Annotated in this window: 61 protein-coding genes (1 of these 61 only partly in view); 37 read left to right on the plus strand and 24 right to left on the minus strand. The window is 69.4% G+C overall.

Features of this window, described 5'->3' with window-relative positions; translation table 11 throughout:
• Positions 1-435 precede the first annotated feature (435 nt).
• Positions 436-864 (plus strand): VOC family protein, encoded by a 429-nt coding sequence (locus HQ312_RS20865; protein ID WP_042573586.1) that lies wholly within the window; start codon positions 436-438, stop codon positions 862-864.
• Here HQ312_RS20865 and HQ312_RS20870 read toward each other — a convergent pair whose 3' ends face one another.
• Positions 865-1,623 carry a 1-acyl-sn-glycerol-3-phosphate acyltransferase gene (locus HQ312_RS20870; protein ID WP_027507308.1) on the minus strand — a complete coding sequence of 253 codons (759 nt, stop codon included), beginning with the start codon at positions 1,621-1,623 and terminating at the stop codon, positions 865-867.
• Positions 1,624-1,684: 61 nt separating this feature from the next.
• A complete protein-coding gene (locus HQ312_RS20875; RefSeq protein WP_222641294.1) occupies positions 1,685-2,698 on the minus strand; it encodes an NADP-dependent oxidoreductase in 1,014 nt (337 codons plus the stop codon).
• A 67-nt stretch (positions 2,699-2,765) separates the two neighbouring features.
• On the opposite strand from HQ312_RS20875, the gene HQ312_RS20880 reads away from it, so the two are divergent.
• Positions 2,766-3,329: a TetR/AcrR family transcriptional regulator gene (locus HQ312_RS20880; RefSeq protein ID WP_056440719.1), complete on the plus strand. Its 564-nt coding sequence runs from the start codon at positions 2,766-2,768 to the stop codon at positions 3,327-3,329.
• Positions 3,330-3,392: 63 nt separating this feature from the next.
• Positions 3,393-3,788, plus strand: coding sequence for a hypothetical protein (locus HQ312_RS20885; protein ID WP_308123952.1), 396 nt, complete (start codon positions 3,393-3,395; stop codon positions 3,786-3,788).
• Positions 3,789-3,810: 22 nt separating this feature from the next.
• Here the strand turns inward: HQ312_RS20885 and HQ312_RS20890 are convergent, their stop codons facing one another.
• From HQ312_RS20890 to HQ312_RS20900, 3 genes are read right to left on the minus strand one after another with little or no spacing between them, the layout of a single operon-like run.
• A complete protein-coding gene (locus tag HQ312_RS20890) occupies positions 3,811-6,228 on the minus strand; it encodes a PQQ-binding-like beta-propeller repeat protein (RefSeq protein ID WP_222641296.1) in 2,418 nt (805 codons plus the stop codon).
• Positions 6,229-6,231: 3 nt separating this feature from the next.
• Positions 6,232-7,494 carry a serine--tRNA ligase gene (gene serS, locus HQ312_RS20895; protein ID WP_222632571.1) on the minus strand — a complete coding sequence of 421 codons (1,263 nt, stop codon included), beginning with the start codon at positions 7,492-7,494 and terminating at the stop codon, positions 6,232-6,234.
• A 28-nt stretch (positions 7,495-7,522) separates the two neighbouring features.
• Positions 7,523-7,933, minus strand: a complete 411-nt coding sequence (locus tag HQ312_RS20900) for an ankyrin repeat domain-containing protein (protein ID WP_027507313.1) — start codon at positions 7,931-7,933, stop codon at positions 7,523-7,525.
• A gap of 35 nt (positions 7,934-7,968) precedes the next feature.
• Here HQ312_RS20900 and HQ312_RS20905 point away from each other — a divergent pair, with 35 nt between their 5' ends.
• From HQ312_RS20905 to HQ312_RS20925, 5 genes are all read left to right on the plus strand, one after another.
• Complete coding sequence (locus tag HQ312_RS20905; protein ID WP_081821501.1) at positions 7,969-9,189, plus strand: septum formation family protein; 1,221 nt, start codon at positions 7,969-7,971, stop codon at positions 9,187-9,189.
• A 13-nt stretch (positions 9,190-9,202) separates the two neighbouring features.
• Positions 9,203-9,535 carry a metallopeptidase family protein gene (locus HQ312_RS20910; protein WP_081821502.1) on the plus strand — a complete coding sequence of 111 codons (333 nt, stop codon included), beginning with the start codon at positions 9,203-9,205 and terminating at the stop codon, positions 9,533-9,535.
• 85 nt (positions 9,536-9,620) lie between these two features.
• Positions 9,621-9,932, plus strand: a complete 312-nt coding sequence (locus tag HQ312_RS20915; protein ID WP_222641304.1) for a PE domain-containing protein — start codon at positions 9,621-9,623, stop codon at positions 9,930-9,932.
• Complete coding sequence (locus tag HQ312_RS20920) at positions 9,929-11,110, plus strand: PPE domain-containing protein (protein ID WP_222641311.1); 1,182 nt, start codon at positions 9,929-9,931, stop codon at positions 11,108-11,110. The genes HQ312_RS20915 and HQ312_RS20920 overlap by 4 nt, the downstream gene beginning before the upstream one ends.
• Positions 11,107-11,937 carry an ESX secretion-associated protein EspG gene (locus HQ312_RS20925; RefSeq protein ID WP_222641314.1) on the plus strand — a complete coding sequence of 277 codons (831 nt, stop codon included), beginning with the start codon at positions 11,107-11,109 and terminating at the stop codon, positions 11,935-11,937. The genes HQ312_RS20920 and HQ312_RS20925 overlap by 4 nt, the downstream gene beginning before the upstream one ends.
• Here the strand turns inward: HQ312_RS20925 and HQ312_RS20930 are convergent.
• From HQ312_RS20930 to HQ312_RS20940, 3 genes are read right to left on the minus strand one after another with little or no spacing between them, the layout of a single operon-like run.
• Positions 11,880-12,542 (minus strand): histidine phosphatase family protein, encoded by a 663-nt coding sequence (locus tag HQ312_RS20930; RefSeq protein WP_222641316.1) that lies wholly within the window; start codon positions 12,540-12,542, stop codon positions 11,880-11,882. The genes HQ312_RS20925 and HQ312_RS20930 overlap by 58 nt on opposite strands.
• Positions 12,539-13,456 (minus strand): prephenate dehydratase, encoded by a 918-nt coding sequence (pheA, locus tag HQ312_RS20935; RefSeq protein WP_268788538.1) that lies wholly within the window; start codon positions 13,454-13,456, stop codon positions 12,539-12,541. Before pheA ends, HQ312_RS20930 begins: the two co-directional genes overlap by 4 nt.
• A gap of 1 nt (position 13,457) precedes the next feature.
• Positions 13,458-14,153, minus strand: a complete 696-nt coding sequence (locus HQ312_RS20940) for a hypothetical protein (RefSeq protein ID WP_222641319.1) — start codon at positions 14,151-14,153, stop codon at positions 13,458-13,460.
• A gap of 88 nt (positions 14,154-14,241) precedes the next feature.
• On the opposite strand from HQ312_RS20940, the gene HQ312_RS20945 reads away from it, so the two are divergent.
• Genes HQ312_RS20945 through HQ312_RS20960 form a run of 4 tightly spaced genes read left to right on the plus strand, consistent with a single transcriptional unit; the run spans position 14,242 to position 17,779 of the window.
• The gene (locus HQ312_RS20945; protein WP_222641321.1) at positions 14,242-15,018 is read left to right on the plus strand and encodes a DUF2470 domain-containing protein; all 777 of its coding nucleotides are present in this window, start codon (positions 14,242-14,244) and stop codon (positions 15,016-15,018) included.
• 30 nt (positions 15,019-15,048) lie between these two features.
• Entirely contained in the window at positions 15,049-15,831 is a 783-nt protein-coding gene (locus HQ312_RS20950; protein ID WP_051613717.1) for a CPBP family intramembrane glutamic endopeptidase, read from the plus strand.
• A 25-nt stretch (positions 15,832-15,856) separates the two neighbouring features.
• On the plus strand, positions 15,857-17,143 hold the full coding sequence (locus HQ312_RS20955) for an LCP family protein (protein WP_222641324.1): 1,287 nt from the start codon (positions 15,857-15,859) through the stop codon (positions 17,141-17,143).
• A 42-nt stretch (positions 17,144-17,185) separates the two neighbouring features.
• A complete protein-coding gene (locus HQ312_RS20960; protein ID WP_081821499.1) occupies positions 17,186-17,779 on the plus strand; it encodes a ferritin in 594 nt (197 codons plus the stop codon).
• 3 nt (positions 17,780-17,782) lie between these two features.
• Here HQ312_RS20960 and HQ312_RS20965 read toward each other — a convergent pair whose 3' ends face one another.
• Genes HQ312_RS20965 through HQ312_RS20985 form a run of 5 tightly spaced genes read right to left on the minus strand, consistent with a single transcriptional unit; the run spans position 17,783 to position 21,346 of the window.
• Positions 17,783-18,694 (minus strand): DUF5926 family protein, encoded by a 912-nt coding sequence (locus HQ312_RS20965; protein ID WP_027507323.1) that lies wholly within the window; start codon positions 18,692-18,694, stop codon positions 17,783-17,785.
• 11 nt (positions 18,695-18,705) lie between these two features.
• Positions 18,706-19,488 carry a glycerophosphodiester phosphodiesterase family protein gene (locus HQ312_RS20970; protein WP_027507324.1) on the minus strand — a complete coding sequence of 261 codons (783 nt, stop codon included), beginning with the start codon at positions 19,486-19,488 and terminating at the stop codon, positions 18,706-18,708.
• Positions 19,485-20,504 carry a DUF4328 domain-containing protein gene (locus HQ312_RS22280; protein WP_222641326.1) on the minus strand — a complete coding sequence of 340 codons (1,020 nt, stop codon included), beginning with the start codon at positions 20,502-20,504 and terminating at the stop codon, positions 19,485-19,487. The genes HQ312_RS20970 and HQ312_RS22280 overlap by 4 nt, the downstream gene beginning before the upstream one ends.
• A 4-nt stretch (positions 20,505-20,508) precedes the next feature.
• Complete coding sequence (locus HQ312_RS20980) at positions 20,509-20,850, minus strand: rhodanese-like domain-containing protein (protein ID WP_222641328.1); 342 nt, start codon at positions 20,848-20,850, stop codon at positions 20,509-20,511.
• 43 nt (positions 20,851-20,893) lie between these two features.
• Positions 20,894-21,346: a hypothetical protein gene (locus tag HQ312_RS20985; RefSeq protein ID WP_222641331.1), complete on the minus strand. Its 453-nt coding sequence runs from the start codon at positions 21,344-21,346 to the stop codon at positions 20,894-20,896.
• 176 nt (positions 21,347-21,522) lie between these two features.
• On the opposite strand from HQ312_RS20985, the gene HQ312_RS20990 reads away from it, so the two are divergent.
• A complete protein-coding gene (locus HQ312_RS20990; protein ID WP_222641334.1) occupies positions 21,523-22,449 on the plus strand; it encodes an LLM class F420-dependent oxidoreductase in 927 nt (308 codons plus the stop codon).
• Here HQ312_RS20990 and HQ312_RS20995 read toward each other — a convergent pair.
• Positions 22,437-23,627, minus strand: a complete 1,191-nt coding sequence (locus tag HQ312_RS20995; protein ID WP_261782530.1) for an acyltransferase — start codon at positions 23,625-23,627, stop codon at positions 22,437-22,439. The genes HQ312_RS20990 and HQ312_RS20995 overlap by 13 nt on opposite strands.
• Before the next feature lie 201 nt (positions 23,628-23,828).
• Between HQ312_RS20995 and HQ312_RS21000 the strand changes: the two genes are divergently transcribed.
• The 3 genes from HQ312_RS21000 to HQ312_RS21010 all read left to right on the plus strand — a co-directional run bounded on the left by HQ312_RS21000 (position 23,829) and on the right by HQ312_RS21010 (position 26,208).
• Complete coding sequence (locus tag HQ312_RS21000; RefSeq protein ID WP_027507329.1) at positions 23,829-24,452, plus strand: superoxide dismutase; 624 nt, start codon at positions 23,829-23,831, stop codon at positions 24,450-24,452.
• Between the two features lie 206 nt (positions 24,453-24,658).
• Positions 24,659-25,192 (plus strand): peptidase, encoded by a 534-nt coding sequence (locus HQ312_RS21005; RefSeq protein ID WP_222641404.1) that lies wholly within the window; start codon positions 24,659-24,661, stop codon positions 25,190-25,192.
• A gap of 317 nt (positions 25,193-25,509) precedes the next feature.
• The gene (locus HQ312_RS21010; protein WP_056440761.1) at positions 25,510-26,208 is read left to right on the plus strand and encodes a TMEM165/GDT1 family protein; all 699 of its coding nucleotides are present in this window, start codon (positions 25,510-25,512) and stop codon (positions 26,206-26,208) included.
• On the opposite strand, the gene HQ312_RS21015 is transcribed toward HQ312_RS21010, so the two are convergent.
• Positions 26,150-26,644, minus strand: a complete 495-nt coding sequence (locus HQ312_RS21015) for a nucleoside deaminase (RefSeq protein ID WP_222641335.1) — start codon at positions 26,642-26,644, stop codon at positions 26,150-26,152. The genes HQ312_RS21010 and HQ312_RS21015 overlap by 59 nt on opposite strands.
• Positions 26,645-26,728: 84 nt before the next feature.
• Between HQ312_RS21015 and HQ312_RS21020 the strand changes: the two genes are divergently transcribed.
• A complete protein-coding gene (locus HQ312_RS21020; protein ID WP_222629296.1) occupies positions 26,729-27,496 on the plus strand; it encodes an SDR family NAD(P)-dependent oxidoreductase in 768 nt (255 codons plus the stop codon).
• 143 nt (positions 27,497-27,639) lie between these two features.
• On the opposite strand, the gene HQ312_RS21025 is transcribed toward HQ312_RS21020, so the two are convergent.
• Entirely contained in the window at positions 27,640-29,271 is a 1,632-nt protein-coding gene (locus tag HQ312_RS21025) for a TM0106 family RecB-like putative nuclease (RefSeq protein ID WP_222641337.1), read from the minus strand.
• A 152-nt stretch (positions 29,272-29,423) separates the two neighbouring features.
• Between HQ312_RS21025 and HQ312_RS21030 the strand changes: the two genes are divergently transcribed.
• The 5 genes from HQ312_RS21030 to HQ312_RS22285 are packed head-to-tail and all read left to right on the plus strand — an operon-like array spanning position 29,424 to position 32,741.
• Positions 29,424-30,062 (plus strand): DUF6474 family protein, encoded by a 639-nt coding sequence (locus HQ312_RS21030; protein WP_027505892.1) that lies wholly within the window; start codon positions 29,424-29,426, stop codon positions 30,060-30,062.
• Between the two features lie 57 nt (positions 30,063-30,119).
• Positions 30,120-30,617 (plus strand): hypothetical protein, encoded by a 498-nt coding sequence (locus tag HQ312_RS21035; protein WP_222641339.1) that lies wholly within the window; start codon positions 30,120-30,122, stop codon positions 30,615-30,617.
• A gap of 16 nt (positions 30,618-30,633) precedes the next feature.
• Entirely contained in the window at positions 30,634-31,299 is a 666-nt protein-coding gene (locus HQ312_RS21040; protein ID WP_027505893.1) for a YcnI family protein, read from the plus strand.
• Complete coding sequence (locus tag HQ312_RS21045; protein WP_056440779.1) at positions 31,296-31,802, plus strand: copper resistance CopC family protein; 507 nt, start codon at positions 31,296-31,298, stop codon at positions 31,800-31,802. Before HQ312_RS21040 ends, HQ312_RS21045 begins: the two co-directional genes overlap by 4 nt.
• A 3-nt stretch (positions 31,803-31,805) precedes the next feature.
• Positions 31,806-32,741, plus strand: a complete 936-nt coding sequence (locus HQ312_RS22285) for a CopD family protein (protein WP_222641341.1) — start codon at positions 31,806-31,808, stop codon at positions 32,739-32,741.
• On the opposite strand, the gene HQ312_RS21055 is transcribed toward HQ312_RS22285, so the two are convergent.
• The 3 genes from HQ312_RS21055 to HQ312_RS21065 form a co-directional block, all read right to left on the minus strand.
• Positions 32,742-33,758, minus strand: coding sequence for a CNNM domain-containing protein (locus HQ312_RS21055; RefSeq protein ID WP_027505896.1), 1,017 nt, complete (start codon positions 33,756-33,758; stop codon positions 32,742-32,744).
• On the minus strand, positions 33,755-35,149 hold the full coding sequence (locus HQ312_RS21060; protein ID WP_222641343.1) for a hemolysin family protein: 1,395 nt from the start codon (positions 35,147-35,149) through the stop codon (positions 33,755-33,757). Before HQ312_RS21060 ends, HQ312_RS21055 begins: the two co-directional genes overlap by 4 nt.
• A gap of 126 nt (positions 35,150-35,275) precedes the next feature.
• Positions 35,276-36,820 (minus strand): succinic semialdehyde dehydrogenase, encoded by a 1,545-nt coding sequence (locus tag HQ312_RS21065; protein ID WP_027505898.1) that lies wholly within the window; start codon positions 36,818-36,820, stop codon positions 35,276-35,278.
• A 170-nt stretch (positions 36,821-36,990) separates the two neighbouring features.
• Between HQ312_RS21065 and HQ312_RS21070 the strand changes: the two genes are divergently transcribed.
• Positions 36,991-37,758 (plus strand): MerR family transcriptional regulator, encoded by a 768-nt coding sequence (locus HQ312_RS21070; protein ID WP_222641345.1) that lies wholly within the window; start codon positions 36,991-36,993, stop codon positions 37,756-37,758.
• Between the two features lie 61 nt (positions 37,759-37,819).
• On the opposite strand, the gene HQ312_RS21075 is transcribed toward HQ312_RS21070, so the two are convergent.
• Positions 37,820-38,119 (minus strand): DUF6480 family protein, encoded by a 300-nt coding sequence (locus tag HQ312_RS21075; protein ID WP_231476342.1) that lies wholly within the window; start codon positions 38,117-38,119, stop codon positions 37,820-37,822.
• 138 nt (positions 38,120-38,257) lie between these two features.
• On the opposite strand from HQ312_RS21075, the gene rraA reads away from it, so the two are divergent.
• Positions 38,258-38,752: a ribonuclease E activity regulator RraA gene (gene rraA, locus HQ312_RS21080; protein WP_056440786.1), complete on the plus strand. Its 495-nt coding sequence runs from the start codon at positions 38,258-38,260 to the stop codon at positions 38,750-38,752.
• A gap of 8 nt (positions 38,753-38,760) precedes the next feature.
• Here rraA and HQ312_RS21085 read toward each other — a convergent pair whose 3' ends face one another.
• Both HQ312_RS21085 and HQ312_RS21090 read right to left on the minus strand, forming a co-directional pair.
• Positions 38,761-38,958 carry an RNA-binding S4 domain-containing protein gene (locus tag HQ312_RS21085; protein WP_027505902.1) on the minus strand — a complete coding sequence of 66 codons (198 nt, stop codon included), beginning with the start codon at positions 38,956-38,958 and terminating at the stop codon, positions 38,761-38,763.
• Between the two features lie 83 nt (positions 38,959-39,041).
• Positions 39,042-40,553 (minus strand): aldehyde dehydrogenase family protein, encoded by a 1,512-nt coding sequence (locus tag HQ312_RS21090; RefSeq protein ID WP_222641353.1) that lies wholly within the window; start codon positions 40,551-40,553, stop codon positions 39,042-39,044.
• A gap of 85 nt (positions 40,554-40,638) precedes the next feature.
• On the opposite strand from HQ312_RS21090, the gene lat reads away from it, so the two are divergent.
• Positions 40,639-41,976: an L-lysine 6-transaminase gene (lat, locus tag HQ312_RS21095; RefSeq protein ID WP_222641365.1), complete on the plus strand. Its 1,338-nt coding sequence runs from the start codon at positions 40,639-40,641 to the stop codon at positions 41,974-41,976.
• A 60-nt stretch (positions 41,977-42,036) separates the two neighbouring features.
• On the plus strand, positions 42,037-42,846 hold the full coding sequence (locus HQ312_RS21100; protein WP_027505905.1) for an alpha/beta fold hydrolase: 810 nt from the start codon (positions 42,037-42,039) through the stop codon (positions 42,844-42,846).
• Positions 42,847-42,850: 4 nt separating this feature from the next.
• Here the strand turns inward: HQ312_RS21100 and HQ312_RS21105 are convergent, their stop codons facing one another.
• Positions 42,851-43,891, minus strand: coding sequence for a nitronate monooxygenase family protein (locus HQ312_RS21105; RefSeq protein ID WP_222641367.1), 1,041 nt, complete (start codon positions 43,889-43,891; stop codon positions 42,851-42,853).
• Positions 43,892-44,056: 165 nt separating this feature from the next.
• Here HQ312_RS21105 and HQ312_RS21110 point away from each other — a divergent pair, with 165 nt between their 5' ends.
• Complete coding sequence (locus tag HQ312_RS21110) at positions 44,057-45,283, plus strand: diguanylate cyclase (protein ID WP_222641369.1); 1,227 nt, start codon at positions 44,057-44,059, stop codon at positions 45,281-45,283.
• A 40-nt stretch (positions 45,284-45,323) separates the two neighbouring features.
• Positions 45,324-45,611: a hypothetical protein gene (locus HQ312_RS21115; RefSeq protein WP_285186306.1), complete on the plus strand. Its 288-nt coding sequence runs from the start codon at positions 45,324-45,326 to the stop codon at positions 45,609-45,611.
• Here the strand turns inward: HQ312_RS21115 and HQ312_RS21120 are convergent, their stop codons facing one another.
• Positions 45,612-46,187 carry a TerD family protein gene (locus HQ312_RS21120; protein WP_027505908.1) on the minus strand — a complete coding sequence of 192 codons (576 nt, stop codon included), beginning with the start codon at positions 46,185-46,187 and terminating at the stop codon, positions 45,612-45,614.
• A gap of 224 nt (positions 46,188-46,411) precedes the next feature.
• Here HQ312_RS21120 and lysX point away from each other — a divergent pair, with 224 nt between their 5' ends.
• From lysX to HQ312_RS21165, 9 genes are all read left to right on the plus strand, one after another.
• Positions 46,412-49,771 carry a bifunctional lysylphosphatidylglycerol synthetase/lysine--tRNA ligase LysX gene (gene lysX / locus HQ312_RS21125; RefSeq protein ID WP_222641378.1) on the plus strand — a complete coding sequence of 1,120 codons (3,360 nt, stop codon included), beginning with the start codon at positions 46,412-46,414 and terminating at the stop codon, positions 49,769-49,771.
• Positions 49,772-49,780: 9 nt separating this feature from the next.
• Entirely contained in the window at positions 49,781-50,665 is an 885-nt protein-coding gene (locus HQ312_RS21130) for an alpha/beta fold hydrolase (RefSeq protein WP_261782531.1), read from the plus strand.
• Positions 50,666-50,691: 26 nt separating this feature from the next.
• The gene (locus tag HQ312_RS21135; RefSeq protein ID WP_222629337.1) at positions 50,692-51,576 is read left to right on the plus strand and encodes an oxygenase MpaB family protein; all 885 of its coding nucleotides are present in this window, start codon (positions 50,692-50,694) and stop codon (positions 51,574-51,576) included.
• Between the two features lie 334 nt (positions 51,577-51,910).
• A complete protein-coding gene (locus HQ312_RS21140) occupies positions 51,911-52,444 on the plus strand; it encodes a hypothetical protein (protein WP_222641382.1) in 534 nt (177 codons plus the stop codon).
• Positions 52,445-52,453: 9 nt separating this feature from the next.
• Positions 52,454-53,623, plus strand: coding sequence for a zinc-dependent alcohol dehydrogenase (locus HQ312_RS21145; protein WP_222641384.1), 1,170 nt, complete (start codon positions 52,454-52,456; stop codon positions 53,621-53,623).
• Between the two features lie 19 nt (positions 53,624-53,642).
• Positions 53,643-54,446, plus strand: a complete 804-nt coding sequence (locus HQ312_RS21150; RefSeq protein ID WP_027505913.1) for a transglutaminase family protein — start codon at positions 53,643-53,645, stop codon at positions 54,444-54,446.
• A gap of 2 nt (positions 54,447-54,448) precedes the next feature.
• Complete coding sequence (locus HQ312_RS21155; RefSeq protein ID WP_222641386.1) at positions 54,449-54,988, plus strand: GNAT family N-acetyltransferase; 540 nt, start codon at positions 54,449-54,451, stop codon at positions 54,986-54,988.
• Between the two features lie 22 nt (positions 54,989-55,010).
• Positions 55,011-55,415 carry an MmcQ/YjbR family DNA-binding protein gene (locus HQ312_RS21160; protein WP_222641388.1) on the plus strand — a complete coding sequence of 135 codons (405 nt, stop codon included), beginning with the start codon at positions 55,011-55,013 and terminating at the stop codon, positions 55,413-55,415.
• A gap of 13 nt (positions 55,416-55,428) precedes the next feature.
• Positions 55,429-55,773, plus strand: partial view of a histidine phosphatase family protein gene (locus HQ312_RS21165; protein ID WP_222641406.1) — the 5' portion only. The gene runs 273 nt beyond the window's last position; the window shows 345 of its 618 coding nt (coding positions 1-345); the start codon lies at positions 55,429-55,431; the stop codon falls past the right edge of the window.

Consider the following 55,773-nt stretch of genomic DNA (forward strand, 5'->3'; position numbering starts at 1 on the left):
CGACACACTGTTGAGTTCTCAAAGAACACGCACACACCACCACCACCCACACGAAGCAGGAGGATCCGGGGCAACCGTTCCAGCCTAACCACACCGCAACACCCGAGTCAAACACCAGGCACCACGTGGATCAGGAAGTTGGACTGTACGCTCAGCCTACACGAAGTGCAGACGAACCTTTTCTGTCCGATCGGCCATGCGACTCCGTCCCACCTCGTTCGCCCAGCCCCGTAAGGCCTTCGGTCGGTGTCCGTGTCGCTCTGACTCGAAGAAAGTTACGTGAGTGATTCGCGAGATGCAAATCGCCTGGTAACGGCGTGTCGAACAGTGCGAAAGGCCGGCACATCGATCTCATGCACGGCCACGAATACCTCCAGAGTGCGCCCGAGCCGGCCCGATGGTCGTGTCGGCAGGCGTACCGGAACGGAGTAGCTCGTGCCCATCGCAGCAGTCGACTACAACCACGTACGCCTGACGGTCAGTGACATCGCGGTATCGAAGAAGTTCTATGACGACGTCTTCGGCTTCGAGGTGGCGTTCGAGCTGCCACCGAACCCGGACGCGGAGACGAAGGAAGCCCTCGGCTTCCTCTTCGGCGGTGTCATCTACAAGTTCGCCGGCGGTCTACTCGGACTTCGTCCCACCGCGCCGAGCGACGACACGTTCGGCGAGGATCGCGCCGGGCTCGATCATCTGAGCTTCAGCGTCGCCTCCATGCAGGATCTACACGACGCCGCTGCGCTCCTGGACCAGCTCGGCATAGCCCACGAGCCGGTCAAGGATCTCGGTGACGCCGGCATGGCGATCCTCGAGTTCCGGGATCCCGACAACATCGCGCTCGAGATCGCCGGCCCCAACAGCTAGTCAGTCCGAGGCGCGCTTTCGCTCGTCTCTCGCTGCCATCCGGGCCTCGAGGTCGACGGCATCCAACTTGTCGGCTTCCTCGAGGGTCGGGGCCGTCCCCCCGAGACGGGCCGGTACCCAGTACTCGCCGGCGGGGTGGTGATAGTTCTTCTGCACGTCGGCGAGCATGGTCTGCATCGTCGATCGCAGGTGGGCGGTGAGGTCACCGGCCGACATGGTCGGCGCGATCGGCTCTCCCACCGCGATGGAGATCGGAGTCTTCGTGCGTCCGAGCTTTTTCGGGAACCCCTTGGTCCACACACGCTGCGCGCCCCAGATGACCACCGGAATCACGGGGACCCCGGCCTCGATCGCCATCCGGGCTGCGCCCGACTTGAACTCCTTGATCTCGAAGCTGCGACTGATCGTTGCTTCGGGATAGACCCCCACCAGTTCGCCTCGCGACAACGCGTCGACCGCAGCCCGGTAGGACTCCGCGCCGGCGGCGCGGTCGACCGCGATGTGCTTGAGAGAGCGCATTATCGGCCCCGACTTGGGGTTGTCGAACACTTCCTTCTTCGCCATGAACCGGATGTACCGCTTGTGCTTCCGCGCAGGCAGGCCGGCGTAGGTGAAGTCCAGGTAGCCCGTGTGGTTGATGGCGATCACGGCGCCACCCCGAGCGGGGATGTTCTCCGCGCCCTCGACGTCGAACTTCAGCCCCTGCGCCGCGAAGACGGTGCGAGCGATTCCGATGACAGTGCGATAGACGGGGTCCACAAGGTGCAGCGTAGCGGCTCGTCGCCGCCCCCGAGAGGGGCTCGTCCGGTAGGGCACTCCGTCAGCAGGAGTTGCCCACCGCCACGACCATCTTCCCGGTGTTCTCCCCGCGCAGCATCCCCAGGAACGCCTCCACCGTGTTCTCGATGCCGTGCACGACCGTCTCGTCGAAGGTCACGCGACCCTCGGAGAGCCACGTCCCCATGTCCTCCGCGAACTGGGGGAACCGGTGCAGGTAGTTGCCGACCGTGAATCCCTGCAGGGTGAGACCGCGGGTCACGATGTTCGACATGTTGTCCGGCCCCGGCGTCGTTCCCACAGTGTTGTAGGCGGATATCGCTCCGCACAGTGCGGTCCTGCCACCGTCGTTGAACGCGTCGAGCGCCGCTTCGAGGTGGTCGCCGCCGACGTTGTCGAAGTACACGTCGATGCCGTCCGGGGCTGCCTCACGCAGTTGGTCGCGCACAGGAGCCTGCTTGTAGTCGAAGGCCGCGTCGAACCCGTACTTGCTGGTGAGCAAGTCCACCTTCTCCGGTGATCCCGCAGAACCGACGACGCGTCCCGCGCCGAGGATCCGTGCGATCTGCCCGACCGCGCTGCCGACGGCGCCCGCTGCACCGGACACGAACACCGTGTCGCCCTCCTGCAGGCGCGCCACGTCATGCAGTCCGACGTAGGCGGTGAGTGCGGTCATGCCGAGGATGCCGAGGTAGGCCGAGGTGGGGACACCGTCGATCTCGCGCACCACGCGGAACTGCGACGCTTCGGCCTGCGCGACGTCGCGCCACCCGAGCTGGTGCACCACGACGCTGCCCACGGGATGCTCGTCCGAACGGCTCTCGACGACCCGGCCCACGGCGCCACCCGTCATGGTCTCGTTCAGTGCGAAGGGCGGCACGTAGGACCGCACGTCGTTCATGCGCCCTCGCATGTACGGGTCGACGGACAGGAAGTCGTTGGCGACGCGCACCTGGCCGTCGCCGAGTTCGGGCAACTCCGTCTCCACGGTGCGGAAGTTCTCCTCGGTGGGCCATCCGGTGGGACGGGAGACCAACTGGATCTGGGTGCTCTTCACGAAATACTCCTTTTGTGGATCGTTCGGTACAGTAAATACCGTACGCCTCACCGACGAAAGGTGACAGATGGGTAGGAGAGCGACGTTCGATGCGGCGCAGGTCGTCACTGATGCGCGGGATGTGTTCTGGCACAGAGGCTTCGATGGCGCATCTCTGCCCGAACTCGAGGCGGCGACCGGGCTGTCCCGGTCCAGCATCTATCACGCGTTCACCAGCAAGCGCGGCCTGTTCGACGCAGCGGTGCAGGACTATCTCGACACGGTGGTGGCACCGCGGCTCGCCCTGTTGCGTACCGACGACGGTCTGGACGCGTACTTCGCGTCGATGGACGTCGAACTCGAGAACCTCGATGCCGAAGCACCACGTCGCGGCTGTCTTCTGGTCAACACTGCTGCGGGATCCGCCGCGCACGACGACACCCTCGCCGCCGTCGTCGACGCCTACCGTCGGCGACTCACCGATGCGGTCACCGACGCCCTGGTGAACCGGGGTGACGACGATCCCGAGAATCGGGCTCGCATTCTGGTGACGATGAGCTCGGGCGCACTTCTGCAGGCACGCGTCGACCGGGACGAGGCACGCGCAATCATCGCCTCGGCACGGAAGTTGGCGCGGTCCTGGGAATCATGAGCCGACGCGGACATCGGTACCGTCGAGGAAGTGGATATCGACCGGTGGCGTAGCCGACTCCCCGTGACCAGAGCATCGGACGGTGAGCTCGTGGGGTGGACCGTCTCCGACATGGCTCGCGACGACGGCGAACTCGTGGACGCCGTCAACCCTGTCGGCCACGTGATCGCCGAAGACGTGCAGCTCGAGGCGGCAATCGACGTTCTCGAAGCGCGCGGGCTGAGCTCGCTGTCCGTGCCCTACTGGGCGCGTGCGCCGTTACCGCTGGTCAGCGAGCTGGATCTCCGGCGTGCGACACCGGAATGGCAGTGGCGTCGGATGGTCATGACGCAGTTGGACGACACCAAGGTCTGGATCCGCCCCGCCTACCCGTCGTATCCGGAGCGGATGGTGGAACTCGCCGTCCCGCTGCCGGCGGACGACGTCCTGGTCCCCGAACCGCCGACACGGGACGAGTAGTTCCGCGGCACCCTGGCGCGGATCACTCCAGCAACGCCACCTGATCGCTACCGACGTACAGAAGTCCGGCGGAACTGTCGACGACGGAACCGTGTCCGTCCGCATCGGCATCTTCGGTCGGGCCGAGGAGATCTCTCCCGGTCATCGCTCCCGTGCGGACGTCGAGCAACTGCACGGACAACGAGCCGTCGGGTCCAGCCACCACGCTGGCGGCGCGGCCACCGACCTCCGCTGTCACCGGATCGAAGTCGTCCGCTGCCTGCTGCCACAGGCGCGTCCCGGTCCGCAGATCGAAGGCGGAAACCTCGGCGGTTCCGGGCGCTCGGACCAACACCACGTCTCCCACGACTGCTGTCCCGTTGGTCGCGGTAAGCGCATCGTTCGACCACAACACTTGCCCGGTGACTCTGTCGATGGCCGATGAGCCCACCAGAAGCGGCAGGTCGGCGGTCGAAGAATCCCATTCGTCGTAGGAATAGCTCGGCCCGGGAACCACCGCCAGGACACGGCCGTCCACTGCAATCGCCTCGTAGCCGGTGACGGGATCCGACGACTGGTCGCACGTCATCCTGCGTACCGTCGTCACTCCACCCGCCGACACGGTCGCGCCCGACACACAGGAGTCGGGGCGTCCACGAGACCACCTGGTGGCGCCTGTCACGGGGTCGAAACCCAGTGCCTCACTGCCGAATCGAACGATACCGACGTCTTTGCCCACCGTGACGACCTCGCCCGGATAGCCGGGATAGCCACCCGTGATCGGCGTCGACACGGCCCAGTCGGCTGCAGGGTCGTCGAGCGTTCCCTTACGTAGAACGGTGGGGCCGGATTCGCCCGCCGGCGTCACTGTCTGGACCACCGAGTACAGCGCATCCCCGTCGGTTCCTATCCCCACCAGCGGGTCCCCGCCGGGCATGTTCTGCAGATCCCCGGTGCTCGTATCGACGGCGACCAAGGATGTCTCAGACGCACGGTCGGGATCGGCTCGCAGACACACCACTGTCGTGCCGAGAAGCGTGTCGAGGCACGACACGAGATCCTCCACGGGTGCTCTCCACCGCACGACCCCCGTCACCGTGTCGATACCGAGCAAGGTCGAGTCGTCGTATGCGCCGGTGGTTCGGTCGAGTCGGCCCACCGACACGACTGTGACTCCGCCCGCGTCGATGACCCCGGACGCCAGCGGGGGCACCGTGCCGCTACCTGGATCACTGAAAGTGGAGAAGCGTCCTCCCGCATCTGCTGTGAGCGTCCACGCGCTGTCGACGACGTCGCGGACGACGGGCAGAGCTTCGCCAGGGGTGCCATCCGGATCGACATCGAGGCCTGGCGCCGTTGCCAAGTGCTCGAGGTCCGCCGGCGAGAGATACGGCACGTCGGCGGGTTTGTCCTCGCGCGCCGTCACGGTGATCACCGTTCCGGACGGGCGAGTGACGACGACACTGGGGACGCCGGTGCGGGATCGGGCGGACACGGCCCCTCCGGCGAGCTGCACGTGGTCGCTGCTCAGGTCCTGGTCCGGGTCGTGAACGTCCGGGTTCCGCGGGGCCTCGGTGCCGCCGGCGATACCGAGCGTCAACGACCCCGAACGACCGCTTGCACTTGTGCGGACCTCGATACACGCACCCGACTTCGAGCCGTCCGACAGCGTCAGCTCGCTCAGCGAGCGATCAAGCTCGACTCTGCGGCCCGGTCCGTCGTCCCAGGCATTCGACAACGCTCTGCTCACTGCGCCGAGCCGCGCCCTGTCGAAAGTCGGTGCGCCCTCGACGGTGCTTGTTCGACATACCGGAGGTAGGGGCGACGTTTCACCCGGAATCCGCGCCGAGACACGCAGGCCGGGAGAGGCGACGATGTCGAGCAGTTCGTCCTGTGTCACCAGGTCGTCGCTTCCCAGCTGGAGCACGGTGCCGTCCGGCGCGTACGCCAGAGCGGACCCCGGCGACAGATCGACCACGGTTCCGTCGGCCAGTCGCACTCGCCGCGTCACCGTCGGCCCGCAGGGCGGGACACCCCGATCCGTCACACTCACCGTCGCGGTCAGCGAACCGGACTTCCCTGCACGTGTGATGGTTCCCGATGCGGTGGTCGAGGCGATCTGCTCAGGTGCCACGTCGGACGGCCTACTCATGATGTCGTCGGGAACGCCACCGAACTGCAAGGACCCGGACGGCGACGCGAATGCCACCGTCGTTCCCCGTGGGAGGGCGCGGTGCAAGGCGTCCGTCATCGCCGCCGCCTTGCGAGCGGAGAACCACGGTGCGGCAGGACTGTCGTATGTCTCGGCGCCGAACGCCACGTAATAGCCGCTCGTCTCGCCGGCCGACGTGCACTGCAGCGGAAGGTCGACGGGATCGGGCGGGCGCAGAATCGCCGCGATGAGTGTTCCGGCCGCCACGATGCCCACGACGACGAGCGCATCGACGCCGCGAGCTCGCATCGACTACGAGGTCGGCGGACGCAGGACGTCGGTGCCGACGAACGGGACGAGCGCAGCCGGGATCTTGACGCTGCCGTCGGGCTGCTGGTGGTTCTCGAGGATCGCGGAGATCCACCGAGTCGTCGCCAAGGTGCCGTTGAGCGTCGCGGCCGTCTGCGGCTTGCCGTTCTCGTCCCGGTACCGGACACCGAGTCGACGCGCCTGGAACGTGGTGCAGTTCGAGGTGGACGTGAGTTCACGGTAGGTGTTCTGCGTGGGAAGCCATGCCTCGCAGTCGAACTTGCGCGCAGCCGACGATCCCAGGTCGCCGCCGGCGGTGTCGATGACGCGGTACGGCAACTCGACCGCGGCGAGCATCTCCTTCTCCCAGCCGAGGAGCCGCTGGTGTTCCGCGTCCGCGTCCTCGGGACGGGTGTAGACGAACATCTCCACCTTGTCGAACTGGTGGACACGGATGATGCCGCGGGTGTCCTTGCCGTAGCTGCCGGCCTCGCGGCGGAAGCACGACGACCATCCCGCATAGCGCTTCGGGCCGCCGTTCAGATCGAGGATCTCGCCCGAGTGGTAGCCGGCGAGGGGCACCTCCGACGTGCCGACGAGGTAGAGGTCGTCGTCGCCCAAATGGTAGATCTCCGACGAGTGCGCGCCCAGGAAGCCGGTCCCGGCCATGATCTCCGGCCGCACGAGCACCGGTGGGATGACCATCGTGAACCCGTTCGACACTGCCTTCTGGGCGGCGAGCTGCAGCAGACCGAGCTGCAGCAGTGCGCCGTAGCCGGTCAGAAAGTAGAACCGAGCGCCCGACACCTTGGCGCCGCGCTCCATGTCGATGATCCCGAGAGCCTCGCCGAGCTCGAGGTGGTCCTTCGGATTCTCGATGGTCGGGATCTCACCGATCGTCTCGAGGGTGACGAAGTCGTCCTCGCCGCCGGCCGGCGCGCCCTCCTGCACGATGTTGGAGATCGCACGGTGTGCGGTGTCGAGAGCCGCGTCGGCGGCATTCTGCTCGGCCTCCGCCTCCTTCACCCGCGCGGCGAGCGCGGACGCCGTCGCGAGAAGCTCCGGGCGCTCGTCGGGAGTGGCCTTACCGATCTTCTTACCGAACGCCTTGTGCTCGGCGCGCAGATTGTCGGCAGCCGACACGGCGGCCCGGCGCGCGGTGTCCGCCTCGAGCAACGCGTCCACCAGGGACGGATCCTCGCCACGGGTGCGCTGCGACTGACGGACGGCGTCGGGGTCCTCGCGGACAACTCTGAGGTCGATCACGGGACGTCAGCCTACTGGGGCGATGTGGTCACCCTCGTCCGAGGACGTCCAGGTAGTCCTCTCGGCCGAACATGCGCGCGGCGTCGACCGCGGTCGGATGCCCCGCATCGGCGTCGGCTCCGGCGTCGACCAGTGCCCGGACGACCTCGTCCTCCCCCTTGAACACGGCACCGGCGAGCGGGGTCTGCCCCTTGTCGTTCGCGCGGTTCACGTCGGCTCCGCGGTGCGCGAGGGCCACGACGCTCTCGGCGTGACCGTGATAGGCCGCCAGCATCACCAGGGTGTCCCCGGATCCGTTCGTCAGATCCACGGGCACGCCCGCGTCGACGTACGCGGTGAGTGCGGCGGTGTCGCCGCTGCGTGCCATGTCGAACACGCGCGTCGCGAGGTCCTCGATCCCGGCCTCGAGCCCGGTGTCCTCGGTATCAGCACCACTCATACCGTCCGAACCTACCGGCAGGCATGATGGAGCCGATGTCTCCGAAGCCCGAAGATCCCACCCCGAGCCCGTCCGGCGAGGACGGCCCGGTGGTCGACGACGCCCCGACGTCCGAGATCGCGACACCCGACGCGTCCACATCCGACACGTCCGCGCCCGACGCGGTGGTACCCGAGGCATCGACGGCCGACGAGACCGACACCGCGACGGACGAGAAGAGTGGTCCCCGCACCGTCCAGGCCTCGAACGCCCGTCGGCTGCTCGCCCTGGTCGCGATCGGCGCCATCGGAGCCGCCGCCGTCACCATCGGTGTGTCCGGTGGGTTCGACCGGAGCGAGAAGCTCGCCACACCGTCCACGGCAGGAACCGTCGGAACCGCGTCGACGACGTCCTTCGGCTCGTCCGACGCGGGCGACTGCCTGCAGTGGACCCCCACCGACGACCCCGACACCGACCGCCAGGACCTCGCCGAGGTGAGTTGCGCCGAGCCGCACCGCTTCGAGGTCGCCGAGACGGTGGACCTCGGGGTGTACCCGGTCGCCGAGTTCGCGACGGGATCTCCGTATCCCGACGCGGCCCGCTTCGCCTCCCTGCGCGACGAACACTGTGAGACCGCGGTGCAGGACTACACCGGGGGCCGCTTCGACCCCACGGGCAAGTACTCGGTCGGCCTCATGTTCCCCAGCCAGGCCGGGTGGGCCGCGGGCGAGCGCGCGATCCGGTGCGGCATCCAACAGACCGGCGCGACCAGCGCGCTGCAGGTGATGACCGGCAGCGTCGCCGACCAGGACCAGTCGATGGTCTGGGAGACCGGTAGTTGCGTCGGCGTCGAGTCGGGCGTGCCGACAGACCCGATCGACTGCACCGCTCCGCATGCCTTCGAGGTGGTGTCGGTGGTGGATCTCGCCGCGCAGTTCCCCGGCGGACTGCCGTCCGTCGAGGACCAGGACCGCTATCTCGAACCCACGTGCACCCAGGCGTCGGACGCCTACCTGGGCGGTCCGGACGTTCTCCGGGAGAAGACACTGACGCTGTTCTGGGACAACGTCGACGCCTCGAGCTGGTTGGCGGGCAGCAAGAAGGTGAGCTGCTCCATCGGCAAGGAGGTCGAGTCGGGCGGGTTCGCGTCCATCGTCGGCTCGGCGAAAGGCGACATCACCATCGACGGCGCCGCGCCGGTTCCGCCGCCTCCCGTTCCGGACGGCCGCAGCCTGCCGATCCCGCTCCCCGGAGCGTCTCCCCTGCCCGGTGCGTGACGTGTCGGTCAGCATGTCCGAAGCGGAGTTCGAGAACGCGGTCGGCGATGCGCTGGACACTCTCCCGGACGAGCTGGCCGCATACATGAACAACGTCGTCGTGCTGGTCGAGGACGAGCACCCGACGGAGGATCTCCTGGGTCTGTACGAGGGCGTCGCTCTGACCGAACGGTTCGAGTACAGCGGGCACCTGCCGGACGTCATCACGATCTACCGACTGCCGATCCTCGACATCGCCCGTGACGAGGACGACGCGCGCCGCGAGATCGCGGTGACCGTCGCCCACGAGATCGGGCACCACTTCGGCATCGACGACGATCGCCTGCACGAACTCGGCTTCGGCTGAACTCCGTTCTCCACCCGCGGAACCGATTCCCGCCGTCGCGCGTCCAAGTCTCCAGATCCGACCGGACGCTCGAACGGAGACTCCCATGCCCGGCCACGTACTCGTCGATCCCGAGGCGCTCCTCGCGGCCGCGGCAGAGCTCGATGTCGCGGCGATGCGCCTGGCGTCGTCTCTCGCCTCCGCGTCCGTCGCGCTCCGTCCTCCCCCCGCGGGCAGCGACGAGGTGTCCGCGCTGGCGGCACGCTACTTCTGGTCCACCGCGCAGTCTCTCGACACCTCGACGTCCGCGGCGGTGACCGAGCTCCACGAGACGGCGGCTGCCCTGCGAGTCCAGGCGGCGGCGTACCGCGAGGTCGACGCGTCGTTCTCCACGGCCCTGACCGCGGGCACCGCGTGACGGCCGGGCCCACCGGGGTGTTCTGGCTCCCGCGTACCGCGGCGGTGAACTCGGCCGCACTGCTCGCGGGTGCCGGCCCCGCTCCGCTGGCCGCCGCCGGCACGGCGTGGGCCGCGGTGGCCGCGGCACTCGCCGCGGCCACCGCGACGGTCAGCGGTGTCGCGTCCGCACTGGCTGCCACGTGGGACGGGGATGCCGCCGACGCCGCCGGAGCGGGGATGACGGCGTTCGCGACGTGGGGCACGGGAGCGGCGCAGCACGCCTCGGCCGTGTCCGCTCGGGCCGCCGCCCAGTCCGCGACGGTGGTGACCGCGCTCGCCGTCATGCCGACACTGCCGGAGATCGCCGCGGTGAAGGTCGGACGCACCACCGCGTACGCCACCGGCGGCGCCCTCACCGGCGCGGCGCAGGCTGCCGATGCCGCCGACGCCGCGCTCGATCTCCGCGCCGCCCTGGTCATGGAGGCGTACGAAGCGGCGACGGCGCCGCTCGCGCTCGTCGACGGTCTGCAGATGCCCCCGCAGATCACCACGGCGGTCACCGCGTCCACCTCCACGGTCATCTCTGCTGTCCCCGGTCACGGGCCGGTGCCGGGCGAGGCCGGGACACCGCCGTCGGACGACAGCGGATCCGACCGGCAGGAGCACGGATTCTCGGACGATCCGGCGCACCAGAGTCACCGGTCGCCCCTCACCACGGACAGCATCGGACACGATCCCGCCGTCACGAGGGCGGCGTCGCTGATCCAGCAGATGCCGGCGCAGGCCGGGTCGACGCTGTCCTCCGTTCTGTCGTCGGCACCGCAGCCCGGTGCGGCACCGACGATCACCCACGCTGTGCCGCAGCAGGTTCCGATGGTCGCCACCGGGTGGGGTGGCGGCGGCGGGCGAGGTGGCAGCGGACAGGGTGGCTCCGTGCACGCCGCCGGTGGCTCGTTCGCACGGACGCCGTCACCGTTCCTCGGTGCGGGCGTCGGATCGGACACGGCGGTGTCAGCGGGACAGGACGCGTCCGTGTCCGGCGCCGCGCACGCCCGGTCGCCGTTCGGCGCGGGACTTCCCATGGGTCACAGCAGGCTCGGCTCCGACGATGTCGTGCACGCCCGCAGGACACCTGCCGTCGTCGAGGAGGAGGCGGGAGTTCCGGTCGTGCCCGCCGTCATCGGGGCGCGGCGATGAGCGCGGCGCCGGTGCTGGGCGGGGACGTCCCGCTCGAGGGTTCGCTCACGCTCGACACGAACGAACTGACGTATCTCGTGGGGGCGATCGGAGGACGTTCTCTCCCTGCCGTTCTCGGATGGCACCCGGCCGGCGCGACCGTCGCCGATCGCGCGACCGTGCTCGCGAGTGCCGCCCGACGCCTCGCCGATCGTCTCCTGGTGTCAGCCGACGGCGGCCTGCACCGTGATCTGGCCGCGATGCTCCGTGCGGCGGCGGCGCCTCGCTGGAGTGTCGACGTCCGCATCGTCGGCCACTCCACCGGCATCGAGAACCGGCGAGGATGTCTGTGCGGCAACGACATCGACGATCCGGTGTGGATGACCGCGAGCGAGGGATCGGTGACGATCACGCGGGTCGACACCGACATGGCCGCCCTGATCGCGGCCTGGCTCGGCGACGCCGCAGGAGCGCCGATCGATCCGCTGACCGAGTACACCGACGTCCTCACGGCCGGTATCGAGGACGTCGTCCCGCACTGCACCCGCCACACCGAGATCGTCGGACTCCGACACGATCACGGTGTCACCACCACGGTCGACCCGTCGATCGCGGTGTACGACAGCGACTCCGGCCGTGTCGTCGCGACCACGGTCCAGGATCCGACCGGACGATCGAGCACGTCCGTGCGATCCGCGACACCGGTACGCACCGTCGGAGCACTCCGCTCGCTGATCACCTCGCTGGAACGGCGCTCGATACTCGACGACCACCTGGTCCGTGTGTCCGCTCAGCCCATCGGATCGTCGGGAGTGCGGCTGCCCTTCGTCTCGAACGGGGGCGTGTAGTCGCCCCAGCGCACGCAGTCCCAGGCCGAGACACCCTCGGCGGGCACCAGTTCGACGGTCCCCGTGTTGTCGAGATGGTTGTCGGCGGCGAAGTCGCGATCGATCCCGGACAGCACCGCGGCGACGAGCCGAATCGCAGCACCGTGACTCACCACGTGGACGGTGGCGGAATCGTCGCCGAGGTGGGTGGCGCGGAGCTCGTCCAGTACCGGCACGTAGCGGGCGAGCACCTCGGCGCCGGACTCGCCCCCGGGCAGGCGGGCATCGAGGTCACCGTCCAGCCAGGCGCGATACACCGCGGTGAAGCGGGCGTGGTCCTCCTCGGCGCTGCGGTCCTCGAGGTCGCCGACGAACGTCTCCTGCAGACCGTCGCGCACCGTCAGCGGCGTACCGGTCGCGTCGGCCAGGTACTGCGCGGTCTGACGTGCGCGGACGGCGATGGACGACACCACGGCGGCCGGGGTCCGCGTCACCGTCCGGGCGTACTCCCGCGCCTGTCGGTGTCCGAGCTCGGTCAGCTCCGCGCCGGGCGGCAGAGTGTCGAGACGACGAGCGACGTTCGAGTGGGTCTGACCGTGCCGCACCAGGACGAGTCGGCCGCTCACCGATCTCCCCGTCGCAACGCGTCCAACCAGTCCCGGCCGCGGTCGTCGGTGGGGCGAGGACCGCCGGCGGCGACGTGCGCGCTGGGCCAGGAGCCGAGGAACCGCACGTCGGTGCGCGAGTGCAGGACCCGCAGGGCGTCCGCCACCGCGACGTCGTCGATGTGGCCGACGCAGTCGATGTAGAAGCGGTAGGTGCCCAGATGGGTACGGAGAGGGCGAGACTCGATGAACGTCAGATCGATGTCGCGCGTGCTGAACTCGGCCAGCGCGGACACCAACGTGCCGGGCCTGTTGGCGGGAGTGAGCACCACGGCAGTGCGATCCGCCCCCGTGGGCGCAGGCGGCGGGCACGGGCGCGTGACGTACACGAAGCGGGTCCGTGCGTTCTCCACGTCGGCCACGCCGTCGGCCAGCACGTCGAGTCCGTGCCGTCGGCCCGCCAGACCGGTGGACACCGCGGCGTCGGCGAGTCCGGCCGCGACGTCCTCGGCCGCACCGGCATTGGACGACGCGAACTCCACCTGAGCATCGGGCATGGTGGCGGCGATCCACTGCTGGACCTGGGCGGCGGCGTGGGGGTAGGCCCGGATCGTGCGGACGTCCGCCATGGCGGTGCCCGGACGGGCGACGATGGTGAAGGCCACGTCGAGTTCGGTCTCCGCGAGGATCTGCAGCCGGTCCCCGATCGCGAGCGCGTCGAGAGTGGGCGGGACCGAGCCCTGCACCGAATTCTCGATGGGCACCACGGCGCCGTCGGCCGCACCGGAGCGCACCAGTTCGAGGGTGGCGGGCGGGCTCGACGCACTGACGCGCTCGACGGGAGCGCCGAACGCCCCGTCCGCCTCGAGCTTCCCCAGGGCCATCTCGGTGAACGTTCCCGAGGGTCCGAAGTAGGCGATGCGCACCCCGGTCACGCTACGCGTCCCCCGCCGCGTCGCCGGTGATCTCGTCGATACGACGGCGAAGTTCGTGTGCGATGTTCCCGGCGTTCGGCACCAGGACACCGAGAAGGACCTCTCGGGTCGCGGCCGCGGCGTCGGGATGAAGGGCCACCAGCGCGGCCAGATCCGGGGAGCGGAGCGCGCTGCGGACGTCGTCGCCGCGCAGTGCGGCCACCGTTCCGGCGAGCACGGCGAGCACCGAGGACGTGTCGGTCGCGACGGCGAAGAACCCGTGTTCCGCGTGCGCGACGACCGCGAGGAAGTCGGCGACCCGATCCTCGGACCACCCCGCGTCCAGGCCGGGATGCCGACCGGCCCGATCGACGAGCGCCGTCGTCTCCACGACGTCGCCGTCCGGACAGAGCACGACGACGGACGAGCCCGGCGCGATCGCCACCGCGTCGCCCAACTGCTCGGCGGTCGCCTCGGCCACGTAGGCGCGCACCGAGGGCGGCTCGTCGGGCGGAGCCACGTCCAGTCGTACGAGGAACCGTTCGAGGGCGGCCGAGTCGTCCACCGCACTCAGCGGGACACAGGCCGTTCCGACGAGTGAGTGCGGTTCGAGAACCTCCGCCGTCGCCACGTCGTCGACAGTCGCGACGAGCAGGTCGGCGAACAGGGCCTCGGGATCTCGCCGGGGGCGCACGCCCAGGGTCAGCATCGTGGGCACGCTCCGAGTCTAGTTCGACGTCTTGCGCACCGGCGCGAGGGCTGGTTAGCTAACCCTTACCTAATTACTTCCACCCGAGGGGGCCGTCATGAACGGTGTCGTCACCACCACCGCGCCGTCCACCGCCGAGCGGGTGCGCAGCGTGTGTCTGCGTGCCGAGCACACCGTCCTGGCGGTGGAGGGCAGCGCACCCGTCGCCACGACCATGCACTTCCTGCGCTCGCCAGGCGAGATCGTCATGGTGGTGCCCGCGGACAGCACCGTGGGGGCCGTGTCCTTCCAGGCCGGCTCCGCGGGAATCCCCGCCGTGCTCGAACTGACCGACCACACTCCCCTGGACCTGCGCGAACCCGTGCGCTCGCTGGTCTGGCTCAGCGGTGAGCTGCGCCGCGTCCCGGACACCGCCGAGCGCGCGGTCGCCGCGGCGGTCGCCTCCCAGTACCCGCACGCCGGACTGCTCGACATCGGACACAGCGGCATCCTGCTGCGTCTGCTGCTCGAGTCCGTCGTCGTGGCCGATGCAACGGGGGCGGAGCCGGTGCCGGTGCGCGACCTCTTGAACGCCGATCCCGATCCGTTCTGGGAGGTCGAGGGAGGCTGGCTGCAGCACCTCGACAGCGACCACTCGGACATGGTCGAGCAGATCGCGCGGCGACTCCCACCGTCGTTGCGCATCGGTCGCGCCCGGCCGCTGAGCATCGACCGCTACGGCGTCGGGATCCGGGTGGAGGGGCAGGGCCAGGACCACGATGTGCGGGTGCCGTTCGCGAACCCCGTGTCAGACGTGACCGAGCTCGGTCGCGCGCTGCGCGTGCTCGCCGGATGCCCGTTCATGAACGGCCTGCGGGCGCGCGACCACCACTGACCACGACCCTCGAGACGGGTCACGGGCACAATCGACCGGGTGCATCCGGAGAAGACACCCACCACCGAGTCGCCACGGTCGATCCGGATCGAGATCGTCGTCGTCCTGCTGTTCACGTTCGGGCTCAGCGGACTGTCGAGCATTCTCTCTCTCGTCGAGAGCGCGCTCGAGCAGGGCGCCCTGTCGGACCAGACCGTGGCGATCAACGTGCCGCAGTCGACTCTCGGACCGATCGACTTCCTCCGTCAACTGATCGGCGTCGTCCGGCTCTGCGCATGGGGGGCACTCGGTCTGTACCTGTTGTGGCGCAGCGGAATCGGGCCACGCGCCATCGGCTTCGCACGTCCCCGCCTGCGCCCGCACGTGCTGCACGGCGTGGGGCTCGCCGCGATCATCGGCATCCCGGGCCTGCTGTTCTACCTCGTCGCCGTCGCACTGGATCTCAACGTCACGGTGCTGCCGAGCACCTTGAACGACGTGTGGTGGCGCCCGATCACGCTGACGCTCTCCGCGGTGGCCAACTCGGTCGCCGAGGAGGTCCTGGTGGTGGCGTGGCTGATCTCGCGGCTGCGCGCCCTCGGGTGGACCGACAACCGATCGCTGCTCGCGTCGGCCGTGTTGCGCGGGAGCTACCACCTCTACCAGGGCTTCGGGGCCGGCGTCGGCAACCTCGTCATGGGTCTGATCTTCGGCCGGTACTTCCAGCGCACCGGTCGACTGTGGCCCCTCGTGATCGCCCACGCCCTCATCGACATCGTGGCGTTCGTGGGGTTCGCCGCCCTGCGGGATCACGTTTCGTGGCTGCCGGGCTGACAGGTCGGCCGGTTAGAGTCGCCGGATGAGCCAGCAACCTCCGTACGACCCGCGGCGGCGACCGCCACCCCCTCGCCGTCCGGGTCCGGAGGAACCGCCGGTGGTGCGGCGACGGGCGGGCAGCCCTCCGGGGTGGGCCGACCAGACCCGTGTGCAGCGGGGTCCTCAGCAGCCACCACCCCGGCAGGATCCGCGGGCGTGGTCGGCGGTTCCCCCGGCGCGGGACGCGCCACGGCGTGACGATCGGTACCGGGACGACCGGCGACCGTACGACGACGGGCGTGGGCCGGCCGATCGAGGCCGCGCCCCTGCTCCCGCCCCGGTTCCGCCGCGCCAGGTGCCGCCCGAGCCGACGCGTCGACGCCGGCGGCCACGGTGGGGTCGCCGCATAGGTATCGCCCTGGTGGTGTTGCTCCTGCTCGTCGTCGGGGGCGCCGTCTGGGCGGACACGTCGCTGTCCCGAGTCGACGCGCTCGGGAACTATGAGGGTCGCCCGGGGGACACCCCGGGGACCAACTGGCTGCTCGTCGGATCGGACAGTCGTACCGGACTCACTCCCGAGCAGGAGGCCGAACTCGCGACCGGTGGGGACATCGGTGCGGGCCGGACCGACACGATCCTGCTGATTCACGTGCCGGCGAGCGGCCCGACCACGATGGTCAGCCTCCCGCGCGACTGGTACGTGCCGATTCCCGGCAACGGCACCGACAAGCTCAACGCCTCGTTCTCCATCGGCGGCGCGCCGCTGCTGGTGCAGACCGTGGAGGGTGTGACGGGCCTGCGCATCGACCACTACGCCGAGGTGGGCTTCGGCGGGTTCGCCGACATGGTCGACGCGATCGGCGGGGTGGACATCTGCGTGCCCTACGACATCGTCGACCCCCTGGCAGGAATCGACCTGCGTGCGGGCTGCCAGGAGCTCTCGGGTCCGCAGGCGCTCGGCTTCGTCCGCAGCCGCGCGACGGCGCTCGCCGACATCGATCGGATGAACAACCAACGACTCTTCCTGTCGTCGTTGCTCTCGAAGGCGACCAGCCCGACCACCTTCCTGAACCCGTTCCGGGCGGTGCCGCTGGTACGGGGGGTCGTCAAGTCGCTGCAGGTCGACGACGGCGACCACATCTGGAATCTGGCCTCCCTCGGCTGGGCGCTGCGCGGGGAGATGGTCACCACCACCATTCCCGTCTCCGGGTTCGAGGACGTCGACGGCTCGGGCAACGTCCTGCTGTCCGACCGCGAGCGGGCGTCCCGGTTCTTCGAGCTCCTGGCCACCGATCAGCAGCTGCCCCCCGACCTCGTCGGCGGCGGATGACGCGTCCCGACGGACACGCTCGACCCAGTACCGTGTGTCGTCATGAGCCTCGACGACGTGTCCGCTGCCTCCGACGCCCGGGATTCCGGGGTGTTCCACGACAGGGAGTCCAGCGCGTTCCACCTTCTCCTCCGTGAACAGGTGCGACACGAGTTCACCGCCTCGCAGCAGTACATCGCGATCGCGGTCCACTTCGACGGGGCGGATCTGCCGCAGCTCGCCGCACGGTTCTACGCCCAGGCCGACGAGGAACGCGGCCACGCCATGATGATGATCCAGTACCTGCTGGACAACGACCTCGAGGTCCGGGTGCCCGGGGTCGACGACGTCGTGAACGCGTTCGGGTCGGTGCGCGAGCCGGTCGAGCTGGCGCTGCGGCAGGAGAAGAAGGTCACCGAGCAGATCACGACGCTGGCACGCACCGCCCGCGACACCGGCGACTACCTGGGCGAGCAGTTCATGCAGTGGTTCCTCGCCGAGCAGATCGAGGAGGTGGCGTCGATGACGACGCTGCTCACCATCGTCGACCGTGCCGGCGAGAACCTCTTCCACATCGAGGACTTCATCGCCCGCGAGATGACGAGCGAGTCCCGCGGCGGCGGCAACGCGCCGAGGGCCGCCGGGGGACTCGCCTGATCGTCAGCGCAGGGTGACCTGCCGGCTGCGCAGGCCGTCACGGGCGCGCCGCTGCTCAGAGGTGAGCTCGCTGGTGTCGGCCAGCGTCTCGTCGAGCCTGCGGCCGAGAGCCGCTGTGCCCGTTGCCCATTCGTCGGGATGAACCTCGGGATCGAGATCGAAGACGGGCACGAGCAGGCCGTGGGTACGGAACGAGCCGGCGAAGCGCGATCCCTCCCCCACATGCAGTTCACCCACCGACTGCAGGCGAGCCAGCGCGATCATCAACTGATCCTCGTCCTCGGGGCGGACCCAGCGGATGTGCGCCTTGTCGCCGGCGTCGACCCACCAGGCCGCGGACACACCGTCGGCCGTGATGCGGGCGGACGGGAGGATCGCACCGTTGGCGCGCTCGATGGTGGCGTCGACCTCGGGGTCCGCTCCCGCGCCCTCCGGGATCCACCACGAGAAGTCCTTGTGGACGGTGATGTCCAGAGGGGACGTCGCGTCCACGAGTTCCGTGAGCGCGGGCGTCTCGGCGGACGGGTTCGACGCCGCCGTCGAGGTTCCGGGCGTCGCCGAGGAGGCCCACACGACGGAGGCGGCGAGGTCGGCCGACAGATCCTCCGAGAAGGTCTGGACCTGCATCGCGACGAACGCGTTCTTCTGCTCGTCGTCACGCACGAGTGCGGCGACGGCACCGGGGAGCACGGTCGCGAGAGTGAAGGGACGGTCGCTTCCCGTCACCGGGAGGGATGCCGACGCGGAGGCGACGAACTCGCGCATCGCCACGATGTCGCACTCGAAGGCGAGGCCCTCGAACGGCCGCACCGGCGCGGACGACAGCGCCTCACGCTCGGCTCTGCGCTGCTCCAGCAGCTCCGCGCGTCGACTGTCGGGCTTCGGTCCGCTGTTTCTCTTGCTCTTCTTACCCACGAGCGTCGAACCTACCGGGTGATGCTGTCGTCCAACCACGCGAGCGCCCGACCCGGATGATCGGTGGCGAGCCAGCGCACCCCGAGGTCGTGGCACAGATGCACGTCCTCCTCGGTGTTCACGGTCCAGCAGTACGTCGCTCGACCGGCCGCCGCGGCGTGATCGACCAGGTTCGGATGATCACGCAACGTCTTGATCGAGGGCCCGACCGCCGTGGCGCCCACCGTGGTCGCGGCGCCGCCGCCGATGTAGCGCGACGCGGTGCCGAGCAGCACGGTCGGCAGCATCGGAGCCGATCGCCGCACCCGCCACACCGCCGAGGGCGCGAACGACATCACGACGGCGCGGGACAGGGACGCCGACCCGGGTCGGCCGATGCCGAATCGGTGCAGTTCCGCCAGCACGGCGTTCTCGATCAGGCCTCCGTAGCGCACCGGGTGCTTGGTCTCGATGAAGATCTTGGCGGGCTTCGCCTTCCACGCCATGACCATGTCGATGAGGTCGCTCAGCAGCAGCACGTTCGCCGGATCGTCGGCTGTCCCGTAGTCGTGGCCGGACAGTGCCTCGTAGGTGAGGGCACTGACGATCCCGGTTCCCGACGACGTCCGGTCGATCCGTCGGTCGTGGACGCACACCACCCGGCCGTCGCGCGTGAGCCGCACGTCGCACTCGACGCCGTCGGCCCCCTCGCGCAGTGCCTGTTCGTACGCCACCAGTGTGTGTTCCGGCCGCGTTCCCGACGAGCCACGATGCGCGACGACGAGGGGTGTGGCCTCGTGTGCGGAGTAGATCATCGGACGTCGGCGAGCTGGTCGGGTGCGGTGTCCTCCGGGGCCGGGGTCGTGTCGGACACGGGGGTGGTCGGCAGGACCGTCCATCGCGTGAGGGTGCGGGTGTCGCCGCGCACGGTGCGGCCGTCGGCTCGGCGGATCACGGTGAGCGTGAGGGCGGCCACCCCCGCGGCGACCAGGTCGGTGATCGCGGTGAGGACCACACCGTTCGCCTGCGCCTGGATGCCGTCGACGGTGCGCCACGCGACAGTTGCCGCGATCAGCAGCCAGTTGCCGACCCAGGCCGCCCACCACCACGGCACCAGACGCTCGAGTCGGAGCCGGTGCTCGCTCGTGCGGGCCAGCTCCGTGAGGAAGACCCCGGGCAACAGCAGGGTGACGATCGGCAGCAGCGATCCGAGGTACAGGGTTCGCGTGCGCCGCGGATCGGTGAGTCCGTGACGGGCGTAGGCGCTCCGGCGCAACCGGACCACGCGGGCGACCGTCGCCACCGCGGCGACCAGACCGACTCCGAGGGACAGGAACGACAGGCACCACACGGCGGCGTCCGACAGTGCGAGGACCGCGGCGGGCATCAGTCGGTCGCGACTGACGAGCAGCACGACGTACCGGGCCAGCTCGGCGACGGCCGCCGCGACGAACAGGGCGCCGGTCGCCGTGAGCAGGGAGGTCGAGCGCCGGGCCAGCCGATCCGTGGCGCTCTCCGGCGCACTCGGGTGCGGGCGCGGCGCGATCGGCAGACCCCAGGTGGGCATGACGTCGTAACGGGGGGTGGGGGTCGGCACCCGGCGGACACGGCGCCGCGGCGCGGATCCGGGCGCGGAGGCCACCCAGCGGAAGTTACGACGGACGGCCATGGGCCACTGCCCGACCGGGGCAGTCGACTGCCCGACCGGCACCGGGGAGAGCAGGACCCCGTGGCAGACGGGACACCACTGCCGCGGCGACGGCCCCACGTCGATGCGCCGTGTGCAGCGCGCACAGATCTGGAACCAGGCCACCGGCCGAGGAGCGGTCACGGCGTCAGTACACGGTGGCCGGGCGACCGGCGTCGTCGACGACCGGGAGGCCGGCCTGCTGCCACGCCACCATGCCGCCGTCCACGTTCACCGCGTCGACTCCCGCGTGCTGCAGGTACTCGACGACGCGGGCCGAACGCCCACCCTGGCGGCACACCACGTAGACGGTGCCGTCAACGCTGATGTCGGCCATCCGCGACGGGACGTCGCCCATCGGGACGTGCAGCGCGCCGGGAGCGTGCCCGGCGGTCCACTCGTCGTCCTCACGGACGTCGAGCAAGGCGGCGCTGGGACCGGGCTCCGGGACGTCGGAGACGGACACGGACGGTACGGATCCGAAGCTCACGCACTCGATCCTGTCACGCCCCTCGCCCCGGTGCCACCGTCGATCACCAGTCGTTCTCGAACCGCCCGCTCTCGAACCGTCGTGCGCCGCGGGCCACCACCCACGTGGTCCCCACCTTCGCCGCGGGCAGGGTGCCCGCCGCGATCTGCGCGAGCACGGCCTGTCGGGAGATCGCCCGCTCCGCCGCCACCTCGGACACCGACGACCACCCGTCGGTGGGCGGCAGTCCGGAGACCGACTCGTGGTCTCGTGCCGAGCGGACGGACAGCGACACGAGGTCGCGACCGCCGACGAGATCTCGCAGCAGAGCCGAGGCGAGGGTGACGGCCTGCGGCAGGCCGTCGGCCGAGAGTGTGACCACCAGGCGCGCGCGGCCGAGAAGGCTCCGGGTGAGGCGTCCGCGAAACGGCGCGACCGCCGAGGCCAGGGAGTCGATCTCCGCGGCGTGCAGGTCGTCGAGCGCGGCGGACAGTTCGGCCTCGGCGGTGAAGTCCATGGGGAGCAGTATTGTCGATCGGCATCTTCAACTCCCTACGGGAGTTGCTGATCGACAATGACCATCCCCACCATCCACAGAAACATCCACAGAAACGGGACTCGATCCCGTTTCCTCCGCGTGTGTCGCACCCACGGTCGCTCCCCGACTCCGGCACGCCCTTCTACTGTCGAACCATGGACCTCAGAATTTTCACCGAACCGCAGCAGGGCGCGACCTACGACGACCTGGTCCGCGTGGCGCGCGCCGCCGAGGACTTCGGGTACGACGCCTTCTTCCGCTCCGACCACTACCTGGCGATGAGCACGGACGGCCTCCCCGGACCAACGGACGCCTGGATCACGCTGGCCGGCATCGCTCGCGAGACCTCCACGATCCGCCTCGGCACCCTCGTCACCTCGGCCACCTTCCGGTACCCGGGTCCCCTGGCGATCTCGGTCGCGCAGGTCGACGCGATGAGCGCCGGCCGCGTCGAACTGGGGCTCGGAGCAGGCTGGTACGCCGACGAGCACGCGGCGTACGCGATCCCGTTCCCGTCGGTGGGCACGCGCTTCGATCGCTTCGAGGAGACCCTCGCGATCGTCACCGGTCTGTGGGGCACTCCCGCGGGTGAGACGTTCTCGTACCAGGGCGACCACTTCACCGTGACCGACTCACCCGCTCTGCCGAAGCCGGTGCAGAGTCCGCCGCCCATCATCATCGGCGGCATGGGGAAGAAGCGGACGCCGGAACTCGCCGCGCGTCACGCGACGGAGTTCAATCTCCCGTTCGCGGACACCGACGCGACGGCGACACAGTTCGACCGGGTGCGCGCAGCGTGCTCCGACATCGGCCGTGATCCGTCGTCGATGACGTTCTCCAACGCGCTGGTGCTGTGCTGCGGCACCACCGAGGACGAGATCGCCCGCCGCGCCGCCGCGATCGGACGGGACGTGGACGAGCTCCGGGCGAACGGCGCGGCAGGGACGCCTGCCGAGATCGTCGACAAGCTCGGAACGTACGCCGGGCTCGGATCGACCCGGTTCTACCTGCAGATGCTGGACCTGTCCGATCTCGACCACATCGAGCTGGTCGCCGCCGAGGTGATGCGTCAGCTGGCCTGAGGGCCGGAGGTCGGGTCACTCGAGGTCGGCTCGTTCGCGGTCGGGGCAGGCGTCCGCGGATGCCCCGACCAGTGGCGGGCGATCCACCGTGCCGCCGGCGTCTCGACATAGCGGTACACGAGATCCGAGAGCACACCGGTGATCAGCGCGAAGACGAGCACCGCGACGGTCGCACCGAGATGCGGCTCGACGAGCGAGTAGATGCGGTAGAGCACCAGAGTGTGGACCAGGTAGATCGTGTAGCTGCGCGTCGCGAGCCAGTGGATCACGCGCGAGCGGCCGAACGCGGTGTCGGTGGGAGCCACCAGCACCACCGCGACGACGAGCACCAGTACCGTCCACAGGTGACCCTGCTGACCGACGTGGAAGGCGTCCACCGTCGTCGCGTACCGGATGACGGCGAACTGGGCGAGACCCGCGAGAAGAAGGGCCCGCCACGACGCCAGCCGGGCGAACGCGAGATACACGATCTGGCCCAGGAAGACGGTGGGCAACGTCGCCGCGACCTTGTCGACCATGGGGATCGTGTACTCGTACGGCACCAGATCGGTGTAGAGCAGGATCAGCCAGCACACCGCCGCGCCGACGACCGGAACCAGCACGGGGCGGGACGCGAGCACCCGGCGCATGCTCACCGCGTACACGTAGAAGACCCCCTGGACGACGAGCGTCCAGGTGACCCCGAGGACCACGACCTCCGGGCGCACGAAGAAGCCGCCGAGCACGAAGCTCATGGCGGCCTCGGCGTTGCTGATGCCCACGGTCTGCGAGAACATCCCGTTCACCCCGAGGCGGACCAGCACGATCGCGGCGAGGACCGACAGCCAGAACACCGGGAGCAACCGCGCTGCCCGCCCCACGAGGAAGGCGCGCGGCGAGCTACGGACGACGGACGCGGTCGCGACCAGTCCGGTGAGGATCATGAAGAACGCGACGCCCACGAACGAGAGATGGTGGTTCAGACCGCCGTGCTCGACGAACACGAGGGTGACGACGTCGATGAGCCACCACGGTGTTCCGAGATCGTCGACCAGGAAGTACGAGATGTGCGAGTACACGACGGTCAGGACCGCCAGCGCACGCAGGATGTCGACTCCGCCGAACCGGATCCGCGGCGGATCGGCCGCCGTACGGACGGAGACCACCCCACCGTCCGAGTCGGGCGTCGAGGAGGTCATCACCCTCGATCTTAAGGTTCCGTTCACCTGTCGGTCGAGTTCGCCCACGTCATCGCTGCGCGCGGGCAAGGGGACCACGGTCCGCATCGGTGCGTCTGCGCTGCACTCCGACTGCGTCGAACTCTTGCGCGAGGTGTACGAATGACGTTGGCTGGGTAACGCCAGCAGTCAGCTACAACAGATGCAAGAGAAGGGAAACACGTGTCCGAGTACACACTGCCCGACCTCGACTACGACTATGCAGCTCTCGAGCCCCACATCTCCGGGGAGATCAACGAGCTGCATCACTCCAAGCACCACGCCACCTACGTCGCCGGCGTGAACACCGCACTGGAGAAGCTGGCCGACGCCCGTGACAAGGACGATCACGGCTCGATCTTCCTGCAGGAGAAGAACCTCGCGTTCCACCTCGGTGGCCACGTGAACCACTCCATCTGGTGGAAGAACCTCTCCCCCAACGGTGGAGACAAGCCCGAGGGCGAGCTCGCGGCCGCACTGGACGACCACTTCGGCTCGTTCGACAAGTTCCGCGCGCAGTTCACCGCCGCGGCCAACGGTCTGCAGGGCTCCGGCTGGGCAGTGCTCGGCTACGACACGCTGGGCAAGAAGCTCCTCACGTTCCAGCTGTACGACCAGCAGGCGAACGTGCCGCTCGGCATCATTCCCCTGCTGCAGGTCGACATGTGGGAGCACGCCTTCTACCTGCAGTACAAGAACGTCAAGGCCGATTACGTGAAGGCGTTCTGGAACGTCGTCAACTGGGCCGACGTGCAGCAGCGCTTCGCCGCAGCCACGTCGCAGACCTCGGGTCTCATCTTCCCGTAGTCCCGCCGCACAGTCGTACCGCGAATGCCGCGTCCCACGAGGGCGCGGCATTCGTCGTCTCACCGGCCACATCTGGCACTCGTGACCACTTGTGTGCCAGCGCGATGGTGGTGTTCTCTTCCTCTACCCGACGTTGTGTGCCGATGGTCCGCGCACGTTCCGCGCAGGCCGTCCCGCTCGATGCCGGCCAGTGCGAGGAGAACGTCATGACCAGTCCCGATCGTCGCATCATCGGTGTGGCCCCGTTCCACGCCTCGGGAACCCTGCGCGGCTTCGTCATCTCCGGCCGGTGGCCCGACACGACAAAGGAATGGGCGCAGCTTCTCGCCTTCGCGGTGCGGGTCGCGTCGACCCCCGGCCTGCTGGACACCAGCACCGTCTTCTGTGTCCGCGAGGAACTGCCCGACGACCCACACGAGGGGACCGTGGGCATCGTGGTGTCCGAGGGCCCCGTCATCGGGGACCACGCGGTGACCCCCGAGCGATTCGCGCTGCATCAGCCGGCCGCGCTGATGATGCTGCATCCGCCGTCGGAGACGATGCCGACGCTGCCGGAGTGCGCCGGGGCCGCGTCGGGGTGCGTGCTGTTGCCGGGTCTGCCGCACCTCGGGCTGGACCATCGCGCCGCCTGGGTCGAGGCCGAGGCGGACGGCACCGTGACGTCGATGATCAGCCGTGTGGGCCTCGATCCCATCAGCCATCCCGATACGGCCGTCCTCGCGATGTTGCTCGCTGCATGACACGACAAATTTCGGGTAGCCGAACAGGTTTGTCGAAGTTGCAGAAGCCTGACCAGGGCTTTAGCGTGGAGATCAGCGAAGGGGAGTAGCCCCCGATCATCCAGTCGACATACTGGCGCGCACCGGTTCGCCGGGGCGCTCCCGGCTCGGTGAACCGAGCTTCCACACACGTGGCAGCAGGTGGGCGAGACCTTTCGTCGACCGGCCGGCCTCCGGCCTTCCCGCACCGGTCCCGATGACCGCACGGTGCGCTGCACCGAGCGTCGGCCAGGTTCTCCCCTCGTGTCGGTCGACGCGCCCTGTCCTGGAGGTTCGACGTGCTCGCCGCCCTGCTGCTCAGCTTCGGAGTCATTTTCGTCGCCGAACTCGGCGACAAATCCCAGCTGATGGCCATGACGTTCGCCCTGAAGTACCGCTGGTGGGTCGTCATCGGCGGCATCACGGTCGCCACGACGCTCGTCCACCTCGTCTCCGTCGCCGTGGGCCACTACCTCGGTGTCGCGTTGCCCACGCACCTGATCGGCATCGTCGGCGGCGTCGCGTTCCTGGTCTTCGGCCTGTGGACGCTACGCGGCGATTCGCTCGACGACGAGGAGAAGACGAAGGCCGACCGGGTGACGAAGTCCGCCTTCATCGCCGTCGCGTCCGCCTTCTTCCTCGCCGAGCTCGGCGACAAGACGATGTTGGCCACCGTCACGCTCGCCTCCGACAACGACTGGGTCGGCGTGTGGATCGGCTCGACGCTGGGCATGGTCGCCGCCGACGCTCTGGCCATCGTCATCGGCGCGACCCTGGGCAAGCACCTGCCCGAGCGGCTCATCACCCTCGGTGCCGCGACCCTGTTCTTCGTCTTCGGCGTGTGGCTGATCCTCGAGGGGCTGCTTCCCGGCACACCCGTCGGACTGATCGCCGCGGCCGTGGTCCTCGCCCTCGGTATCGCGGCGACGAGCTGGACTCTCACTCGTCCGACGGCAGACCGGCATTCCGACGATGAAGTGCCCGCATCTCCGCGCTGACCTCCGGTACGGGCCCCCGCACCCGGATCCGCGGCGCAACGTCGCCGATGGGCAGCGCGGCGACAGGGCCCGGCTCCAGACCCCACTCCGACCGCCACGCGGTGAGCTGAGCACTCGTCACCGCGACGACGATGTCGCCGAGCCCCACCCACGCGTGCGCCGCCGAACACATCGGGCAGTGCTCCCCCGATGTGTACACCGTGGTCCGGGCGCGCTCGTCGGCCGTCAGGTTCCGCACGGCCCACTCCACGATCGTGAACTCGGGATGGCGCGTCGAGTCCCCGCCGCCCACGCGATTGCGGTCCTCGAAGAGCACCTGACCGTCCGCGTCGACCAACACCGACCCGAACGGCTCGTCACCGGCGTCGAGTGCCTCGCGCGCGAGCGCGACACAACGCCGGACATGGACCTCGTCTGCCGAACCGGGGAACGTCATGTCCCGAGTCTGCACCCACCGACTAGGGTTCGTTTCAGTGAGCGGCCGGTAACCGAGTCGGCCGTCAGACGAGAGGACACGGCAGTGGAGATCGCGGGAACAGCGGCATTGGTGACCGGCGGCGCATCGGGGCTCGGCGCGGCCACGGCGAAGCGGTTCGCCGACAACGGCGTCACCGTCTTCGGCCTCGACCTGCAGCAGTCCATCGACAAGGCCGGTGACTCCGTACCGGACGGCGTGACGCTCATCGCCGCCGACGTCACCAGCGACGAGGAGGTACGGGCCGCCCTCGCACAGATCGGCGAGGCCGGCGTCCCGCTGCGCATCGTCGTGAACTGCGCCGGCGTGGGCTGGGCGGGACGCATCCTGTCCAAGAAGGGCGTGCACGATCTCGAGCTCTTCCGCACGGTCATCACCATCAACCTGCTCGGCACCTTCAACGTCATGCGTCTGGCGGCCGATCACATGCAGACGCTGCCGACCGTCGACGAGGCCGGACAGCGCGGCGTCATCATCAACACCGCGTCGGTGGCCGCGTTCGAGGGCCAGATCGGTCAGATCGCCTACTCCGCGTCCAAGGGCGGCGTGCACGGCATGACCGTCCCCGCGGCGCGCGACCTCGCGCAGGTGGGCATCCGCGTCAACACCATCGCCCCCGGCATCGTCGACACCCCGATGCTCGCCGGCGTCACCCCGGAATACCGCGCCGGCCTCGAGGCGGGCGTCCCGTTCCCGTCCCGCCTCGCTCAGCCCACCGAGTACGCGCAGCTCGCACAGATGATCGTCGAGCACGACTACCTCAACGGCGAGACCATCCGCATGGACGGCGCACTCCGGATGGCACCGCGGTAACTGCTGGAAAAAAGTTTTTCGTCACCACCCATCCACACCGGGTACTGGGACGAATCACATCTCGAGACGCTCGTCGTCGCTGCCAACCCCCGACTGGTAGCGATGGCGAGCGTTTCACTTCGTTATACGACGGGGCGAGCGTGTCACTTCGTCACAGAGGAACTTCCGCCGAGCTCGTCCGCAGTCGGAATCTCCCGCGCGGCCGCCCCGTCCATCCAGACCCGCAGCGCGCGGGTGGCCTGCACGTCGTCCTCGTTGTACTCGAGCAACCGCGTGCGTTGCGACGCGTCGACGTCTCCGTCGTATCCCACCGCGCGGCGGTACCAGGCCATCGACGCCTCGCCGCCCGCCTCGTCGTCCCGCCAGTGGAAGCCCGCGACCGGTGCGACCTTCTTGAGGCCCTTTCCCGACGGACACACGAAGTTCTGGGACACCGCGATGTAGATGTCGACCCAGTCCGGCCCGTCGATGAACTCCCGCACCTCGGCCTCGGTGGGGACACCGGGCATGCCGGCGAACCGGCGCGCGGATCCCAGCAGCCACTTGTCCTCGGCGGCGCGCGAGTAGCAGTAGGCCGCGAACGTCAGGCCCTCCGCATGCGCGTCCGCACGCACGCCCTGCATCCAGGACCAGAACTCGCCGAACGAGCGCGCCTCGTCCATCGTGGGAACCGGTTCCCACGTCACGAAGGCGCGGTACTGCGGCTCGGCACCGTCCCGCCGGTCGAGGAGCGTTCCCCACATGTAGGCGCCGTGCTCCTGGTAGCTCTCCATGTCGACGTCCACCTCGACGTCCGCCCGCTGGACCGTCACGGTGTCGCGGCGCCGGACGAGCGGCAGGTCGGCGATCCATGCACGGGCGATGACGACCGTCTCGTCGAAGTCGCCGTGCGGCCACTCGTCGGGCACGCCGCCCGTCCAGTCCGCCAGGTCGTCGATGGTGACGATGCCCGCGGACCGCAGGGCGTCCGCTCGCGACCCCGCCGCCACCAGCGAGACGTCCCGCGTGCGCCGCAGGGTCTCCCCGCACTCGGACCACCACGGACAGGACCGACATTCCGACACCTTCGACGGCGACGTGACGACCGAGCCCGACGCGATGGCCAGTCGGTCACCGAAGCGCGTGTCGTACTCCGCGTCGACCGCCGTCAGATCGTGCACGAGCATCACCTCGGCACCGAAGCCGATGACACCGGCTCGCGCCGACACACCGGCCTGACCGATGCGGCCCAGGAGCCGATGCACGTGCACGGCCGCCAACTGGTCCCGTAACTGCGGTCGCACCTTGCGCGTGGGATCGAGAGCGGGGGCCCACGACGTGAACGGCGTGGTCACCGCGCCGCTTCCCGGATCGGTGACCTTGTGGTTGACCACCAGTACCGGGATGTACCCGCCGTCCGGATCGCGCACCAACATGTCGCACCGGCCACGCCGACCGGCGTCCTCGTCGTCGGCGAAGGTCGCGTTCCAGATGCGCTCGACACCGGACTCGCACGCCGCACGGGTGGCGCGGACCTGCATCGAGCGGGACATCGACGGGGAGACCACCACCCACGACTGCGGATCCGCGGCGACCAGGGTGTCCCGGATCTCGGCTCGGTACGCGGCGGCCGCCTCCCGGCGCATCTGCACCCCCGCGTCCTCCGCGGTGTCGACGAGCAGAGAGCGGTAGGCGGTGTCGAGATACACGCGGTGGCGGCACCGGGTGAGCGACGACGCGTCGATCAGCACGGAGGGGCCGGACGCCGGAGCGGGGGGCGGCACGACGTGGGACATTCTCGCAGCGTAGATCCACGGGCCGACACCTCACGCGGATGCAGCGCACCCGGAGCGGACCGATAGGCTGGCGGCAGGCATTCAGGCGCTCGTCGGTCATCCGGTCGGAGCGTTCTGGCGACGTAGTCGGACACGATAGGGGCACGTACACCATGGCTCTGCGCAAGAAGCGTTCTCGCCGTGCGACCCGGAAGGCCGAGGCCAAGGCCCTGCGCCACAAGGCGGGCCTCGAGGCGAAGTACACCGCCCGGAACGAGCGCAAGCATCTGAAGAAGCTGGCGAAGAACGACGCCAAGGCGCTGACCAGCCAACAGAAGGTGGATCAGGCGCACATCAGGACCCTGGCCGCACGGGAGAAGGCCGCGCGCGAAGGCAAGATCAACGCGGCGAAGGTGCGCAAGTACGTCGGCATCGGTCGCGTCCTGGCCCCCGTCCTCGTGCCGATCGCGTACCGCGCGGCGACCCTCCTGCGGGGTCAGCTCGACCAGTACCGGGCCGGCCGCATCGGCGTCGACGTGAAGGAGCTCGGCCAGTACACCGGACACGGCGCCAAGCTCAGCGCTCGCATCGTCGGTGCCGAGCGTTCCGTCGCCGAGGTCGCCGCGTCGCACCAGGACGCCGAGACGGGCGCCTTCGCCGATGCGATCCGGTCGCGCCTGACCGAGCTCACCACCGCGGTGCACGCCGCCGAGCAGATGCCGCCGTCGCGCCGCAAGCTGGCTCACGGCGCCATCTCCGACGAGCTCGACGGCATCGAGGCCGACATCCTCGCGCGCCTCGGCGTGCGCTGATCCCTGCCTGAGTCGACGATGGGGACCGAGCGCACGCGCGTGTGGCGTGGTGGTGCCGTGGGAGCACTCACGGCCACGCTCGCCGTCGCCGCGCACGGTGTCGGCGGTGGTGGCGTGCCCACCTCGTCCGCTCTGTCCCTGCTGCTCGCCGTCGCGATCGGTGCGGGCGTGCTCGCCGCCGGTGTCGGGACCGCCCGGACCGGCCCCCTCCCGATCCTCCTGTGGCTCGTGGGCGGACAGGTCGTCGCGCACGAGGCACTGGCCGCCGTCGCGGAACACGCCCACCCGCTCGACGCGTCGATGCTCGCGGCGCACGCCGTCGCCGTCGGTGTCGGCGCAGTCCTGGTCGCCTCGTCGGAGCGGTTGTTCGCCGCGATCACGTCGGTGCTGCGCGCACCGCGGCTCACGTTCTCGCCGCCGCGTCGCCCCCGACCCGTCACCGCCACCGCGCCGCTCGATCGGCCGGTTCCCGTACCCGTTCTGTCCGCCGTCTCCAGGAGAGGACCACCGCAGGTGCTCGTGCAGCCACTCACACCGCGGTACTCCCTCACCTGAACGGAAGACAACTGTCATGACCAGCTTCTCCACGCGTGCCCTGGGCACGAGTGTCCTCACCGCCGCCGCCCTCCTCGCCTCCGCAGGACTGGCGTCCGCCCACGTCGTCGTGTCCGCTCCGGACGCGGCACAGGGCGGATACGGCGTTCTCACCTTCCGGGTGCCGACCGAGTCGGAGGCGGCGTCCACCACCTCCGTCACCGTCCAGCTGCCCGGCCTCACCTCGGCCCGCACGCAGCCCATGCCCGGATGGACGGCCGTCGTCGAACGTTCGGCGGACGAACTCGCCACCTCGGTCACCTGGACGGCGGATCCCGGCAACCCCGGTGTCGGGCCCGGACAGTTCGAGCAGTTCCAGCTCTCGGCCGGCCCCCTGCCGGAGGAGGAGAGCGTGTCCTTCCCGGCCCGCCAGACCTACAGTGACGGCGAGGTCGTGAACTGGGACCAGCCGACACCGGAGGACGGTACCGAGCCCGAACTGCCGGCTCCCACACTGGAACTCGCGGCGAGCAGCGGCGATCATCACAGCAGCCCCACGGTGTCGTCAGCGTCCTCGACCACCGAGGCCGCCGCGTCGTCGTCCGACACCACGGCCCGGTGGCTCGGCGGGATCGGCCTGGTTCTCGGAGCACTCGGTGCCGCACTCGGGATCGGCGCCACGGTGCGGAGTCGACGCTCGTGAGCCGGTTCCTCGCTCTGCTGCTCGCCCTCGCCGCGGCGCTGCTGCTCGGCACCTCGACGGCGTCCGCGCACTCGGTGGTGGTGTCCAGCTCCCCCGAGAACGAGAGTTCCGTCGATCAGGGTCCGGCGGAGGCGACGGTGACGTTCAACGAGGCAGTGCAGTCGCAGTTCGCCTCGCTGACCGTCGTCGGTCCCGACGGCAACCTCTGGTCCGACGGTGACCCGCGCGTGTCGGGTTCCACCGTCGCGGTGGACCTCCGAGAGCTCGGGCCGACGGGCACATACACCATCGCGTTCCGCGTCACGTCAGCCGACGGCCACCCCGTGAGCGGTACGCGGACATTCGAGCTGACGACGGCCGGCACCGGGACCCCCGGTCCCGCGGCCGACGCCGGCGCGTCCTCGACCGAGTCGGGGGGCGGTGTGCCGCTCTGGCCGTTCCTGGTCGCCGCCGCGGTGGTGTTCCTCGGCGGTCTCGCGTTCGCTCTGCGGAAGAAGAACTGAGTCGTGGCCGGAACGACGACGGCGCGGTGGTCACCGCTCGCCGTCGTTCCGGCTGCACTGCTCGGAGTGATCGCCGCCCTCGTACTGGCGCCCTCCGACCTTCCGCTCGACTCCCTCGTGCGGACCGGTGCCGACGTCGCCGGTGCCGTGGTGCTCGGGTTCGGTCTGCTGATCCTGTGGGCCCGCGATTCCCGGCACGTCGACGACCACCTCGCGTGGCGCGGCGCCCTCGTCGCGGCCGCGTGCTGGGCAGTCTCCGAGGTCACGCTGCTGGTGCTGGGGGCGGCGCGGTCCGATGCCGTCAGCGCCACCGCGGTGTCGCTCGGCACGTTCACCGACTACGTCCAGAACATCGCGAACGGCCGGATCGGCTCCGCGGTCGTGGTCGTCGCGCTCGCGATGGCCGTGCTGGCGGCCACTGCCCTCCGCACCGATCTGGAAGTCTCCGGCATCGTCGTCGTCGTACCCACCGCCGTCGCCCTCATCGCTCGCCCGATGACCGGCCACATGGCGCAGCAAGCCGTCGGCGCGCTGCTCGTCGCCGTGCACGTCGTGGCGGCATCGGTGTGGCTCGGGCTGCTGGTCGCGATGGCGGTGACCCTGCGGTCACGGACCGCCTGGGCGGATCTGCTCCCGCGCTACTCGGCGGCCGCGCTGTGGTGTGTGGTCGCCGTCGCCGTCACCGGTGTCGTCAACGCCGCCGTGCGGCTCACCTCGGTGACCGCCCTGGTCGACACCGACTACGGGCGGCTGATCCTGCTCAAGTCGGTCCTGCTGGTCGCCCTGGTGATCGGCGGGTGGTGGCGACGGCGCACGTGGGTGAGCGTCATCGGTGCCCACACCACGCACGCCACGGTCTCGACGCGGCGTGCCGTCGTCGAGACCGCGGCGATGGCCGTGGCGTTCGGCGTGGCCGCCGCACTGGCGACCACGGCCTGATCACGCGGGCAGCGGGTCCGCGCTGGGCAGCAACCGGACGAGCACGTCCGACATGGTGATGACACCGACCACCGCACCGCCGTCGCGCACCACCGCGAGATGGTTGCGGGTCTCCCGCATCTCCGCGAGCGCGACGTACACGGGCGCGGCGGCGTCGAGCTCGAAGGCCGGTCGCACGAAGTCGTCCACCGAGCGGGAGTCCTCCGCCTGCAACGTGTCCCGCACGTGGACCAGACCGATCACGTCGGCGCCGTCCCGCACGAGGATGCGCAGATGGCCCGTGCGCAGCGACGCCGCCCGCACGTCGGCGACCGTCGCCGTCGTCGCCACCGCGGTGGGCTCGGAATCGATGCGCACGAGGTCCGCCACCGTGAGCTTCTGCAGTTCCAGCGCACTCGAGAGCTGATCCGAGTAGCCCTTGTCCAGCGATCCGACACTCACCGAGTGCGCGACCAGCTGCTCGAGATCGTCCGGGTTCTGGCCTGACATCACCTGATCGGCCGGCTCCACACCGGCCCGGCGCAGCAGTGCATTCGCCATTCCGTTGAGCGACACCAGGATCGGGCGGGTGAAGAACATGAAGACACGCATCGGGATGGCCAGCATCGTCGCCGACTTCTCGGGATGCGCGATGGCCCACGACTTCGGCGCCATCTCGCCGACGACCAGGTGCAGGAAGGTCACGATGATCAGGGCCAGGACGAAGCCGAGCACGTCGGATGCCCAGTAGGGCAGACCGAGTGACTCGAACAGCGGCCGGAGCCAGTAGTGCACGGCGGGCTTGGTGAACGCACCGAGTGCCAACGTGCACAACGTGATACCCAGCTGCGAGCCGGCGAGCAGCACCGTGAGCTCGGTGGAACTGCGGAGCGCGGCGCGCGCCGACCGCGAATCGGCCGCCGCGTCCTCGAGCCGGTGCCGCTTGGCGGCGAGGAGCGCGAACTCGACGGCGACGAAGAAGGCGCTGAGCGCGATCAGGCCGACGGTGACGACGAGGAACACCAGGGGGTTGCTCACAGCGCATCCTCCGTCTCACTCATGGCCGGGACGTCGTCGGGAGTGCGCTCCACGACCTCGAGCGTGACCGACGACGGCACGTGGTTGTCGATCTCCAGGACCTTCATGACGAGGAACCGTCGGGGCGGTTCGGCGTCGGTCGCGAGATCACCGGGGTCGAGGGGCAGTGCGAGTTCGATGACGTCGCCGACCTCGGGAAGCGATCCGTGGACGCTTATGGCCAGTCCGGCGATGGTCTCGATGTCACCCTCCGGAAGTTCGCGGTCCAGAGCACGTTCCACCTCGTCGAGGTGGACGTCGCCGGCCACCGTCCACACACCGTCGTCGCCGGGCACGGGTTCCGCGCCGTCGGCGTCGTCGTGCTCGTCGGTGATCTCGCCGACGAGCTCCTCGGCCAGGTCCTCGATGGTGACGACACCGGTGAAGGAGCCGTATTCGTCGATGACGCAGGCGAGTTGGTTCTTCGACGCGCGCAGCTCCCCCATGGCGTCGGGGAGCATCTGGGTCTCGGGGAGCACCAGTGCGTCGCGGGACAGCACGGCGACCGGTGTGTCGCCGGACAGGTCGGTGGCGAGCACGTCGCGCAGGTGCACGACGCCCTCGATCGAGTCGTCGGCATGGAGCACCGGATACCGCGAGTGCTCGACGCTCATGAGGGCGCGCACCTCGGCGATGGTGGAGTCGGAGCGCACCGTCGCCACCTTCGCGCGGGGGATCATCGCGTGACCCGTGGTCTGGGTGGGGAAGTCGAGGATGCGGTCGAGCAGTGTGGACAGCTCCTCGGGCAGGTCACCGGTGCCCCGGCTCTCGGCCACGATGTGTTCGAGGTCGCGCGGGGTCGCCGAGTGCTCGACGTCGTGGACCGGCTCGATCTTCAGCGCCTTCAGCAGCGCGTTGGACGAGGCGTCGAAAATACGGATGAGCCAGCCGAACAGCTTGAGGTAGATCGTCGTCGACAGCGAGAGCCATCGCGCGACGGGTTCGGGGCGGGCGATGGCGAAGTTCTTGGGGAACAGCTCGCCGAAGAGCATCTGCACGAACGTCGACACCACCAGCGCCGTCACCGCACCGACGGCGAGTCCGACACCGCTCGGAATGCCGACGCCGCCGAGCAGAGTCCCGAGGGACTGTCCGATGAGCGGCTCGGCGAAGTTACCGACGAGCAGGCCGGTGACGGTGATGCCCAACTGAGCGCCCGAGAGCATGAAGGACGTGCGCTTCGTGACGGCCAGGGTGCGCGCGGCGACGGTGTCACCCGCTTTCGAGCGCGCTTCGAGCCTCGACCGGTCCACGGTCATGTAGGCGAATTCCTGGGCCACGAAATAGCCTGTGCCGGCGGTGATTCCGACGACGACGACGATACCGAGGAGAAGCGTCAACAACTCGCTCATGTGCCGGTCACCGCCCTGGTCGCATCGGTCGATACGAGGGGGGCCATGACCGGCCCGGGTTTGTCGCTGTCCATTCGTCCTCTAGTCGCTGCGGGTGTTTCGCCCGATTCTACGGGATGCGCGCCGCTACCGTCCCGGCACGTACTTCAGCGCCCGGATGAAGATCGGCAACGTCTTCGCCCAGAGCTTCGGAGGCAGCCGTCGTCCGCCGAGGTTGATCAGGCGCGTCGTGGAGACGGTCTGCGACTCGGTGTACTTCAGGACGCCGTCCGGTCCGTGTCGACGACCGACGCCCGAGACACCCATGCCGCCCATCGGCGCACCGGTGCTTCCCCAGGTCGGCGCGTACCCCTCGTCCACGTTCACGGTGCCGGCGTGCAGTCGCGCGGCGATGGCCTCGCCCTGCGCCTTCGTCTTCGCCCACACGCTGGCGTTCAGTCCGTACTCGGTGGCGTTGGCCCGCTCGACAGCCTCGTCGACACTGGCGACGGGGTAGATGGAGACGAGGGGACCGAACGTCTCGGCTCCCCAGCACTCCATGTCGTCGGTCACGCCGGTGAGCACGGTGGGCTCGTAGAACAGCGGGCCGATGTCGGGGCGTGCCTTGCCGCCGGCGACCACGGTCGCACCCTTCACCTTCGCATCGTCCACGTGGTTCGAGATGGCCTTGACCTGGTCCTCCGAGATGAGGCTGCCCATCTCGACCCCGAACTCGTACGTGGCGGCCAGCGTCATGCGGCGCACCCGCTCACCGAACGCGGCGGTGAACTTGTCGGCGATCGACTTCTCGACGTAGATGCGCTCGATGGAGATGCAGAGCTGACCGGAGTTGGAGAAGCAGGCACGGACGGCCGCGTCGACCACCTCGGGGATCTTGGCGCCGGCGGCGACGATCATGGCGTTCTTGCCGCCGAGCTCGGCGGAGAACCCGATGAGTCGCCGACCGGTCTGCTCGGCGAGAAGCTGGCCGGTGGCGGTGGAACCCGTGAACATCAGGTAGTCGGAGGTGTCGACGATGGCGGTGCCCACCACCGATCCGGGGCCGGGAACCACGGCGAAGAGGTCACGGGGCAGACCGGCCTGGTAGAGCAGTTCGACACATGCGAGCGCGCAGTACGGCGTCTGGCTGTCCGGCTTCAGCACGATGCCGTTGCCGGCCATCAGAGCCGGGATGGCATCGGACACCGCGAGGGTCATCGGGTAGTTCCACGGCGAGATGATGCCGACGATGCCTTTGGGCTGGTAGTTGACCTGCGTCTTGGTCAGCACGGGAAGCATGCCCTTGACGCGCTTGCTCTTCAGCAGTTCGCCGGAGACCCGCGCGTAGTGCCGCGCCGTCATCGCGATGTCGAGGACCTCCTCCTGGGCGGCGGACCGGGACTTCCCGGTCTCTGCCTGCGCCAGGTCGATGAGCGACGCCCGGTGCTTCAACACGAGGTCGCGATACTTGTGGAGGATCTTCGCTCGATCTGCGATGGACGTCGTCGCCCACCGCTTCTGGGCTGCGCGGACCTTGTCGTTCGCCGCCAGCACGTCGTCGCGGGTGCCGACGGGGATGGTCGCCATCTCGCGGCCGGTGAACACCTCGATGACGGGCTTGGTCTCCCGGCCCGGTGCGACCGAGGCGAGGGCGACGAGTCGTGTGAACGTGTCTGCGGTCGGCGCTGACATGCGTATCTCCCAGTGGCGGATGAGTGTGACGACGGTTGACGGATACACCGTCGGTATCGACACGGTACGCCAGGAGTGCGTTCGGACACAGCCCCCGACCGGACGCCTCGGCGGATCGGGCCAAGACTGTGCTTGACCCTCACGCAACGGGAGGCAGGACAGTGACCGGTGTGAACGATGCACTGACCGTGGGACAGGTCGCCGCGCTGGCAGACGTCAGCGTGCGCACCCTGCACCACTACGACGCGGTGGGGCTGGTGGTGCCCGGCGGCAGGTCTCCTGCGGGATACCGCACCTACTCCTCGCAGGACGTAGAGCGCCTGTACTCCGTGCTGACCTATCGCGAACTCGGGTTCCCGCTGACCGAGATCAAGGAGATACTCGACGATCCCGCCGCGGACGCGCTCGAGCATCTCCGACGGCAGCGCACCCTGCTCGACCGGCGCATCGCTCACCTGACAGCCATGGCGAACGCCGTGGACACCGTGATCGAGAGGAAGACGATGGGTACGAACCTGACCCCGGCCGAGCAGCGTGAGATCTGGGGCGACGACTGGGCCGGCGAGAAGTACGAGGACGAGGCCCGCGAGCGCTGGGGAACCACCGATGCGTGGGCCCAGAGCACGGAGCGCACCGCCGCGATGTCGGCCGACGACTGGCGTGCGATCAAGGCCGACACCGAACAACTCGAGGCTGATCTCGCTGCAGCGATGCTCCGCGGCGTGGAGCCCGGTTCGGACGAGGCCGACGTCCTCGCGGAACGCCACCGAGCGTCGATCGACCGTTTCTACGACTGCGATCACGCGATGCATGTCTGCGTGGCCGGGATGTACACCGCCGACGAGCGGTTCCGCGCGCACTACGACGGGCGGGCCGCCGGGCTGGCGGAGTGGATCGTCGCCATCGTCGGAGCGAACGCCCGCGAGAACGGGGCCTGACACACGGACGGAGCACGAGGCCGAGAGGCCACGTGCTCCGTCGTCAGTTCTGTCGGGGGCTCTAGACGAGGCCCGCGATCCTGCCCACGACACCGAGGACGATCAGCACCACGACGACGCCGACCGCGACCAGGAACACGATCGCGGGTGTCCGAGTGCGCTGGGGCGGTTCATGATTGGGACCCGCGGCCGACGTGGAGTCCGGCGGCGTGTCACCCGGCACGATGCTGCCACCGGGTTCGAGTCCTGCAGTCTCTGCGGGATCGGGGTTCTGGCCGGACATGGGGTGGTCCTCTCGGGTGGCGTCGCGCGCAGTCTCGTCACCGGTGTGACCGTCGTTGCCGTCGTGACTTGTACTCATGACGTGCGGGTTCCCCCGACCTGCACCGTCCAATCGACCTCGAGGGACCGAACCGCCGACGCACCAACCGCCGCCCCGGCGGGTGTCCCCGACAGCGTGACCCGACGTGCCGCAGGACTGCCGCTAGCCTGTGACGCCATGAGCACCTTCATTGCGACCGCCGATCTCGCCGACACCATCGGGCCGGACATCCGGAGCTGCGACACGCAGTTCCGTCAGCTCGGGGCCGTGCGGGAGTTCTGCGGACCCATCACCACCATTCGCTGCTTTCAGGACAACTTGCTGGTCAAGCAGACATTGTCGGAGCCCGGCAACGGCGGAGTCCTGGTGGTCGACGGCGACGCGAGTGTCCACACCGCCCTCGTCGGCGACATCATCGCCGGGCGCGGTGTGGACAACGGGTGGGCGGGCGTCATCGTCAACGGGGCCGTGCGCGACTCGGCCATCCTGACGACTCTCGCCATCGGGGTGAAGGCGCTGGGAACCAACCCGCGCAAGAGCACGCAGACAGGGTCGGGTGAGAAGAACGTCACAGTCGAGTTCGGCGGAGTCACCTTCATCCCCGGCGAGTTCGTCTACAGCGACGACGACGGTGTCGTCGTCGCGGCGCAACCCCTCCCGCCTCAGGGCTGACCGGTAGCTCAGGCCTGAGCGACGCGGGCGGACACCCCGCCGACGGTGACGGTGTCGCCCGCACGGAGCTGACGTCCTCGGCGCAGTTCGGTCTCACCGTTGACTTCGACGAGACCGTCCGCGATGACGGCCTTCGCCTCGGACCCCGACTCGATGAGGTCGGCCAGCTTGAGGAACTGCCCCAGCCTGATCACCTCGTCGCGGATCTCGACCGTTCGATCGCTGCTGTGATCCCGGCCGTCCTCCGGCCTTCCCGCGTGATCCCGGCCGGCCTCCGGCCTTCCCGCAGTCACAGGAACGTCACCCCCTGGGCGAGCGGCAGCTCCGAGCTGTAGTTGACCGTGTTGGTGGTGCGTCGCATGTAGGACTTCCAGGCGTCACTGCCCGATTCGCGCCCGCCACCGGTCTCCTTCTCGCCGCCGAACGCGCCGCCGATCTCCGCGCCCGACGGGCCGATGTTCACGTTCGCGATGCCGCAGTCCGACCCTGCCGCCGACAGGAAGCGTTCCGCCTCGCGCAGGTCGGTCGTGAAGATCGACGACGACAGCCCCTGCGGTACGTCGTTGTGGAGGGCGATGGCCTCGTCCAGATCGCTGTAGGTCATGACGTACAGAATGGGCGCGAACGTCTCACGGCGCACCACGTCGGTCTGCGCGGGCATCCGCACGATGGCCGGCTGGACGTAGACACCGTCCTCGGCGCCCGCCACTCGCACCCGCTCACCACCCGCGACGACGGTGCCGCCGTCCTTCCGCGCGAGCTCCAACGCGTCGGCGTACCCGTCGTGCGCGGCCTCGTCGATCAGCGGTCCGACCAGCGTCGACGAGTCGAGCGGCGACCCGACGGGCAACGACGAGTACGCGGTACCCAGTCGGTCGACGAGGGTGTCGGCGACGGACTCGTGCACGATGACGCGGCGTAGGGACGTGCACCGTTGACCGGCCGTGCCGGCCGCGGAGAACACCAGGCCGCGGACGGTGAGGTCGAGATCAGCGCTCGGACAGACGATCGCGGCGTTGTTGCCGCCGAGTTCGAGGAGCACGCGGCCGAACCGTGCCGCGACGCGGGGGCCCACCTCGCGGCCCATGCGGGTCGATCCGGTGGCGGAGACCAGGGCGATGCGCGGATCGTCGACGAGGGTCTCACCGACGGCACGGTCACCGACGACGAGTTGCGCCACCGCCGGCGACACCCCGGCACGGCGTGCGGCTTCCTCGAACAGCGCCTGCACGGCCACCGCGGTGACGGGCGTCTTCTCCGACGGCTTCCACACCACCGTGTCGCCGGCGACGAGGGCGAGCACGGTGTTCCACGACCACACCGCGACCGGGAAGTTGAAGGCCGTGATCACGGCGACGATTCCGAGTGGGTGCCACTGCTCCATCATCCGGTGGCCGGGCCGCTCGGTGGCGATGGTGTTGCCGTAGAGCTGGCGGGACAGTCCGACGCCGAAGTCGCAGATGTCGATCATCTCCTGGACCTCGCCGAGGCCCTCGCTGACGATCTTGCCGGCCTCGATGGACACCAGCTCACCGAGTGCGTCCTTGTGTTCGCGGAGCAGTTCACCCAGCTCACGCACCAGACCGCCGCGTACCGGCGCGGGAACGAGAGACCACGACCGGTAGGCGTCCGCGGCTGCGGCGATCACCGAGTCCACGTCGCTCGTGAGCGGCACGTGGCCCAGCACCGCACCGGTGATCGGGCTGGTCGCGGCCAGGCCGGAGTCGTGGTCGAGCGGCGCGGCCCCGACTGCGGCGAGCAGCTCGGACGTACGGGCGGACAGGTCGACGGTCGATGTCATGGATTCATTGTCTCCGATGGTCGTGACAGGATTTATTCCGGCCCAGATGTTGTTTGACAGTATTTTATCGCGTACTTTCGCCTTCATGACGCAGGTACTGCCATCGCGGCCCACCACCCCCGTTCCCGCCGGTGCGCCGGAGTCGGTCCACGACGTGCTGTCGCGCCACATCCTGGCCGACGGCTTCGACATGGTTCTCGACCTCGAGCGGTCGCACGGCTCCACACTCGTCGATGCGCGGACCGGTGCGTCCTATCTCGACATGTTCACGTTCTTCGCCTCGAACGCGCTCGGGATGAACCATCCGTCTCTCGCCCGCGATGACGAGTTCCGGGCGGATCTGCTGACGGCCGCGCTGCACAAGCCGAGCAACTCCGACCTCTACTCCGAGCCGATGGCCCGCTTCGTCGCGACCTTCGCGCGCGTGCTCGGCATCCCCGAACTACCCCACCTCTTCTTCGTCGAGGGCGGTGCGCTCGCCGTCGAGAACGCCCTTAAGGTGGCCTTCGACTGGAAGAGCAGGTTGAACGAGTCCAGCGGTCTCGACCCGGCACTGGGCGGACGGATCCTGCACCTCGAGCACGCCTTCCACGGCCGGTCGGGCTACACCATGTCGCTCACCAACACGGATCCGATCAAGGTCGCGCGTTTCCCGAAGTTCGACTGGCCCCGCATCCCGTCGCCGTACCTGCGCGAGGGCGCGGACATGGACGCTCTCGAGGCGCGCTCACTGGCCGCTGCGCGGGCCGCGTTCGAGTCGTTCCCCGACGACATCGCCGCCGCCATCGTCGAGCCGATCCAGGGCGAGGGCGGCGACCATCACTTCCGACCGTCGTTCCTCCTCGGGCTGCAGGCTCTGTGCCACGAGTTCGACGCATTGTTCGTCGTCGACGAGGTCCAGTCCGGGGCGGGCATCACCGGCACCGCGTGGGCGCACCAGCAGCTGGGCATCGAACCCGACGTCCTCGCCTTCGGCAAGAAGACCCAGGTGTGCGGCATCATGGCGGGCCGCCGCGTGGACATGGTGCGCGACAACGTCTTCGAGGTCGGATCCCGGATCAACTCGACGTGGGGCGGCGGCCTGGCCGACATGGTGCGGGCACGGCGGATCCTCGAGGTGATCGAACGCGACGGTCTCATCGCCCGCGCCGCGGACAGGGGCGCGATCCTCCGCGCCGCTCTCGACGCACTCGCGGTGCGTCACCCGTCGATCTCCGACGTGCGGGGACGCGGCCTGTTCCGGGCGTTCTCACTGCCGGACACCGCGACTCGCGATCGACTGATCACGCGGCTCCTCGTCGACGAGCGGGTGATCATGCTGGGGTGCGGCTCGCGCAGCGTCCGGTTCCGTCCCGCGCTGACCGTGACCGAGGAGGCGCTGGCCGACGCCGTCGCGGCGATCGACCGGGTTCTCAGCTCGTGACCGGATTGTCTGTGTACGCCGAGTGACAGGCACTGCGCCGGGCTCCGCTACCATCCGCCCATGACACTGCGCTACGACGTCGACGGTCACGGTCCCACCCTCGTACTGGTGCACGGAGTCGTTCACCGCCGCCAGGCGTGGGACGCGGTGCTGGACCTGCTCACGCCCTATCGGCGGGTCGTGACCGTGGACCTGCCCGGGCACGGGGAGTCGGAGCCGCTGCACGAGTCCGGTGAGAACGTGCTGCTCACGCTCCAGAACGAGGTCACCGAGTTCGTCCGCGAGATCGAGGAGCCGGACCACCAGGTGCACATCGCCGGCAACTCGCTCGGCGGCTACGTCGCGCTGTGTCTCGCCGCGCAGGGCGAGGTGGCGTCGGCCACCGCGCTGTCCCCCGCCGGCTTCTTCCTCAACCACACCGACCAGGCTCGGACCATGGTGACGTTCCGCGCGATGCGGACCGTCGCGCGCACGTTCGGCAAGGCCACACCGACTGCGCTCAAGATGCGGGCGGTGCGGTACCCCACGCTGCTGCCGTTCTTCGCGCATCCGAGCAGGGTGTCGTACGAGGCCGCCGTCGTCGACGCCTCGTCACTCACCACCAACGCGATGATCGACGCGGGCATCGACGCGCCGTTCGAGTTCCCGCCACTCACCGAACCGCTGGTGCCGGTGACGGTGGCGTGGGGCACGCGAGACCTGATCCTGCCGCACTACCAGGTGCGGGGCGTCCGTCGCCGCTTCCCGCACGCCCGCGTCATCTCGGTCCCCGGGGTCGGCCACGTGCCGATGACGGACAACCCCGAGCTGATCGCGTCGATCCTCCTCGCGGGAAGTCAGGACCGGTCCCCGACCGCAGACCCGTCCTGAGGTTCTAGGCGGTCTCCATCTCGGCGACGATCCGCGCGACGATGTCCGCGGCCGGCGCGGCGGTCACCGAACGCCACCCGGTACCGGCCCACAGGTTGGGCACGTCAGCTCGGCCGGCAGCCGTCGCCGCGGTGCGGATCGGGCCCGTGATCGCGTTGACATCGGGATAGCCGGCCGGTGCGGAGGCCGTGAACTGCGCCGCGAACTCGTTCTCGAGTCCCCGAGCCGGTCGTCCCGAGAACGCACGCGTCACCACGGTGCGCCGGTAGCGGCGGTCCAGCAGTGCGGCGCGGTGCACCGCCGAGGTACCGGCCTCGTCTGAGCACAGGAACGCGGTGCCCATCTGCGCAGCGACGGCGCCGAGTCCGAGAGCGGCCACCACTCCGGACCCGTCCATGATCCCGCCGGCCGCGATCAGGGGCACGTCGACCGACAGTCCGACGGCGAGCAGCAGGGACGGCAGCGACATCGCGTCACCGCCTCGAGGAGACGACGCGTCGTCGGTGAAGACGCCCCGGTGTCCGCCGGCCTCGCTGCCCTGGACGACGAGCATGTCGGCCCCGTCCTCGACGGCCTCGCGGGCCTCGTCGACGGAGGTGACCGTCCCGATCATCAGGGCGCCGATCTCGTGCACGCGGGCGGTGAGCTCGGCGCCGGGTCGACCGAACGTGACCGACACGGCCGCCGGGCGGTGGGCGAGCACCACGTCGATCACCGCGTCGATGTCGTCGGGGCCGGGTGTCGCCGGGCCGGGTTCGACCCCGAACTCGGCGGCGATCGGGGCCAGCGCGGCGCGGTACGACTCCATCTCGTCGGCGACCGCGATGTGCGCTGACGGGAGGAAAAGATTGACGCCGTACGGCGCCGACGTGAGGGACTCGATCTCGGACAGCCGGCCGTCGAGCGCCTCCGGGCCCACCAGCGCACCGGCCAGGAATCCCAGGCCACCGGCATCGCTCACGGCGGCGGTCAGGGCGGGGGTGGACGGGCCTCCGGCCATCGGCGCGCACACGACGGGAAGCCTGGCAGGGAACACAGCGGTCATGCGGCCGATCGTACGTCGAGGGGTGATCTCGCCGACGTACCACGAATACCCGATGTTTCACCGGTTTCGGGCCGACCAAACCGACTACACGTACACTTCACTGGTCACCAGCAGGGACACACGCCGCGTCGGGGGTCGCATCGAGTTCGAAAGGATTCTCCACGCATGCCGCACCCGACCCGTCCGCCGGTCACGCAGCGCGTCCGCGCGTCCCGCGATCGCGCTCGCCCGGGTCGACACAGCGGATCCCGTCGCGTCCGCAACGCGCAACGCAGACCCCTCACCCACCGGCCTCGGGACAGCGCACTCGACGTCGTGCGTCGGTGGCTGACCACGCCGCACGATTTCGACTGGATCTTCGTCCACCACTCCACCCGGTCCATCCACGGCATCATCCGGCTGGTCTTCGCCGGCGCGGTGCTGCTCAACGCGACCGTGTCCATGTTGATGCTCGCCTCGCCCAACGGCCCCTCCGGCACGCCGGCGATCGTCTACGTCTTCCTCGTGCTGGCCCTGCAGATCGCCGCGATGATCTGGGTGCTCACGGGACCGACGCCGGACACGAAGGCGCAGTTCCTCGGGTTCCTGATCTTCGGCGACGTCGGCATCGCGTCGGTGATCCTGCTGGACACCCCGACGTCGGCACTGATCGGCACCTTCCTGTTCGCGATCAACGGCGCTCTCTGCACGTTCTTCCTCAGCCCACGAGTGCTGCTCGCCCATCTCGCGTTCACCAATGCCGTCATCGTCCTCATCGGCACCCTGGCGTACGTCCAGAATCTGTGGGGGCCGTGGGACGCGATCGCCGCGGTGCTGGTGGCCAGCGGCGCGAGCAGTTGGGTGCCGGTCTTCGCGTCCATCGCGTGGTCACTCGTCTCGACGGACGCGAAAGCCTCGGACCTCGATTCGCTGACCGGCGTCAGGAACCGCCGCGGTCTGCAGAACTCGGTCGAGGATCTGTGGGAGACGGCACTCGCGACCACATCGCCCGTGGTGGTCGTGATGATCGACATCGATCGGTTCAAGAGCGTCAATGACCGCTTCGGACACGATCAGGGCGACACCGTGATCGTCCTGGTCGCGACCCGGCTCGCCGAGCTCTTCGACGGCCACGGGGTGCTCGCCCGTACCGGCGGCGAGGAGTTCGTGGCGGTCCTCACCGGTGTGGACGGAGACGTCGAGTCGGTGGTCGCCCGTGTCACCGAGACGGTCCACGATCGACAGGACACCATTCCCGTGACCGCCAGCGTCGGCGTCGCCGTGTTGACTCCCGACTCGTCGCTGTGGAGTTCCGGACCCGGGGCGATCGACCGCGCGACGCGGGGTGCGGACTCGATGATGTACCGAGCCAAGGCCGCCGGCGGGCATCGGCTGCTCTCGACCTTCCTGTGACACCCGCCCTGCATCGGACCCAGACGAGGAAACCCACCCCGTGATCGACATCTTCCACGCACTCGTGGTCATGAACTCGCTGTTCGCCGCGTCGGCGTGGTGCCTGGCGCGGCCGAACGCCTGGTCGATCTCCGCAGTGGTGCTCGCGTCGATCGGCTGGCTGCTCTTCAACGCGCCGCTCGAGGGCCGTGTGCTGGTGGTGTTCTCACTCCAGCACGGATTCACCGAGTCGGACGTGCTGTCCATCGTGGGCATGATCATCGGGGCGGTCGGCGTCGTTCGCGCGAGGCGACGAGCCGACCGCCCCGAGATCAGGCGTCGAGACTGATCAGACGCTGATGCCGAAGTCGCGGGCGATGCCGGCGAGTCCGGAGGCGTAGCCCTGGCCGACGGCGCGGAACTTCCACTCCGCACCGTTGCGGTACAGCTCGCCGAAGACCATGGCGGTCTCCGTGGAGGCATCCTCGGTGAGGTCGTAACGGGCGAGCTCGGTGCCGTTCGACTTGTCGATCACGCGGATGTAGGCGCCGCGGACCTGGCCGAACGACTGCGAGCGCGCGTCGGCCTCGTAGATCGAGACGGGGAACGTGACGATGTCGACGGTGGACGGGACCGCTGCGAGATCGACGTCGATGACCTCGTCGTCGCCGTCGCCCTCACCGGTCTTGTTGTCACCCGTGTGCTGGATCGAGCCGTCCGGAGTCTTCAGATTGTTGAAGAAGACGAAGTACTCGTTGCCGGGCGCCTTCTTGTCCGGGCCGAGCGCGATGGCGCTGGCGTCGAGATCGAAATCCGTTCCGGTCGTCGTGCGCAGATCCCATCCGAGTCCGACGGACACCGCGGTCAGATTCGGTGCGGCCTTCGTGAGAGACACGTTGCCACCCTTGGTCAGGCTGACGCCCATGTGAGAGATCCCTTCTCGTTTCGCCCGATTCATCCGTATTCGGATCGGTGCTGCCCGGCCAACGAACCCGACGTCGTTCCGGTTCCCGGCCCTTCGTGACGACCCGCCGCGCAGCACAGGGCGCGCGGCGGCATCGAACGCTGCATAGTTGTCTGTCACAGCCTGTGTCCTGCGGAGCACGGGCTCGTCCCGTCATCCACGGTCCCGGCAGGAGGCGCTCGATCATGGCCACACAGGCGACCCCGGCGGCATCCGCCGCGGGCACTGCATCACCGTCCCCGTCAGGCCTGTCCGACGCGTCCCGCGTCGCCCGCGCCGATCGCCGGTCGCGCCACAAGGGGCGCCTGCGGCAGGTGCCGCACCACGTCGGCCTCGTGCTCGGTGTCTACGCGACGCTGGTCCTCCTGTGGAGCCTGTCACCCGCGCTCCGAGCCCTCGTCCACGTACCCCGCGAGTGGCTCGACTCGTACGTCATCGACGCTCCCGACACGAGCCTGTCCTACGGCTTCGTGGTCGCGCTGGTCGCCGCGGCGCTGTCGACGCGCAAACGCGTCGCGTGGTGGATCGCTCTTCTCTACACGGCCGGATCCGCGGTGGTGAACGTATCGACCCTGGTGAACGATCCCGGCAGCGTCGGGTCCTGGATCGGCCTCGTCCTGCAGGTCGCGGTGCTCGCACTGCTGCTCGCCTCCCGCACCGAGTTCGACACCAAGGTCCGACGCGGCGCCGGATGGAAGGCACTCGGTGTTCTCGTCACCGGTCTGATCGTCGGCATCCTCGCCGGCTGGGCGCTGCTCGAGGCCTTCCCGGGTTCGCTGCCGCGGAACGAGACCTTCCTGTGGTCACTCAACCGAGTGGCCGGCCTGGCACTGGTGGACAACGAGCAGTTCAGCGGCCGACCACACGGATTCCTCAACTTTCTTCTGGGACTGCTCGCCTTCGTCGCCCTCGCCGCGGCGGTGGTGACACTGTTCCGCTCGCAGCGTGCGAGCAACGCCCTCACCGGCACGGACGAGTCGGCGCTACGCGGACTCATCGCCCGCTCCGGCCACGACGACTCGTTGGCCTACTTCGCCACCCGCCGCGACAAGGCGGTGGTCTTCGCACCGAACGGCAAGGCCGCCATCACCTATCGCGTCGAGGTCGGAGTGTGCCTCGCCAGCGGCGATCCCATCGGCCTCGAGGAGTCCTGGCCTCACGCGATCGAGGCGTGGCTCGAGATGTCGTCTCGGTACGGGTGGGCCCCGGCGGTGATGGGAGCGAGCGAGACCGGTGCCGCCGCGTTCCGGCGGGCGGGACTCGCCGTGCTCGAACTCGGCGACGAGGCGATCCTGCAGACCCGCTCGTTCAGCCTGAACGGACCCGACATGCGCCCGGTGCGCCAGGCGGTCAATCGGGCGCGCGGCAAGGGCGTGACGGTGCGCATCCGACGGCATCGCGACATCCCCGAGGACGAGTGGCCGGGCATCGTCGAGCGTGCCGACCGCTGGCGTGACACCGAGACCGAACGCGGGTTCTCCATGGCACTCGGGCGCCTCGGCGACCCTCTCGACGGCGACTGCCTGCTCGTCGAGGCCGTGCTCGATGCGGACGACCGCGTCGTCGGCACCCTCTCCCTCGTGCCCTGGGGCGCGAGCGGAGCATCGCTCGACCTCATGCGCCGTGATCCCGCCTCACCCAACGGCACCGTCGAGCTCATGGTCTCCGAGCTCGCGTCCCGCTCGGACACCGTGGGCATCACCAAGGTGTCCCTGAACTTCGCCGTCTTCCGCTCCGTGTTCGAGGAGGGCGGCCGCATCGGTGCGGGACCTGTTCTGCGCCTGTGGCGTTCGACGCTCGTGTTCTTCTCGCGATGGTGGCAGCTCGAGGCGCTGTACCGATCGAACCTCAAGTACCAGCCCGAGTGGGTACCGCGGTACCTGTGCTTCGAGGACAACCGCGATCTGCCGAAGGTGGGTACCGCATCGGCCATCGCGGAGGGCTTCCTCACGCTGCCGGGCCTCGGTGCACGCACTCACACCGGCACCCGACAGGCTGTTCCCGCCGCGCTGCTGGCCGACGGCACGCTGCACGCCGACGGGAGCGAGCCCGACGACACACCCGTCGACACGCTGCCCGGCCGGCGACGGCCGGAACAGGTCCGGGTGCGGATGTCCAAGCTGGACAGGCTCTCCGCGGACGGCGTCGACGCCTACCCCGTCGCGCATCCGCCCACCCACACCGTGGACTCCGCGGCGAACGCCCCGGAGGGCACCACCGTGCGCGTGTCCGGTCGCCTGCTGCGCATCCGCGACTACGGCGGCGTCGTCTTCGGCCTCGTGCGCGACTGGAGCGGGGACCTGCAGATCCTCCTCGACAGCGAGCGCATCGATCGAGATCGGTTGCGACGCTTCACGTCCGATTTCGACCTGGGCGACCTGATCTCCTGCACGGGAGTGGTCGGTCGCAGTCGCACCGGAGCGCTCGCGCTGCTGGTGAGCGACTGGCGCATGAACGCGAAATCGCTGCACCCGCTGCCCGACAAGTTCCGCGGGCTCACCGATCCCGAGGCGCGGGTGCGTCAGCGCTACGTCGACATGGAGATCAATCCGCAGGCGCGCGCCCTCATGCGTGCCCGCAGCGCGGTGGTGAAGTCGCTGCGCGACACGTTGGGCGACCGCGGATACATGGAGGTGGAAACGCCGATCCTGCAACAGATTCACGGCGGCGCGAACGCGGCACCCTTCCTCACGCACATCAATGCCTACAACCTCGATCTCTACCTCCGTATCGCGCCGGAGCTGTACCTCAAGCGGCTGTGCGTCGGCGGCATGGAGCGGGTCTTCGAGATCGGTCGCGTGTTCCGCAACGAGGGCGCCGACTTCAAGCACAATCCGGAGTTCACGATCCTCGAGGCCTACGAGGCGCACAGCGACTACGAGCGCGCGATGGTGTTGTGCCGGGAGCTGATCCAGCGCGCCGCCGTGGCCGCGCACGGCCGCGAGGTGATCTACCGGCCGGCCGAGGACGGCACCATGACGGAGATCGACATCTCCGGCGAGTGGCCGGTGAAGACCATGCACGGCGCCGTCGCGGAGAAGATCGGTGCCGACGTCCGGCCCGACACACCGCTCGCGGAGCTGCAGCGTCTATGCGATCTGCACGACGTCCCGTATCAGTCGACCTGGGACGAGGGGGCCGTGGCGCAGGAGATGTACGAGCACCTCGTCGAGGACTTCACCGAGTTCCCGACGTTCTACACCAATTTTCCCACGTCGATGTCCCCGTTGACCCGGCCCCACCGCAGCATCGCGGGCGTCGCCGAGAAGTGGGATCTGGTGGCGTGGGGGGTCGAGTTGGGCACCGCGTACAGCGAGTTGACCGACCCCGTGGACCAACGCGCTCGTCTCACCGCGCAGTCGATGCTCGCCGCGGGCGGTGATCCCGAGGCGATGGAACTGGACGAGGACTTCCTCCAGGCGCTCGAGCACGGCATGCCGCCGACCGGTGGCCTCGGAATGGGTGTCGACCGGGTGGTCATGCTCATCACGGGCGGGTCGATCCGCGAGACCCTCGCGTTCCCGTTGGCCAAGCCGCGGAGCTGAATGTTTCACATGAAACCGAACGGCGAGGTGGTCGTCGACGTACTGGGGACCGCCGTGCACGTGGTGGTCTCCCGTCCCGACGCGGCGGCGGCGCCCGTCCCGGTCGTCGTGCTGTGCGGGGGGCTCGCCTCGACGTGGCACGACTGGATCGACGTGTCCGCGCTGCTGGTGGCGGCCGGCCACACGACGGTGGCCATCGATCGACCAGGCTTCGGCGACAGCGAACCGCTGCCTCCGGACCGGGTGCCGACGGTGCACGAGGAGGCCGATCGCATCCTCGCCGTCCTGGACGCCCTCGCGATGACGGACCCCGTGGTCCTGGTGGGGCACTCGATGGCCGGCTTCTACGTCGAGGGCTTCGCGCGGTCGTACCCCGCGCGCACGGCGGGGCTCGTGCTGCTCGACTCGAGCGTCGAGAAGTCGCCGTCGGCCCTGGTGCCGCCGCGCATCCGCATTCCGGTGACCCGCGTGATCGCCCGCATCGTCTCGGCCGCCGGTCTGCAACGGTTGCTCGCCGATCCGGTGCGCCACGTCCTGACGCAGGCCATTCCCCCGGACGGGTACGCGCCCGACCGAATCGACGATCTCCGCCGCATCTACCGCGATCCCTCCTATCTGGAGGCCGCCGCGATCGAGTACGCGGTGTACGCCGACATGGCCCTCGAATTGAACCGCCTGCGCCGCGCGACGCCCGTTCCGTCCGTCCCCGTCATCGTGGCCGCCGCGCACACGGGACGACGGACCCCGTGGGGAGCGCAGTGGTTGCGGCGCCAGCAGCGTCTGGCCCGCTACCTCGGCGGCCGCTTCGCCGTGGTGTCCCCGTCGCACCACCACGCCATGATCGATCAGCCCCGGCGAGTCGCGGCGCTGGTGAGAACTGTCTCCACCGGCTGAACGCCGCGCGAGCGCACACTGGAGAGATGAATCCTCTGCGCACGGTCCAGACCCGAGTGGGCGAGACCATCTTCGCGCGGGTCGCGGGCGACGAGGGCCCCGCTCGACGCGACCGGATCCACCTGGCCGAGGGGCCGCGTCGGTACGGCCCCGATTCGGCGATCCAGCGCGTCCACGCCGATGCGTCGATGTTCGTCGGCGGAATGCGCGCCCTGCTCCTGCAGTCGTTGCACCCGCTGGCGATGGCTGCCGTGGACGAGCACTCCGGCTACCGCGGCGACCCGTGGGGCCGTCTGCAACGCACCAGCACGTTCCTCGCCGAGACCACGTTCGGCACCATCGAGGACGCGGAGCGCGCCGTGCGGATCGTGCGCGCCGTGCACAAGCGCATCACGGGTGTCGCGCCGGACGGGCGGCCGTACGCCGCGTCGGATCCGCACCTGCTGCGGTGGGTCCACGTCGCGGAGATCGACAGCTTCCTGCGCGCGCACGATCGTTACGGTGCCCGACCTCTCGATGCCGGCGGCCGCGACGCCTACGTCCGGGAGTCGGCCTGGGTCGCTCGCGGGCTCGGCGCCGAGGACGTGCCCGAGACGGTCGACGAGCTGAACGAGATGCTGGCGATGTACCGGCCCGAACTGCGCGGCACTCCCGCAGCACGTCGCACCGCCCGCTTCATCCTGCTCAACCCACCGATCCCGTTGGCAGTACGCCCCGCCTACGGGTTGCTGTCGTCGGTGGCGGTGTCGATGATGCCGCGCTGGACCCGCTTCCCCCTCCGGTTGCCCTACCTTCCGATCACCGAGGCCACCGCCGTGCGCGCGAGCGGCATCGCCGTCACCACCGCCATCCGGTGGGCTCTCGGCGCGGGCCCGACGGCGCAGGACGAGCTGACTCGCACCACGGCGTGACGCAGCGTCCGAACCGTGTGCATCTCAGCGGTCCATCCGACCTGACCGCGACAGACCGGCCAGCGCTGGTGCCGCGGCCCTCATCGACTGCTGGTCGTGGCGTGACAGGACTTCACCGGCGTCACGAACGCGCTCGTGTCTCAGGGTCATGACACTTCTCCTGGTAGCGGGAGAAGTGGCAGCTCGGGGAGCGGCGTGTGAGTGGGGCCGACGGCCTCACTTTCACTTCCAGTGCCGCCAGGCAAGCAGCCGGCGGACAGAGAAGGATTCCGCGACGTTTTCCTCACTCCTCCTCGGGTATGCGCCCGCCACGCAGACCTGAGGAGTGGTGGACGTGAGCATCGTCGAGACAGCGCGCAACGCGGTGAAGGCGGCAGCCGAGACTGCGCTGCAGAACCCCGCAGTGCAGAAGGTGACCGGCCGCGGTGAGACCGAGTCCGCCGGGCCCGTGACCCTGACCATCGCCGTGGACGTTCCCACCGCGCGCGCCTTCTGGACGGACACCCCGCAGTTGTCCCGCGTCCTGGGCGACATCGCCTCGGTGTCGGACGACGGCGGGGACGTGGTCACGTGGACCGTCTCCGACGGGAACGACGTCGCCGTCGCGGTGGAGACCACGCGGTCGGCCGACGACCACGGAGTGCAGTTCACCCGCCGCGACGACAGCGGCGACCTCGCTGTCGTCCGCTTCGCCGAGGCTCCGCTCGACCTCGGGACCGAGGTGACGCTCGAGCTCGATCTCCCCCTCCCCGACGTCGCGACGCGCATCGCGGCCTACAAGATCCTCTACCGCGCTCGGGCACTGCAGCAGACGGGCGAGATCCCGACACTCGTGCCCACTCCGTCCGCCCGACCGAGCGTGAAGTAGGAGACCGACATGCGTGCACTCTGCTGGACCGGCGTGAACACCCTGTCCGTCGAGACCGTGGACGATCCTGTGATCGTCAATCCCCACGACGCCGTTCTGGAGGTGTCGGTGACGACGACGTGCGGGTCCGACCTGCACTTTCTGAGCGGCTACCTCCCCGGCATGCGGGAGGGCGACGTCATCGGCCACGAGTTCATGGGCCGAGTGGTCGAGGTCGGCGCGGAGGTGACGGCCACGAGTGTGGGATCCCGCGTGGTGGTGCCGTCGTTCATCGCGTGCAACAACTGCTGGTACTGCGACCACGAGCAGTACTCGCTGTGCGACACCACCAACCCGAATGCGGATCTGCAGCGACCGATCATGGGTTATCCCACCGGCGGCATCTACGGCTACACGCATCCGTTCGGCGGCTACCAGGGGTCGCACGCGCAGTACATCCGCGTGCCGTTCGCCGATCAGAACTGCTTCGCCGTTCCCGACGGCGTCACCGACGAGCAGGCGCTGTTCGCCTCGGACGCGATTCCCACCGGGTACATGGGTGCGGACTTCTGCTCGATCACCGGCGGGGAGACGATCGCCGTGTGGGGAGCGGGAGGCGTCGGCCTGATGGCGGCGCGCAGTGCACAGCTGATGGGGGCCGGCCGCGTGATCGTCGTCGACCGGATTCCGGAGCGACTGGCCATGGCGCGCGACGAGATCGGTGCCGAGACCGTCGACTACACCGCCTCGGACAGCGTCACCGACGAGATCCGCGAAATGACCGGCGGCCGCGGACCCGACGCGGTGATCGAGGCCGTCGGCATGGAGGGCCACGGCACCGGTGTCGGCCAGATCTACGACAAGGCGAAGCAGGCGCTGCGCCTCGAGAGCGACCGCGCGACGGCGCTGCGGGAGGCGATCCGGACGGTCCGCAAGGGCGGCGTCGTCTCGGTGCTCGGCGTCTACGGTGTCACCGACAAGTTCCCCATGGGTCTGGTCATGAACAAGGGACTCACGCTGCGCTCCGCACAGCAGCACGGACAGCGGTACGTCCCGCGCCTTCTGGACCACCTGCAGTCCGGCGAGCTGGACCCGACATTCCTGATCACGCACGACATGTCGCTCGAGGAATCACCCGCGGGGTACGCGATCTTCAAGGAGAAGGCGGACAACTGCGTCCGGGCGATCTTCCGGCCGTGACCGGTGGCATCATGCGGGAGTGACGCGTGACGTATCTGCCCACCTCGACGTGACCGTCGTCGACCCCAGCAACCTCGAGTTCCAGATCGCGGTCGCCGAACTACCGGGGACGACGGTCACCGAGTCGCTGTCGTTCCGGCTCGACGGCGAGGAGATCACGCCCACGGTGATCCGCGCGGAGACCGGCGGGCGCATCCACCGATTCGATTGTGGGCGTGGTCAACTCGTCGTCGACTACCGCGCCCGCGTGGAGGGCGAGGCGGATCCCGCCCCGGTGGTCGAGCGGGACCTGTCGGTCTACCTGCGGCCGAGCCGCTACAGCGAGTCGGACAAGTTCCTGGGCTTCGCCGAGACCGAGTTCGGGCGCTACACCTCCGACGCCGACGTGCTCGAGCGCGTCTCAGCCTGGGTCGGCCGCCGTCTGCGCTACGTCCCCGGCAGCAGTGACCCCATCGACGGCGCCACCGACACCCTCCTCGCGGGTAGCGGAGTCTGCCGCGACTACACGCATCTCGTCGTCGCGTTGCTGCGGGCGATGACGGTGCCGGCCCGCCTCGTCGCGGTCTACGCGCCCGGCTGCGACCCGATGGACTTCCACGCGGTCGCGGAGGCCTACGTCGACGGCGTCTGGCGCGTCGTCGACGCGACGCGGCTGGCCCCACGGCAGAGCCTCGTGCGCATCGCCACCGGGCGGGACGCGTCCGACACCGCGTTCCTCGACAACCACGACGGGTACATCGTTCTGGACCGCATGCAGGTCATGGCCACGGTGGACGGGATGCTCCCCTACGACGACGTCCACGAACTCGTGTCCATGCGCTGATCGTGATCACCTTCCGGCGGGTCACCGAGGACGACTTCCCGCTGCTCGCGCGCTGGTTGTCTCACCCGCACGTGGCGCGGTGGTGGAACCACGAGGTCACCGCCGAGGCCGTCGCCCGCGACTTCGGAGCGTCCGCCCGCGGCGAGGAGCCGTCCGAGGACGTGCTGGCTCTCGACGACGGAACCCCCGTCGGCCTGCTCCAGCGCGCCCGGTGGCACGACTACCCGGAGTACGTCGACGAGCTGGCGCCGTTCTGGGCGGTGCCCGCGGAGGCCGTCACCATCGACTACCTCATCGGCGAGGCGCACCTCGTCGGGCACGGCCTCGGCACCCGCGTGCTGATCGAGTTCACGGCCGACACGTGGCGGCGGTACCCGAGCGCGACGTGCGTCGTCGTGCCGGTGGCCACAGGCAACGTGGCGTCGTGGCGGGCGCTCGAGAAGGCCGGGTACCGACGTGTCGCCGAGGCCCACCTCACCCCGGACAATCCGATCGACCCCACCGACCACGTGGTGATGGCGATCGACCGCCCGGCTCGATGACGAGGGCCTAGTCTCCTCGGTCATGGAGCATCCCGTGCGATTCCGCGACGACGATCCGTTGTTGGCCACGGTGCGGGAACGAGCCCTGCGCCTGCCGGGCGCCACCGAGAAGGTCTCCCACGGCCGCCCCAACTTCCGCACCACGAAGGTCTTCGCGATCTACGGCGCCACGGTGAAGGGGGATCACCCCTCCACCCGCTGGGATCGGTCGCTGCAGGTCCTGCCCGACACCGACGAGCGAGCGGCGCTGCTGGACAACGAGCGATTCTTCGAGCCCGCATACACCGCGGCGAGCGGCTGGGTGGGACTCGACCTGACGATCGGGACCCCCGACTGGACCGAGGTCGACGAACTGCTCGACATGTCGTTCCGGCGGACGGCGCCGGCACGGCTGGTGGCAGAACTCGGAACGCTCTCGTCACCGTGAGACAGTGGCCGCTGTGCAACTGCTGCTGATCCGCCACGCTCTCCCGCTGCGTTCCGACGCGGATGCCGATCCCGCCCTCGCACCGCTGGGACTCGAGCAGGCCGCGCGCGTGCCCGACGGGCTGCGCGCCCATCGGCTCGCGCGCATCGTCAGCAGTCCACAACTGCGCGCCCGGCAGACCGCGGAACCGCTCGCCGCGGACACCGGACTCCCGGTGGACGTGCTCGACGGTCTGGCCGAGTACGACCGGGACTTCCCGGGTTACCTCCCCATCGAGGAGGCGCGCGAGAAGTTCCCCGCCGAGTTCGAGCGCATCAAGGCCGGGCATCTGCCGAGCGCGGTGGACGCCGACGCCTTC

Origin of the sequence: Rhodococcus sp. BP-316 (assembly GCF_019836105.1) — a bacterium.
Lineage (GTDB): Bacteria > Actinomycetota > Actinomycetes > Mycobacteriales > Mycobacteriaceae > Rhodococcoides.

What these genes read in the sequence shown, in the direction of transcription:
- HQ312_RS20880 (WP_056440719.1), top strand. Translation starts at nt 2,766, where the DNA reads ATGGGTAGGAGAGCGACGTTCGATGCGGCGCAGGTCGTCACTGATGCG.
- HQ312_RS20890 (WP_222641296.1), bottom strand. Translation starts at nt 6,228, where the DNA reads ATGCGAGCTCGCGGCGTCGATGCGCTCGTCGTCGTGGGCATCGTGGCG.
- HQ312_RS20900 (WP_027507313.1), bottom strand. Translation starts at nt 7,933, where the DNA reads ATGAGTGGTGCTGATACCGAGGACACCGGGCTCGAGGCCGGGATCGAG.
- HQ312_RS20905 (WP_081821501.1), top strand. Translation starts at nt 7,969, where the DNA reads ATGTCTCCGAAGCCCGAAGATCCCACCCCGAGCCCGTCCGGCGAGGAC.
- HQ312_RS20910 (WP_081821502.1), top strand. Translation starts at nt 9,203, where the DNA reads ATGTCCGAAGCGGAGTTCGAGAACGCGGTCGGCGATGCGCTGGACACT.
- HQ312_RS20915 (WP_222641304.1), top strand. Translation starts at nt 9,621, where the DNA reads ATGCCCGGCCACGTACTCGTCGATCCCGAGGCGCTCCTCGCGGCCGCG.
- HQ312_RS20925 (WP_222641314.1), top strand. Translation starts at nt 11,107, where the DNA reads ATGAGCGCGGCGCCGGTGCTGGGCGGGGACGTCCCGCTCGAGGGTTCG.
- HQ312_RS20945 (WP_222641321.1), top strand. Translation starts at nt 14,242, where the DNA reads ATGAACGGTGTCGTCACCACCACCGCGCCGTCCACCGCCGAGCGGGTG.
- HQ312_RS20955 (WP_222641324.1), top strand. Translation starts at nt 15,857, where the DNA reads ATGAGCCAGCAACCTCCGTACGACCCGCGGCGGCGACCGCCACCCCCT.
- HQ312_RS20960 (WP_081821499.1), top strand. Translation starts at nt 17,186, where the DNA reads ATGAGCCTCGACGACGTGTCCGCTGCCTCCGACGCCCGGGATTCCGGG.
- HQ312_RS20970 (WP_027507324.1), bottom strand. Translation starts at nt 19,488, where the DNA reads ATGATCTACTCCGCACACGAGGCCACACCCCTCGTCGTCGCGCATCGT.
- HQ312_RS20985 (WP_222641331.1), bottom strand. Translation starts at nt 21,346, where the DNA reads ATGGACTTCACCGCCGAGGCCGAACTGTCCGCCGCGCTCGACGACCTG.
- HQ312_RS20990 (WP_222641334.1), top strand. Translation starts at nt 21,523, where the DNA reads ATGGACCTCAGAATTTTCACCGAACCGCAGCAGGGCGCGACCTACGAC.
- HQ312_RS20995 (WP_261782530.1), bottom strand. Translation starts at nt 23,627, where the DNA reads ATGACCTCCTCGACGCCCGACTCGGACGGTGGGGTGGTCTCCGTCCGT.
- HQ312_RS21005 (WP_222641404.1), top strand. Translation starts at nt 24,659, where the DNA reads ATGACCAGTCCCGATCGTCGCATCATCGGTGTGGCCCCGTTCCACGCC.
- HQ312_RS21015 (WP_222641335.1), bottom strand. Translation starts at nt 26,644, where the DNA reads ATGACGTTCCCCGGTTCGGCAGACGAGGTCCATGTCCGGCGTTGTGTC.
- HQ312_RS21025 (WP_222641337.1), bottom strand. Translation starts at nt 29,271, where the DNA reads ATGTCCCACGTCGTGCCGCCCCCCGCTCCGGCGTCCGGCCCCTCCGTG.
- HQ312_RS21030 (WP_027505892.1), top strand. Translation starts at nt 29,424, where the DNA reads ATGGCTCTGCGCAAGAAGCGTTCTCGCCGTGCGACCCGGAAGGCCGAG.
- HQ312_RS21040 (WP_027505893.1), top strand. Translation starts at nt 30,634, where the DNA reads ATGACCAGCTTCTCCACGCGTGCCCTGGGCACGAGTGTCCTCACCGCC.
- HQ312_RS21060 (WP_222641343.1), bottom strand. Translation starts at nt 35,149, where the DNA reads ATGAGCGAGTTGTTGACGCTTCTCCTCGGTATCGTCGTCGTCGTCGGA.
- HQ312_RS21065 (WP_027505898.1), bottom strand. Translation starts at nt 36,820, where the DNA reads ATGTCAGCGCCGACCGCAGACACGTTCACACGACTCGTCGCCCTCGCC.
- HQ312_RS21075 (WP_231476342.1), bottom strand. Translation starts at nt 38,119, where the DNA reads ATGAGTACAAGTCACGACGGCAACGACGGTCACACCGGTGACGAGACT.
- rraA (WP_056440786.1), top strand. Translation starts at nt 38,258, where the DNA reads ATGAGCACCTTCATTGCGACCGCCGATCTCGCCGACACCATCGGGCCG.
- HQ312_RS21090 (WP_222641353.1), bottom strand. Translation starts at nt 40,553, where the DNA reads ATGACATCGACCGTCGACCTGTCCGCCCGTACGTCCGAGCTGCTCGCC.
- lat (WP_222641365.1), top strand. Translation starts at nt 40,639, where the DNA reads ATGACGCAGGTACTGCCATCGCGGCCCACCACCCCCGTTCCCGCCGGT.
- HQ312_RS21100 (WP_027505905.1), top strand. Translation starts at nt 42,037, where the DNA reads ATGACACTGCGCTACGACGTCGACGGTCACGGTCCCACCCTCGTACTG.
- HQ312_RS21105 (WP_222641367.1), bottom strand. Translation starts at nt 43,891, where the DNA reads ATGACCGCTGTGTTCCCTGCCAGGCTTCCCGTCGTGTGCGCGCCGATG.
- HQ312_RS21110 (WP_222641369.1), top strand. Translation starts at nt 44,057, where the DNA reads ATGCCGCACCCGACCCGTCCGCCGGTCACGCAGCGCGTCCGCGCGTCC.
- HQ312_RS21120 (WP_027505908.1), bottom strand. Translation starts at nt 46,187, where the DNA reads ATGGGCGTCAGCCTGACCAAGGGTGGCAACGTGTCTCTCACGAAGGCC.
- lysX (WP_222641378.1), top strand. Translation starts at nt 46,412, where the DNA reads ATGGCCACACAGGCGACCCCGGCGGCATCCGCCGCGGGCACTGCATCA.
- HQ312_RS21130 (WP_261782531.1), top strand. Translation starts at nt 49,781, where the DNA reads ATGAAACCGAACGGCGAGGTGGTCGTCGACGTACTGGGGACCGCCGTG.
- HQ312_RS21135 (WP_222629337.1), top strand. Translation starts at nt 50,692, where the DNA reads ATGAATCCTCTGCGCACGGTCCAGACCCGAGTGGGCGAGACCATCTTC.
- HQ312_RS21145 (WP_222641384.1), top strand. Translation starts at nt 52,454, where the DNA reads ATGCGTGCACTCTGCTGGACCGGCGTGAACACCCTGTCCGTCGAGACC.
- HQ312_RS21160 (WP_222641388.1), top strand. Translation starts at nt 55,011, where the DNA reads ATGGAGCATCCCGTGCGATTCCGCGACGACGATCCGTTGTTGGCCACG.